Origin of the sequence: Streptomyces sp. NPDC050610, from assembly GCF_040654875.1 — a bacterium.
Lineage (GTDB): Bacteria > Actinomycetota > Actinomycetes > Streptomycetales > Streptomycetaceae > Streptomyces.
Genome location: NZ_JBFAIV010000013.1, coordinates 115,343 through 173,013, shown reverse-complemented (window position 1 = coordinate 173,013; position 57,671 = coordinate 115,343). Strand labels below are relative to the sequence as shown.

The 57,671-nt window shown below is 71.9% G+C and carries 47 protein-coding genes, 2 tRNA genes and 2 pseudogenes (2 of these 51 running past the window's edge); 27 read left to right on the top strand and 24 right to left on the bottom strand.

What is annotated here, in order from left to right:
• The 3 genes from AB0I22_RS18450 to AB0I22_RS18440 all read left to right on the top strand — a co-directional run.
• On the top strand, window positions 1–331 hold the 3' portion of the coding sequence (locus AB0I22_RS18450; protein WP_363131837.1) for a VOC family protein. Its footprint begins 131 nt before the window's first position; the window shows 331 of its 462 coding nt (coding positions 132–462); the start codon falls outside the window, past its left edge; it ends in the stop codon at window positions 329–331.
• A 456-nt stretch (window positions 332–787) separates the two neighbouring features.
• On the top strand, window positions 788–2,539 hold the full coding sequence (locus tag AB0I22_RS18445) for a TIGR03767 family metallophosphoesterase (RefSeq protein ID WP_363131836.1): 1,752 nt from the start codon (window positions 788–790) through the stop codon (window positions 2,537–2,539).
• A gap of 172 nt (window positions 2,540–2,711) precedes the next feature.
• Entirely contained in the window at window positions 2,712–3,875 is a 1,164-nt protein-coding gene (locus AB0I22_RS18440) for a serine hydrolase domain-containing protein (RefSeq protein ID WP_363131835.1), read from the top strand.
• A gap of 29 nt (window positions 3,876–3,904) precedes the next feature.
• On the opposite strand, the gene AB0I22_RS18435 is transcribed toward AB0I22_RS18440, so the two are convergent.
• Window positions 3,905–4,951, bottom strand: a complete 1,047-nt coding sequence (locus AB0I22_RS18435; protein ID WP_363131834.1) for a hypothetical protein — start codon at window positions 4,949–4,951, stop codon at window positions 3,905–3,907.
• A 266-nt stretch (window positions 4,952–5,217) separates the two neighbouring features.
• Window positions 5,218–7,857, bottom strand: a complete 2,640-nt coding sequence (gene pepN / locus AB0I22_RS18430; RefSeq protein WP_363131833.1) for an aminopeptidase N — start codon at window positions 7,855–7,857, stop codon at window positions 5,218–5,220.
• Between the two features lie 141 nt (window positions 7,858–7,998).
• Here pepN and AB0I22_RS18425 point away from each other — a divergent pair, with 141 nt between their 5' ends.
• On the top strand, window positions 7,999–8,634 hold the full coding sequence (locus AB0I22_RS18425) for a disulfide bond formation protein DsbA (RefSeq protein ID WP_363131832.1): 636 nt from the start codon (window positions 7,999–8,001) through the stop codon (window positions 8,632–8,634).
• Window positions 8,635–8,691: 57 nt separating this feature from the next.
• Here AB0I22_RS18425 and AB0I22_RS18420 read toward each other — a convergent pair whose 3' ends face one another.
• The 4 genes from AB0I22_RS18420 to AB0I22_RS18405 form a co-directional block, all read right to left on the bottom strand.
• The gene (locus AB0I22_RS18420) at window positions 8,692–8,901 is read right to left on the bottom strand and encodes a hypothetical protein (protein ID WP_363131831.1); all 210 of its coding nucleotides are present in this window, start codon (window positions 8,899–8,901) and stop codon (window positions 8,692–8,694) included.
• A 157-nt stretch (window positions 8,902–9,058) separates the two neighbouring features.
• Window positions 9,059–9,700, bottom strand: coding sequence for a superoxide dismutase (locus AB0I22_RS18415; protein WP_363131830.1), 642 nt, complete (start codon window positions 9,698–9,700; stop codon window positions 9,059–9,061).
• Between the two features lie 164 nt (window positions 9,701–9,864).
• Window positions 9,865–11,241 carry an amino acid permease gene (locus AB0I22_RS18410; RefSeq protein ID WP_363131882.1) on the bottom strand — a complete coding sequence of 459 codons (1,377 nt, stop codon included), beginning with the start codon at window positions 11,239–11,241 and terminating at the stop codon, window positions 9,865–9,867.
• A 470-nt stretch (window positions 11,242–11,711) separates the two neighbouring features.
• Window positions 11,712–13,109 (bottom strand): amino acid permease, encoded by a 1,398-nt coding sequence (locus AB0I22_RS18405; protein ID WP_363131829.1) that lies wholly within the window; start codon window positions 13,107–13,109, stop codon window positions 11,712–11,714.
• Between the two features lie 269 nt (window positions 13,110–13,378).
• Here AB0I22_RS18405 and AB0I22_RS18400 point away from each other — a divergent pair, with 269 nt between their 5' ends.
• Window positions 13,379–13,981, top strand: a complete 603-nt coding sequence (locus tag AB0I22_RS18400) for a biotin transporter BioY (RefSeq protein ID WP_363131828.1) — start codon at window positions 13,379–13,381, stop codon at window positions 13,979–13,981.
• Window positions 13,982–14,245: 264 nt separating this feature from the next.
• Here AB0I22_RS18400 and AB0I22_RS18395 read toward each other — a convergent pair whose 3' ends face one another.
• A complete protein-coding gene (locus AB0I22_RS18395; protein WP_363131827.1) occupies window positions 14,246–14,941 on the bottom strand; it encodes a hypothetical protein in 696 nt (231 codons plus the stop codon).
• A gap of 143 nt (window positions 14,942–15,084) precedes the next feature.
• Between AB0I22_RS18395 and AB0I22_RS18390 the strand changes: the two genes are divergently transcribed.
• Window positions 15,085–16,722 (top strand): serine/threonine-protein kinase, encoded by a 1,638-nt coding sequence (locus tag AB0I22_RS18390; RefSeq protein ID WP_363131826.1) that lies wholly within the window; start codon window positions 15,085–15,087, stop codon window positions 16,720–16,722.
• Here AB0I22_RS18390 and AB0I22_RS18385 read toward each other — a convergent pair.
• The gene (locus tag AB0I22_RS18385; protein WP_363131825.1) at window positions 16,686–18,140 is read right to left on the bottom strand and encodes an amino acid permease; all 1,455 of its coding nucleotides are present in this window, start codon (window positions 18,138–18,140) and stop codon (window positions 16,686–16,688) included. The genes AB0I22_RS18390 and AB0I22_RS18385 overlap by 37 nt on opposite strands.
• A 193-nt stretch (window positions 18,141–18,333) precedes the next feature.
• Here AB0I22_RS18385 and AB0I22_RS18380 point away from each other — a divergent pair, with 193 nt between their 5' ends.
• Together AB0I22_RS18380 and AB0I22_RS18375 are read left to right on the top strand one after the other, a co-directional pair.
• Complete coding sequence (locus tag AB0I22_RS18380) at window positions 18,334–18,819, top strand: ribose-5-phosphate isomerase (protein WP_363131824.1); 486 nt, start codon at window positions 18,334–18,336, stop codon at window positions 18,817–18,819.
• 114 nt (window positions 18,820–18,933) lie between these two features.
• Entirely contained in the window at window positions 18,934–19,743 is an 810-nt protein-coding gene (locus AB0I22_RS18375) for a DNA-formamidopyrimidine glycosylase family protein (protein ID WP_363131823.1), read from the top strand.
• Between the two features lie 4 nt (window positions 19,744–19,747).
• On the opposite strand, the gene AB0I22_RS18370 is transcribed toward AB0I22_RS18375, so the two are convergent.
• The gene (locus AB0I22_RS18370; protein WP_363131822.1) at window positions 19,748–20,983 is read right to left on the bottom strand and encodes a GNAT family N-acetyltransferase; all 1,236 of its coding nucleotides are present in this window, start codon (window positions 20,981–20,983) and stop codon (window positions 19,748–19,750) included.
• 136 nt (window positions 20,984–21,119) lie between these two features.
• Here AB0I22_RS18370 and AB0I22_RS18365 point away from each other — a divergent pair, with 136 nt between their 5' ends.
• The 7 genes and pseudogenes from AB0I22_RS18365 to AB0I22_RS18335 all read left to right on the top strand — a co-directional run bounded on the left by AB0I22_RS18365 (window position 21,120) and on the right by AB0I22_RS18335 (window position 29,577).
• Window positions 21,120–22,256, top strand: a complete 1,137-nt coding sequence (locus AB0I22_RS18365) for a PP2C family protein-serine/threonine phosphatase (RefSeq protein WP_363131821.1) — start codon at window positions 21,120–21,122, stop codon at window positions 22,254–22,256.
• 239 nt (window positions 22,257–22,495) lie between these two features.
• Window positions 22,496–23,191 carry a hypothetical protein gene (locus AB0I22_RS18360; RefSeq protein WP_363131820.1) on the top strand — a complete coding sequence of 232 codons (696 nt, stop codon included), beginning with the start codon at window positions 22,496–22,498 and terminating at the stop codon, window positions 23,189–23,191.
• Window positions 23,188–23,625: pseudogene (locus AB0I22_RS18355) on the top strand (HD domain-containing protein); the annotation flags it as partial. The gene AB0I22_RS18360 and the pseudogene AB0I22_RS18355, both read left to right, overlap by 4 nt.
• Complete coding sequence (locus tag AB0I22_RS18350; protein ID WP_363131881.1) at window positions 23,605–24,108, top strand: DUF6508 domain-containing protein; 504 nt, start codon at window positions 23,605–23,607, stop codon at window positions 24,106–24,108. The pseudogene AB0I22_RS18355 and the gene AB0I22_RS18350, both read left to right, overlap by 21 nt.
• A 22-nt stretch (window positions 24,109–24,130) precedes the next feature.
• Window positions 24,131–25,609 (top strand): EsaB/YukD family protein, encoded by a 1,479-nt coding sequence (locus AB0I22_RS18345; RefSeq protein ID WP_363131880.1) that lies wholly within the window; start codon window positions 24,131–24,133, stop codon window positions 25,607–25,609.
• Window positions 25,610–26,897: 1,288 nt separating this feature from the next.
• Window positions 26,898–27,938, top strand: coding sequence for a MinD/ParA family protein (locus AB0I22_RS18340; RefSeq protein ID WP_363131819.1), 1,041 nt, complete (start codon window positions 26,898–26,900; stop codon window positions 27,936–27,938).
• 154 nt (window positions 27,939–28,092) lie between these two features.
• Entirely contained in the window at window positions 28,093–29,577 is a 1,485-nt protein-coding gene (locus AB0I22_RS18335) for a pyridoxal phosphate-dependent aminotransferase (protein ID WP_363131818.1), read from the top strand.
• Window positions 29,578–29,650: 73 nt separating this feature from the next.
• Here the strand turns inward: AB0I22_RS18335 and AB0I22_RS18330 are convergent, their stop codons facing one another.
• From AB0I22_RS18330 to AB0I22_RS18320, 3 genes and pseudogenes are all read right to left on the bottom strand, one after another.
• Window positions 29,651–30,988, bottom strand: coding sequence for a bifunctional class I SAM-dependent methyltransferase/N-acetyltransferase (locus tag AB0I22_RS18330; protein WP_363131817.1), 1,338 nt, complete (start codon window positions 30,986–30,988; stop codon window positions 29,651–29,653).
• A 429-nt stretch (window positions 30,989–31,417) separates the two neighbouring features.
• A pseudogene (locus AB0I22_RS18325) lies at window positions 31,418–31,720 on the bottom strand (ATP-binding cassette domain-containing protein); the annotation flags it as partial.
• A gap of 36 nt (window positions 31,721–31,756) precedes the next feature.
• Window positions 31,757–32,320, bottom strand: a complete 564-nt coding sequence (locus AB0I22_RS18320; RefSeq protein ID WP_363131816.1) for a nitroreductase family protein — start codon at window positions 32,318–32,320, stop codon at window positions 31,757–31,759.
• A gap of 154 nt (window positions 32,321–32,474) precedes the next feature.
• Between AB0I22_RS18320 and AB0I22_RS18315 the strand changes: the two genes are divergently transcribed.
• On the top strand, window positions 32,475–32,969 hold the full coding sequence (locus AB0I22_RS18315; RefSeq protein ID WP_363131815.1) for an FBP domain-containing protein: 495 nt from the start codon (window positions 32,475–32,477) through the stop codon (window positions 32,967–32,969).
• A 178-nt stretch (window positions 32,970–33,147) separates the two neighbouring features.
• On the opposite strand, the gene AB0I22_RS18310 is transcribed toward AB0I22_RS18315, so the two are convergent.
• Window positions 33,148–34,341 (bottom strand): cation:proton antiporter, encoded by a 1,194-nt coding sequence (locus tag AB0I22_RS18310; RefSeq protein ID WP_363131814.1) that lies wholly within the window; start codon window positions 34,339–34,341, stop codon window positions 33,148–33,150.
• Between the two features lie 256 nt (window positions 34,342–34,597).
• Here AB0I22_RS18310 and AB0I22_RS18305 point away from each other — a divergent pair, with 256 nt between their 5' ends.
• From AB0I22_RS18305 to AB0I22_RS18295, 3 genes are read left to right on the top strand one after another with little or no spacing between them, the layout of a single operon-like run.
• Window positions 34,598–35,440, top strand: coding sequence for an ABC transporter ATP-binding protein (locus AB0I22_RS18305; RefSeq protein ID WP_363131813.1), 843 nt, complete (start codon window positions 34,598–34,600; stop codon window positions 35,438–35,440).
• Window positions 35,437–35,607, top strand: a complete 171-nt coding sequence (locus AB0I22_RS18300) for a hypothetical protein (RefSeq protein ID WP_363131812.1) — start codon at window positions 35,437–35,439, stop codon at window positions 35,605–35,607. The genes AB0I22_RS18305 and AB0I22_RS18300 overlap by 4 nt, the downstream gene beginning before the upstream one ends.
• A complete protein-coding gene (locus AB0I22_RS18295) occupies window positions 35,604–38,180 on the top strand; it encodes an FtsX-like permease family protein (protein ID WP_363131811.1) in 2,577 nt (858 codons plus the stop codon). Before AB0I22_RS18300 ends, AB0I22_RS18295 begins: the two co-directional genes overlap by 4 nt.
• Before the next feature lie 22 nt (window positions 38,181–38,202).
• Here AB0I22_RS18295 and AB0I22_RS18290 read toward each other — a convergent pair whose 3' ends face one another.
• The gene (locus AB0I22_RS18290; protein WP_363131810.1) at window positions 38,203–39,330 is read right to left on the bottom strand and encodes an acyltransferase family protein; all 1,128 of its coding nucleotides are present in this window, start codon (window positions 39,328–39,330) and stop codon (window positions 38,203–38,205) included.
• A gap of 448 nt (window positions 39,331–39,778) precedes the next feature.
• Here AB0I22_RS18290 and AB0I22_RS18285 point away from each other — a divergent pair, with 448 nt between their 5' ends.
• Window positions 39,779–39,973, top strand: coding sequence for a hypothetical protein (locus AB0I22_RS18285; protein ID WP_030890073.1), 195 nt, complete (start codon window positions 39,779–39,781; stop codon window positions 39,971–39,973).
• An 18-nt stretch (window positions 39,974–39,991) separates the two neighbouring features.
• Here AB0I22_RS18285 and AB0I22_RS18280 read toward each other — a convergent pair whose 3' ends face one another.
• Window positions 39,992–40,357 (bottom strand): arsenate reductase family protein, encoded by a 366-nt coding sequence (locus AB0I22_RS18280; RefSeq protein WP_363131809.1) that lies wholly within the window; start codon window positions 40,355–40,357, stop codon window positions 39,992–39,994.
• A 208-nt stretch (window positions 40,358–40,565) separates the two neighbouring features.
• Window positions 40,566–40,639 (bottom strand) — tRNA-Gly (locus AB0I22_RS18275).
• 182 nt (window positions 40,640–40,821) lie between these two features.
• On the opposite strand from AB0I22_RS18275, the gene AB0I22_RS18270 reads away from it, so the two are divergent.
• The 5 genes from AB0I22_RS18270 to clpX all read left to right on the top strand — a co-directional run bounded on the left by AB0I22_RS18270 (window position 40,822) and on the right by clpX (window position 45,495).
• Window positions 40,822–40,898: transfer RNA gene (locus tag AB0I22_RS18270), tRNA-Pro, on the top strand.
• Between the two features lie 149 nt (window positions 40,899–41,047).
• On the top strand, window positions 41,048–42,451 hold the full coding sequence (tig, locus tag AB0I22_RS18265) for a trigger factor (protein WP_363131808.1): 1,404 nt from the start codon (window positions 41,048–41,050) through the stop codon (window positions 42,449–42,451).
• A gap of 283 nt (window positions 42,452–42,734) precedes the next feature.
• A complete protein-coding gene (locus AB0I22_RS18260) occupies window positions 42,735–43,352 on the top strand; it encodes an ATP-dependent Clp protease proteolytic subunit (RefSeq protein WP_363131807.1) in 618 nt (205 codons plus the stop codon).
• 52 nt (window positions 43,353–43,404) lie between these two features.
• The gene (locus AB0I22_RS18255) at window positions 43,405–44,070 is read left to right on the top strand and encodes an ATP-dependent Clp protease proteolytic subunit (RefSeq protein WP_363131879.1); all 666 of its coding nucleotides are present in this window, start codon (window positions 43,405–43,407) and stop codon (window positions 44,068–44,070) included.
• 138 nt (window positions 44,071–44,208) lie between these two features.
• Window positions 44,209–45,495, top strand: a complete 1,287-nt coding sequence (clpX, locus tag AB0I22_RS18250) for an ATP-dependent Clp protease ATP-binding subunit ClpX (protein ID WP_363131806.1) — start codon at window positions 44,209–44,211, stop codon at window positions 45,493–45,495.
• Between the two features lie 75 nt (window positions 45,496–45,570).
• Here clpX and AB0I22_RS18245 read toward each other — a convergent pair whose 3' ends face one another.
• From AB0I22_RS18245 to AB0I22_RS18235, 3 genes are read right to left on the bottom strand one after another with little or no spacing between them, the layout of a single operon-like run.
• Window positions 45,571–46,530: a hypothetical protein gene (locus tag AB0I22_RS18245; RefSeq protein WP_363131805.1), complete on the bottom strand. Its 960-nt coding sequence runs from the start codon at window positions 46,528–46,530 to the stop codon at window positions 45,571–45,573.
• A gap of 30 nt (window positions 46,531–46,560) precedes the next feature.
• Window positions 46,561–47,625, bottom strand: a complete 1,065-nt coding sequence (locus AB0I22_RS18240; protein WP_363131804.1) for a hypothetical protein — start codon at window positions 47,623–47,625, stop codon at window positions 46,561–46,563.
• A gap of 29 nt (window positions 47,626–47,654) precedes the next feature.
• A complete protein-coding gene (locus AB0I22_RS18235; protein ID WP_363131803.1) occupies window positions 47,655–48,443 on the bottom strand; it encodes a hypothetical protein in 789 nt (262 codons plus the stop codon).
• Between the two features lie 121 nt (window positions 48,444–48,564).
• Between AB0I22_RS18235 and AB0I22_RS18230 the strand changes: the two genes are divergently transcribed.
• Entirely contained in the window at window positions 48,565–51,198 is a 2,634-nt protein-coding gene (locus AB0I22_RS18230; RefSeq protein ID WP_363131802.1) for a valine--tRNA ligase, read from the top strand.
• A gap of 219 nt (window positions 51,199–51,417) precedes the next feature.
• Here the strand turns inward: AB0I22_RS18230 and AB0I22_RS18225 are convergent, their stop codons facing one another.
• From AB0I22_RS18225 to AB0I22_RS18205, 5 genes are all read right to left on the bottom strand, one after another.
• Window positions 51,418–52,608 carry a hypothetical protein gene (locus AB0I22_RS18225; protein ID WP_363131878.1) on the bottom strand — a complete coding sequence of 397 codons (1,191 nt, stop codon included), beginning with the start codon at window positions 52,606–52,608 and terminating at the stop codon, window positions 51,418–51,420.
• Window positions 52,609–52,771: 163 nt separating this feature from the next.
• The gene (locus AB0I22_RS18220; RefSeq protein WP_363131801.1) at window positions 52,772–54,148 is read right to left on the bottom strand and encodes a glycosyltransferase; all 1,377 of its coding nucleotides are present in this window, start codon (window positions 54,146–54,148) and stop codon (window positions 52,772–52,774) included.
• Between the two features lie 13 nt (window positions 54,149–54,161).
• Entirely contained in the window at window positions 54,162–55,316 is a 1,155-nt protein-coding gene (gene wecB / locus AB0I22_RS18215) for a UDP-N-acetylglucosamine 2-epimerase (non-hydrolyzing) (protein ID WP_363131800.1), read from the bottom strand.
• A gap of 136 nt (window positions 55,317–55,452) precedes the next feature.
• Entirely contained in the window at window positions 55,453–56,178 is a 726-nt protein-coding gene (locus AB0I22_RS18210) for a response regulator transcription factor (RefSeq protein WP_363131799.1), read from the bottom strand.
• Entirely contained in the window at window positions 56,175–57,302 is a 1,128-nt protein-coding gene (locus AB0I22_RS18205) for a HAMP domain-containing sensor histidine kinase (RefSeq protein ID WP_363131798.1), read from the bottom strand. The genes AB0I22_RS18210 and AB0I22_RS18205 overlap by 4 nt, the downstream gene beginning before the upstream one ends.
• 109 nt (window positions 57,303–57,411) lie before the next feature.
• Here AB0I22_RS18205 and AB0I22_RS18200 point away from each other — a divergent pair, with 109 nt between their 5' ends.
• Window positions 57,412–57,671 carry the 5' portion of a penicillin-binding transpeptidase domain-containing protein gene (locus AB0I22_RS18200; RefSeq protein WP_363131797.1) on the top strand. It continues 1,195 nt past the right edge of the window, so the window shows 260 of its 1,455 coding nt (coding positions 1–260); the start codon lies at window positions 57,412–57,414; its stop codon lies beyond the right edge, outside the window.

Sequence of the window (57,671 nt, the reverse complement as noted above, 5' to 3'; positions counted from 1 at the left end):
CCGCCGCTTCGCGTTCCTCGGCCGCGACGGGGAACTCGCGGTCACCCTCTGGCAGCAGGCGAGCGGCCCGTACGACGGCGACCGCTCCGGCCTCCACCACCTCGCCTTCGAGGTCGACCGGATCCAGGACGTACGGGCGGCCGAGGCCGTACTGCGCTCCATCGGCGCGGACTTCCACTACGAGGGCATCGTGCCGCACGGCCAGGGCACGCCCTCCGGCGGCGTCTTCTTCCACGACCCGGACGGCACCCGGCTGGAACTCTTCGCCCCGTCCGGCGCGGAGGGGCTGGCCGCGCCGGTCAACGAGGCGCCCACGTGCGGGTTCTTCTGAGCGGCTCGCGGGCGGCCGGCTGACACCGTCTGCCTGTTGCCTGTTGCCTGTTGCCTGTTGCCTGTTGCCTGTTGCCTGTTGCCTGTTGCCTATTGCCTGCTGCGTGCGCTGCCCGCTGTGCACGCCGCGCCCGGCTGACCCGCTGCCCGCCGTGCACCCCGCGCCCGGCCGCTGTCGCCGTCCGCCGTCCGCCGTCCGCCGGGCGCGCGGACCGCCCGCCGTCCGCCCCTCGTACGCCCGGCGTGTTCCCACGTCCGGTGAACTCCGCGTGAGCGCCGGCGCTCCATTCGGCGAGCCCCGCATGGCGATTCGCAACAGCCAAGATCGATGTGAAGCGATCGGCGGCGGCCGTTGCCACCGCGTTAACGCTCAGGTCACTCCCGATGCCAACGATCCTCTGTGACAGGTCGGCCACGGCCGTCGGCCACATTCGCGTTCGCACTCGGGGAGACAGGCATGTCACGCAGGTCCCGTATCCGCTCCGCAGCCGCCGCCCTCGACCGCCGCACCTTCCTCACCGCCACGGGCGCCGTCGGCGCCGCCACCGGCCTCGGCCTCGCCTTCGGGCCGGGCGGGGGCTCCGCGACCGCCTCCCCGCCCGCCGCCCCCGGCGCGGCCGAGAGCCTCGGGGCGGCCGCCCGCGCCGTCCCCGCCGTACCCGCGGCGGCTTCGAAAGCCGGCACCACCCTCGCCTCCGTGGCCGCCCCGCGCGGCGCCGGCCCCTTCCGGCGGCTCGGCGACGGCCCCGGCTGGCCCCGGCAGACCCGCACCGACCTGGCCGCCGCCAAGAAGGGCCGCGCCGACCGCCGCACCACCGTCGCCTCCTTCGTGCAGTTCACCGACCTCCACCTCACCGACGTGCAGCACCCGCTGCGCTACGAGTTCTTCCGGGCCGGCAACACCGGCTCCTGGCGGCCCCACGAGGCGCTCACCATGCCCGGCGTCGTCTCCCTCATCGAGCGCGTCAACGCGCTGCGCACCGGCCCCGCCACCGGAACCCCGCTCTCCTTCGTGATGACCACCGGGGACAACGGCGACAACAACTCCAAGGCCGAACTGGACTGGTTCCTCACCGCCATGGCCGGCGGCCGGATCACCCCCAACACCGGCCACCCGAGCCACTACGAAGGCGTGCAGAACAGCGGGCTCAAGCTCTTCTGGAACCCCGAGAGCACCCTGCGCGACGCCGACAAACAGCAGGGCTTCCCGCACCTGCCGGGCTATCTCGCCGCCGCCACCCGCACCGTCAACAGCCCCGGCCTCGCCGTCCCCTGGTACTCCACCTACGGCAACCACGACGGGCTCTCCGGCGGCTGCTACCCGGGCGTCGGCAGCTTCATCGCGGACGTCGCCACCGGCGACCGCAAGCTCCAGTCCATCGGCGCCGCCGAGGCCAAGCGCATCCTCGACGGCGAGGCGGGCGGCGTGGACCCCAAGGGCAAGCACATCGAGGAGCTGCTGCGCGCCCACCGCAAGGACATGCGCACCATCACCCCCGACCCGCGCCGCGCCCCCACCACCACGCGTGACTATCTGGCCGCGCACCTCGACCCGGCGCACACCGGCGCGGGCCCCGTCGGCCACGGCTACGGCAAGGCCAACCTCGACGCGGGCACCCTCTACTACTCCTTCAAGATCTCCGACCGCGTCATCGGCATCAGCCTCGACTCGACCGACCCGGGCGGCCACTACCAGGGCTCGCTGGGCACCGCCCAGCTCCGCTGGCTGGAGCGGACCCTGAACGAGCACAAGGACCAGTACGCGCTCGTCTTCAGCCACCACCCCAGCTGGAGCATGAACAACACGACGCCCGACCCGGCCCGCCCGGGCGAGGCCCGGCACGAGGGCGACGAGCTGATCGCCGTGCTCCGCCGCCACCGCAACGTGCTCGCCTGGATCAACGGCCACAGCCACAAGAACAAGATCGCGCCGCGCGGCACCTTCTGGGAGATCTCCACCGCCTCGCACGTCGACTACCCCCAACTGGCCCGCGTCATCGAGGTGACGGACAACCACGACGGCACCGTCTCGCTCTTCACCACCCTCATCGAGTCGGCCGCCCCGCACCGCACCGACTTCCACGACCTCTCCCAGACGGGCCTGGCCGCCCTCTACCGCGAACTGGCCTTCAACGCCCCGGGCGCGAGCACCGGCCTCGCCGGGACCCTGGGGGACCGCAACACCGAACTGCTGCTGCCCCGGCGCTGATCCGCCGCCCCGCGCCGGTACGCGCGTACGCCCTGTGGCTCGAACTCACCGGAGGGACAGGGGCGAAGCAACGGTGCGGGCCGTGCCGGAGTCCTCTCGGTTGCATGTCCGCAACCGTTGGAGGAACGCAGTGAACACGCGCACGGTAAGAAACGGACTGATAGGCACGGCGGTGAGCGCCGCCCTGACCGTGGCGGCGCTCGCCGCCCCCGCACAGGCGGAGACCGGCCGGGGACACGGCCACACCGCCACGCAGCAGGCCATGGACGCCCAGGTGGCGGCCGGAGCGCCGGGCTCCCTGGGGCAGGCACGGGACGGGAACGGGACCTGGAACGGCTCCGCGGGCGTCGCCGACCTGAGAACGGAGCGCCCCCGCAAGGCCGCCGACCGCTTCCGGGTCGGCAGCGTCACCAAGGCGTTCGTCTCCACCGTCCTGCTGCAACTGGAGTCGGAGGGGAAGCTGAGCCTCGACGACACCGTCGAGCACTGGCTGCCCGGCGCGGTCCAGGGCCACGGCAACGACGGCTCCAAGATCAAGATCCGTCAGCTCCTCAACCACACCAGCGGGCTCTTCAACTACACCGAGGACCCCGTCATACTCCACAACCTCTCCGACGGGTTCTTCGAGCACCGCTACGACACGTACACCCCCGAGCGGCTGGTGCGCGTCGCCGTGTCGCACAAGCCGGAGTTCGAGCCCGGCACGAGCTGGAAATACTCCAACACCAACTACATCCTCGCCGGGATGATCGTGGACAAGGCGGCCGGCCACTCGTACGCCGACGAGATCGAGCGGCGGATCATCGAGCCGCTCGGCCTGCACAGCACCACGCTGCCCGGCACGTCGGCCCGGATGCCGAGCCCGCACGGACGCGCGTACAGCCCGCTCACCGCCGAACCGAACGCCAAGATCCACGACGTCACCGAGCTGAACCCCTCGTGGGGCGGCGCGGCCGGCGAGATCATCTCGACGACGGGCGACCTCAACCGCTTCTACCGGGCGCTGCTCGGCGGCGACCTCCTGCCGGCGGCACAGCAGAAGGAGCTGCTGACCACCGTGGCCGTCGACCCCGCCAACACCGTCTTCCGCTACGGCCTCGGCGTCGCCTGGGCGAAGCTGCCGTGCGGCAAGGAGATCTGGATGCACGACGGCGGCATCCACGGCTCGCTCTCCCTGGCGACCTCCACCCCGGACGGCCGCCACACCGCCGCCTTCAACCTCAACGGGGACTGGGCGGGCGAGTGGGGCCCCGTGATGGAGGCCGAGTACTGCGGCAAGGCCCCCGCGACGGGCGCCCGTTCACCGCTGGACAAGGCGCTCACCGCACTGCGCTGACCGCTCCCGCTCGCACCGGGAACTGACCCTCACCTCGGCAGGACCACCACATAGGCGGCCGGGTCGCGGTCGTCCGCCGCCATCAGGGCGGTACGGACCACCGCGGCCTGTTCCGCCGCCGCCTCCCGCAGCTTCCTGGGCGACAGGTGGACGACCGTGATACCGAGCCGCTCCAGGAGCTCCCGCCTGCGGGCGCGGTCGCGGAGCACGGCGTCCGCGTCCGCGTCGGCGCACGGCGAGCGCACATCGATCTCCACCGCCACGGCCTGCTCGGGCCAGTACGCGTCCACGCCGCCCAGCGCCGGGCCGCCGGCCGCCCGCAGTTCGACGTTCCACAGCGGCTCGGGCAGCCGGTGCCCGCGCACCGTGGCGTACAGCGCGGTTTCCGCGATGGCCCGCCCCTCCGCGACCAGCCTGTCGACGGCGTCCACGACGTGCGGCCGGGTCAGCAGCCGGGCCCGGCCCAGCTCCCGCACCGCCGCGCCCGCCTCGCAGTGCCCGGCGCGCACCGCCTCCGTCAGCAGCCGCAGCACGGCGACCGGCTCGCAGAGCCGCGCCACGGCGTCGGCGAGGGCGCGCTCCACCGGAGCCACCGGCACCCCGGTGACCTCCTGCGGCTCCGGCAGCTCGACCGCCCGGACGACCTCCACGAAGCCGGTGGAGCGCAGCCTGCGGGTGCGCGGCACGAGGACGCTGATCCGGTCCAGGGAGAGCAGCGGGGGAGCGGCGGAGAACCGGCGCAGGGCGAGCGCCGCGAGCCCGGTGACCATCGCCTCGCCGTACGGGCCCGACCCGGCCGCCGGGCCCTCGCGCCGGGACTGCGACGGCACGCCCTGCGGGCGGTACGCGGTGTACAGCAGCGCGGCGTGCAGCCGTTCCTCGCTGGTGGGCGGCCCGGGGTGGAGCAGGAAGACCCCCGGCAGCAGCTGCTGCCAGGGGCCGCCGGGGCGGCAGCGGCCGGCGGCGTCGGCGCCGCCGACGCCGTACTCGCGCAGCTGCCGGGTGGTCAGCACCCGCCGCGGCGCCTCGTCGAGGGGGAGCGGATGGCGCGCGGAGAGCGGGGAGTCGTGGTCCATGCCCCGGCAATTCCCGCGCGCCGTCCGTCTCCTAACCGCTGTTACACGCTCGTCGGCGAATCAGGACAAGGCAGCCCTAAAGTACGGGCGTTCGACTGCCGAAAACGCCCCGGCGCGGGCCCGCACGGACGGCCTCGTACCGTACGGGCGTCCGTTCGGGCGTCCTGCGGGCTCGTCGTCCGCGCGAGTTCGGCCCGTACGGGCTCGTCCGCACCGGCCCGTACGGACGGAGGCCGGTCGCCCCGCGCCCGTATGGGGCGCCCGGCTCAGCGGTTCCCGGCCCCCGTGTCGCACTCCTGCGCGCGCAGCGCCCGCGCCAGGTCGTCGCGCTCCTCCAGGACCAGGCGGCGCAGGGCCGCAGGGGTGCCGCCGCCGGCGGGGTGCTCCGCCAGCCAGGCGTCGGCCGCGGCGAGCGTCGCCGGGTCGTCCTGGAGCGACGGGAACAGCCCGCGGACGATCGCCATGCCGATCTCGATGGACCGCTCCCGCCAGACGCGGTCGATCGCCGCGAAGTACTTCGGCGCGTACGGCGCGAGGATCTCGCGCTGACCGGACTGGTCGAAGCCGGAGATGGTGGCCTCGACCAGCGCGTTGGACAGCGCGTCGGACTCCACGACCGTCGCCCACGCCTGGTCCTTGACCGCCGCCGAGGGGCGCGCGGCCAGGCAGCGCACCTGGTGCCGCTTGCCGGAGGCGGTGTCGTCGCGGGCCAGCTCGGCCGCGATCAGCGCCTCGTCGGCCGCGCCGCGCGCGGCGAGCGGCTCCAGCAGCGTCCAGCGCAGCTCCTGGTCCACGTCGAGCCCGTCGATCTTCGCGGTCCCCTCCAGCAGACCGCGCAGCAGCTGAAGGTCCGCGTCCTCGCCCGCGACCTGCGCGAAGAACCGCGCCCACGCGAGCTGGTGGCCGCTGCCCGGCTCGGCGAGCCGCAGCTCGCTGAGCGCCGCCTCGGCCAGCAGCCGGCCGCCCTCGGCGCGCCACTCGGGCGCGGCGTAGTGGGTCAGCGCGGTCTTCGCCCAGGCGTGCAGCATCTGGAGCACGCCGATGTCGGACTCGGCCCCGCCGAACCGCCGCACCAGGTCGAGGAAGTCGCGGGCGGGCATCAGCCCGTCGCGGGTCAGGTTCCACAGCGCGGACCAGCACAGCGCGCGGGCGAGAGGGTCGGCCAGCTCGTCGAGGTGCGCCCGCAGGGTGGCCAGCGACCCCTCGTCGAAGCGGACCTTGCAGTACGTCAGGTCGTCGTCGTTGACCAGGATCAGCTCGGGGCGCTCGGCCCCGGCCAGCTCCGCGACGACCGTGCGGGGGCCGGCGACGTCCACCTCGGCGCGGGCGTAGCGCACCAGCGTGCCGTCGGCGTTCTCCCGGCGGTAGAGGCCGACGGCGACGCGGTGCGGGCGCAGCTCGGGGTGGGACTCGGCGGCCTCCTGGAGCACGGCGAGCTCGGTGACGCGCCCGGCGGCGTCGTAGGTGGCCTGCGGGGTGAGCGAGTTGACGCCCGCGGTCTGCAGCCAGGAGCGCGCCCAGCCGGCCATGTCGCGGCCGGAGGTCTCGGCCAGCACGGAGAGCAGGTCGTCCAGGGTGGTGTTGCCGTACGCGTGGCGCTTGAAGTAGCGCCGGGCGCCTTCGAGGAACGCGTCGCGCCCCACGTACGCCACGAGCTGCTTGAGCACGGACGCGCCCTTGGCGTAGGTGATGCCGTCGAAGTTGAGCTTGGCGTCCTGGAGGTCGTCGATGTCGGCGGTGACCGGGTGCGTGGAGGGCAGCTGGTCGGCGCGGTACGCCCAGGACTTGCGGCGGTTGGCGAAGGTGATCCAGCCGTCCTTGAAGCGGGTCGCCTCGACCAGCGCGAACGCCCCCATGAAGTCGGCGAACGACTCCTTGAGCCACAGGTCGTCCCACCACCGCATGGTCACCAGGTCGCCGAACCACATGTGCGCCATCTCGTGCAGGATGACGTTGGCCCGGCCCTCGTACGACGCCTGCGTCACCTTGCCGCGGAAGACGAACTCCTCGCGGAAGGTCACACAGCCCGGGTTCTCCATCGCCCCGATGTTGTACTCCGGCACGAACGCCTGGTCGTACTTGCCGAACGGGTACGGGTAGTCGAAGTTGTCGTGGAAGAAGTCCAGGCCCTGCTTGGTGACCGTGAAGATGTCGTCCGCGTCGAAGTGCCTGGCCAGCCCCTTGCGGCAGAGCGCGCCCAGCGGGATCTCCAGCGTGGTGCCGTCGTCGAGGGCGCGGCTGTAGTGGTCGCGGACGTAGTGGTACGGGCCGGCGACGACGGCGGTGATGTACGTGGAGATCGGCTGGGTACGGGCGAAGCGCCAGGTGGCGGCGGCCGTGCCGTCCGCCGCGGCCTCGGCGGGCACGGGCTCGCCGTCCTGCGCGCCGTTGCTCAGCACCGTCCACTCGGCCGGGGCGGTCACCTCGAAGGTGAACGGGGCCTTGAGGTCGGGCTGCTCGAAGCAGGCGAAGACGCGCCGGGAGTCGGCGGGCTCGTACTGCGTGTAGAGGTAGACCTCGCCGTCCTCGGGGTCGGTGAAGCGGTGCATGCCCTCGCCGGTCCGGCTGTACGCGCACTCCGCGTCCACCACCAGGACGTTCTTCGCGGCCAGCCCCTCCAGCGCGACGCGCGAGCCGTCGAAGACGGCGGCCGGGTCCAGCTCCGTGCCGTTCAGCTCGACCCTGGTCACGGCGGGCGCGAGGAGGTCCACGAAGGTCGCGGCGCCGGGCTCGGCGCAGTCGAAGCGGATGGTGGCGGTGGAGCGGAAGACGCGTGGCGCGCCCGGCCCGGCGCCGCCGCCCGGCCCGACGGCGGACCGCAGGTCGAGCGCCACGTCGTAGCCCTCCACGGTCAGCAGGCGGGCCCGCTCGCGGGCCTCGTCACGGGTCAGGTTCTCACCGGGCACGACGTGTCTCCCTCTGCTGCGTCTTCTGTGTCTTCTGTGTGTCGTATGTCGAACACTTGGAATCATGGCACGGTGTCCGATTGTTGAATCGCTGACCGAGGTCCCTTGGCGCCGGGCGGCGCCACGACGAGGAGAGAACCCGTGTCCGAGACCGTAAAGACTCCTGCCGATTTCTGGTTCGACCCGCTCTGCCCCTGGGCCTGGATGACCTCCCGCTGGATGCTCGAAGTGGAGAAGGTCCGTCCGGTCGAGGTCCGCTGGCATGTGATGAGCCTGTCGGTGCTCAACGAGAACCGGCTCGACGAGCTGCCCGAGAAGTACGCCGAGCTCACCAAGACGGGCTGGGGCCCGGTGCGGGTCTGCGTCGCGGCCGCCCAGCGGTTCGGCGACGAGGTGCTGGCCCCGCTGTACACCGCGCTCGGCACCCGCATCCACCTCCAGAAGATGGGGCGCGGCCGCGACATGATCCTGGCGGCGCTCCAGGACGCCGGGCTGCCGGCGGAGCTGGCCGACGCCATGGACTCCGACGCGTACGACGACGCGGTGCGCGCCTCGCACAATGAGGGCATCGACCTGGTCGGCCAGGACGTGGGCACGCCGGTGATCGCCGTGCCGGGCGCCGACGGCGGGCAGGTCGCCTTCTTCGGCCCGGTCGTCACCCCGGCCCCCAAGGGCGAGGAGGCGGCGAAACTGTGGGACGGCACCCTGCTGGTCGCGTCCGTCCCCGGCTTCTACGAGCTCAAGAGGACGCGGACCCAGGACCCGATCTTCGACTGAGTCAGCGGTCGGCGATCAGCGATCAGCGATCAGTGGTCAGCGATCAGCGCTCAGCGGTCAGCGGAAGGAGTCGGGGAGGGTGAAACCCTCTCCGAACCTGAAGTAGTGCTGGACGCGCCGGCAGCGTCCGTTGTCGCAGCGCCGGTAGTTCCCGGCCTCGGCGCGCCCTACCTGTGCGAGGACGTAGTCGTACTCGCCGTCCGTGAGCTTGCGGAAGTTCTGCATGCGGTCGCCGCAGTTCTTGCAGCGCTTGGAAGAGTCGGCCATGGCTTTACCGTCGGCCGGAACCGGGCATACCGAAAGGCCCCCGCGAGTCATGTCCTCGCGGGGGCCTTTCCTCTATCCGCCTGCCGAGCGAAGGTTGAGAAGACGATCACGAGGCAGGACGTTCTCCGCTACGGCGCCATTCGCCTGGCGCCAGTCGTCACGGGGCCAGCAGCAGGTTGTTGGCCCGCTCCTTGGCGGCGGTGTAGCGCTTGGCCACGTCCTGCCAGTTGACGACCTGCCACATGGCCTCGATGAAGTCCACCTTCTGGTTCTTGTACTGAAGGTAGAAGGCGTGCTCCCAGGCGTCGAAGACCAGGATCGGGACCGAGCCCTGGCCGACGTTGCCCTGGTGGTCGTAGATCTGCTCGACGATGAGGCGGCCGGTGACCGGCTCGTAGGCGAGGACGCCCCAGCCCGAGCCCTGCGTGGTGGCCGACGCCTTGGTCAGCTGGGCCTTGAACTTGGCGAAGGAGCCGAAGGACTCCGCGATGGCGTCCGCGAGGCCGCCCACGCCGTCCTTGTCCAGCGGCTCGCCGCCGCCGTCACCGGTCATGTTGTGCCAGTAGATGGAGTGCAGGATGTGGCCGGAGAGGTGGAAGGCCAGGTTCTTCTCCAGGCCGTTGATCGACCCCCACTGGTCCTTGTCCCGGGCCTCAGCGAGCTGCTCCAGGGTGTCGTTCGCACCCTTGACATACGCCGCGTGGTGCTTGTCGTGGTGCAGTTCGATGATCTCGGGGCTGATGACCGGAGCCAGCGCCGAGTAGTCATACGGGAGTTCAGGAAGTGTGTAGATGGCCATGCCGAGCCCTCTCCGACTGCGTGTTGCAATTAACTTGCAGGTAGACGCTACCAGCAGGAGCAATCCAAACGCGGGAAAGGGTGGCGGCCTCCGACAAAAGACCGAGGCGGGGTAGGTCCCGGAGATCAGGACCTGCCCCGCCCCGGCCGGGAGCGTGCGTGCCGTCAGTTCTTGGCGGCTACCGACCGCTGCCGTACGTACCCGACGAGTGCCAGTACGACCGTCAGCCCGGCGGTGAAGTACAGCTGCAGCCGGGTGTCCTCCTCGCGCAGCATCAGCGCCAGCACGCCGAGGATGGCGAGCAGTGCGACCCAGGTCAGATACGGGAAGAGCCACATCCGCACGACCAGCCGCTCGGGCGCCTCGCGCTGGAGCCGGCTCCGCGACAGCAGCTGGGTGGCGGCGATGAACGCCCACACCACCAGCACGGCGGCGCCGGTCATGTACAGCAGCCACTTGAAGACGGTGTCCGGCCACCAGTAGCTGAGCAGGACCGCGAAGAAGCCGAAGGCGGAGGAGGCGAGCACGGTCAGCCGGGGGACGCCGCCGAAGGTCCTGCCGAGGAACTTGGGCCCCTGGCCGCGGGCCACCAGCGAGTACGACATCCGGGACGCGCCGTAGATATTGGCGTTCATCGCGGAGAGCAGGGCGATCAGCACGATGACGTTCATGATCTGGCCGGCCGCCGGAATGTCCAGGTGGTTCAGGACCGCGACGTACGGGCCGTCCTTGACCACGGACTTGTCGTCCCACGGGATCAGCGTGACGACCACGAGCATCGAACCGACGTAGAAGAGGGCGATGCGCCACATCGCCGTACGGACCGCCTTGGCGACGCCGCGCACCGGGTGCTCCGACTCGGCCGCCGCGATCGTCACCGTCTCCAGGCCGCCGTAGGCGAACACGGACGCCAGCAGGCCGATGATCAGGCCGTTCAGGCCGTTCGGCAGGAAGCCGCCCGCGCCGGTGAGGTTGTCGCCGCCCGGCGAGCTGGTGCCCGGCAGCAGTCCGAGGACGGCGAGCACGCCCAGCACCAGGAAGATCCCGATCGCGCCGACCTTCAGCGTCGCGAACCAGAACTCGAACTCGCCGAAGTTGCCCACGGCCGCGAGGTTCGTACCGCAGAAGAGGACCATGAACAGCAGGACCCACATCCAGGAGGACGTGGCGGGGAACCACGAGACCATGATGGCCGCCGCGCCGATCGCCTCGACCGCGATGCCCACGCACAGCTCGACCCAGAACATCCACCCGGCGGTGAACCCCGCCCACGGGCCTATCGCGCGCTCCGCGTGCACGGAGAAGGTGCCCGAGGCCGGGTTGGCCGCCGACATCTCGCCGAGCATCCGCATCACGAGCATCACCAGCAGGCCGGAGACCGCGTACGCGAGCACGATCCCCGGTCCGGCCTTGGCGATGCCCGCGCCCGACCCCACGAAGAGGCCCGCGCCGATCACGCCGCCCAGCGCGATCATCGACAGGTGGCGCTGTTTGAGTCCGTTCGACAGTGATGCGTCGCCGGGCGCCGGCGGGGCGCTCATCGCGTCAGAGACCTCGCGCTCGTGCGCGGAGGACGCAGGTGTCCGAGTCATGGTCGTGGCTGTCCTCAGGCGTGAGATCGATGAAGTGGGCATCAGTGTGGGGCGCGTGTTCGCTCAGGACAACAGGCGTGACAGAGGTGTTCGATATTCAGTCCTGTTCGTGACTGTGCGTACCTGACTGATCGTCAGAAATGTTCCTGTGCGCCATCGTGCGCCGCGCGTTACCGGACTCCGTACGTCCGAATCCCGCGCTGCGGGGGCGGCCGTGTACGTCCGTGAATCGCGTCGCGGAGCGGCTGCGCGCGTACGTGAATCGGGCTACGGGGGTGGGCTGCGTATGTCCGTGAATCGGGCTGCGGGGTGGGCTGCGTACGTCCGTGGATCGCGCCGCGGGGCGGCTGCGTACGCCGGTTTTCCGCGCTTGCGGAGGGAGCCGCGTACGTCCGTGAATCGCGCCGCCGGGACCCGCGCTACCGCGCCGCGTGCTGCCGCCACTCCCTGAGCAGGGCCACCACCAGCACCACGCCCGTCGCGCCCGCCGACCACAGCAGCTGCGGCCGCGCCGAGGCGTCGAACAGCATCAGCACCAGCACCGTCGCCATCGCGGCCAGCGCCGCCCACGTCAGCCACGGGAACCCCCACATCCGCAGCGTCAGCCGCTCCGGGTGTTCGCGCTCCAGCTGCCGCCGCAGCCGCAACTGCGAGGCGGCGATCAGCCCCCAGACGAAGAGCAGCACCGCGCCCACCGCGTTCAGCAGGTACTGGAAGATCGAGTCCGGCCACTTCAGGTTCAGCAGCACGGAGACGAAGCCGAAGGCGACCGACGCGAGCACCGCCCGCCGCGGCACCCCGCCGCCGGCCACCGTCAGCAGCGAGCGCGGCGCCTCGCCGCGCTCCGCCAGCGAGAAGACCATCCGGGACGAGCCGTAGAGGTTGGCGTTGAGCGCGGACAGCAGCGCCACGAACACCACGATGTTCATGATCTGCCCGGCGGCCGGCACCCCGATCGAGTCCAGCACCGCCACGTACGGACTCTTCCCCGGCCGCATCGAGGACCAGGGCAGCAGGGCGACGATGACGAGCATCGAGCCGACGTAGAAGAAGAGGATGCGCCACACGGCGCTGCGCACCGCGCGGCCCACCGCGCGCCCCGGGTCGTCCGACTCGGCGGCCGCGATCGTGACGACCTCCAGACCGCCGAAGGCGAAGACCACGGCGAGCACGCCGGAGACCACGCCGCTCCAGCCGTTCGGCAGGAACCCGCCCTGCCCGGTGAGGTTGGTGAGCCCCACGGCGTGGGTGTCGGGCAGCACGCCGAAGATCGCCAGCAGGCTCAGCGCCAGGAACAGGATGATCGCCGTGACCTTGAGCGTCGCGAACCAGAACTCGAACTCGCCGAAGTTGCGCACCGACGCGAGGTTGGCGCCGGTGAACACCACCATGAACAGCAGCACCCATGCCCACTGCGGCACCGAGGGCACCCAGCCGTTGGCGATCTGCGCCGCGCCCGTCGCCTCCACCGCCAACACGACGACCAGCAGGAACCAGTACAGCCAGCCCACCGAGAAGCCGGCCCACCGCCCCAGCGCCCGCTCCGCGTGCACCGAGAACGCGCCGGAGGCGGGCATCGCCGCGGACATCTCGCCGAGCATCCGCATCACCAGCATCGCGAGCGCGCCCGCGATCAGATACGACACGACGATGCCGGGCCCCGCGACGGCGATGCCCGCCCCCGAGCCCACGAACAGCCCGGCGCCGATCACGCCGCCCAGGCCGAGCATCGTCATATGGCGCTGCTTCAGCCCGGTGGCGAGGGACTTTCTCGGACCGTCGGCACGGGACTCGACGGCAGGGGATGCGTCCTGCATAACGCTCGTGACTCCCGAGGCGATGTGTGGTCAAAGGGACCTAAGTGTCTCCGCGCCCGGGCGCGCGGCGCAAACCCCCGGCGCCGCGTGACAAGCCTCACCCACCGTGCGGGAACCCGCGAAACCCCAGGCAGGCCGGGAAATCACGGCCCCGATCGGAACTCTCCAAGACCGGCCGCGCGGCTTTGTCACCGCCATACGGTGATCACGGAGAGCCCCTCCGCTAACGTCGCATTGTCCTCAACCGCCCTTGACCCCGCGGAGTACCGATGGCCACCGCCGCCGCCACAGCTTCCCGGACCGGTACGGTCCTCGCCGATTTGCTCCCCGCCTCCACCGACGCCCGGGCCCGCGTCCGCGACGCCGCCCTCGTGCTCGGCGGCGCCGCCCTCACCGGCATCGCCGCCCAGATAGCCGTGCCGATTCCCGGCTCCCCGGTCCCGGTCACCGGCCAGACCTTCGCCGCCCTGCTGGTCGGCACCGCCCTCGGCGCCCGCCGCGGCTTCCTCTCCCTCGCGCTGTACGCCCTGGTCGGCATGGCCGGCATGCCCTGGTTCGCGAACGGCGCCGCGGGCGCGGGCGGCGCGACCTTCGGGTACGTGCTGGGCATGCTGCTCGCCGCGACCGTCGTCGGCTCCCTGGCCCGCCGCGGCGCCGACCGCTCCCCGCTGCGCACCGCGGGCACCATGGCGCTCGGCTCCGCGCTGATCTACGGGATCGGCGTCCCCTACCTCGCGCTGAGCACGCACATCTCGCTCTCCGCGGCCGTCGCCGCCGGTCTGACCCCGTTCCTCATCGGCGACGCGCTCAAGGCCGCGCTCGCGATGGGCGCGCTGCCCGCCGCCTGGAAGCTGCTCGGCCGCCACGGCTGATCTGACCGCGCGAGGCGCGTGCACGTACGGGCCGGGGCCCGCGTCCGAGGGATCGGACGCGGGCCCCGGCGTCGGTCACGGGCCCGGTCACGGGCCTGGCGCGCTCCGGCTTCCGCGCGGCGTGTGCCGGGCCCGTACGCTCCGGCCGTACGTACGCTCCGTCCGTCCGGCCGTTAGCTCCGTCCGTACGCTCCGGCCGCCGCTAGCTCCGGCCGTTACCTCCGTCCGGAGCGCCGCGCCCGCTGCCCGTTCGGCGCGCCGTGCTCAGTGGCGGCCGTGCTTGCGGGTCGTGAACCAGATCCCCGCCGCGCCCGTGGCCAGCAGCACCACGGCGATCCCGCCGGTCAGCGGGAGGGCCGACGGCGTGCCCGTACTGGGCAGATCGCTCTGGGCGGGGCCGGGGCTCTTCTCCGCCGCGCCGGCCGGCACGTTCCGGGTGCCGAGCAGCAACGGGGTGTCGGGCGCGTCGGAACTGGTGTCGGTGGTGCCGAACTGGACCGGGCCCTGCTGCCACAGCAGCGTCTTGGTGTCGCCCAGGGTGACCGGGAGGCAGATCTGCCCGGCCTTTTTCAGATCGAAGCTCGCGTCGACCGGGTAGCTGCGGCTCTTTCCCGCGGCCAGTTCATCGATGGCGCAGGCGAATCCGCTGTTCGAACCCGGTGGCAATTGTGCGGTCGGGATGGCGGTGCAGCCCTTGACGGCGTTGACGCGCATCCCCTGGAACCCGACCACGCTGAGCCGGATCGCTCCGGTGTCCTTGGCTCCTTTATTAGTGACCTTCGCGGACAGGGCGGTTTTCCCGGATTTCCTGTCCACGGAGATCTTGGCCGGCAGCTCCGTGGTGATCTCATAGCCCGCCGGGGCGCTCGCCCCCGGACTGCCTCCCTCGCTGCTGCCGGGCGACGGCTCGGCGGCCAGCGCCTCGAAGGGCAGCAGCAGCATCGCACCGGCGACCGCCACCACCCACAAGGATCGACGCTGATTACTTCGTCGCATTTTCGTTCCCCCCTATCTGTAGTCTCTACAGAAGTATTTGAATAGGTACCACAAGATTGCGTTCGCGAGGGGTACGGGAAGTTATTTCCGTAATGGGGGCGGGCCTGGTGGGAAACGAGGGCGGCGAGGTGCAGGGGCGATTGGTCGTCGATCGCTACCGGCTGCTGGAATTGATCGGGCGGGGCGGAATGGGGCGCGTGTGGCGCGCCCGGGACGAAGTGCTCGGCCGGCCGGTGGCCGCCAAGGAGATACGGATCGGCGAACTCGTCGGCGAGGACAGCTCCGTACAGCGCGAACGCAGCCTGCGCGAGGCGCGGGCCACGGCCCGTATCGACCACCCCAACGTCGTGCGGGTCTACGACGTGGTGGAGGAGGACGACCGGCTCTGGATCGTGATGGAGCTGGTGGACGCCCGGTCGCTGGAGCAGGTGCTGACGCGGGACGGCCCGGTGCCGCCGCGCGAGGCCGCCCGGATCGGGCTCGGCCTGGCCCGCGCGCTGCGCTCGGTGCACGCCGTCGGCGTGCTGCACCGCGACATCAAACCGGGCAATGTCCTGCTCACGGCGGGCGGCCGGATCGTCCTCACAGACTTCGGCATCGCCGCGATGCAGGACGCGGCGGCGCTGACAATGGCCGGCACGCTGGTCGGCTCCCCGGAGTACATGGCTCCGGAGCGGATCGAGGGCCGGGAGCAGGGGCCGCCCTCGGACCTGTGGTCGCTCGGCGCCACGCTGTGCGCCGCGGTCGGCGGCCGGTCGCCGTTCACCCGGGCGACGACCCTCGCCACGCTGCACGCCGTGCTGTATGAGGAGCCGGAGCTCCCGGACGCGTCGGGCCCGCTGCGGGGGACGCTGACGGAGCTGCTGAGGAAGGAGCCGGGGCGGCGGCCGACGCTCGACGAGACGGAGGGGGCGCTGGCCCTCCTGGCCGAGCCGGAGCCGCGACCGCATCCGCCGACGGTCCTGGCCGAGCAGCCGCCGCCCGTACGGCCCGCGGCACCGCCCCAGCAGCCCATGCCGCCCCAGTGGCAGCAGCAGCCCGCCCCGCCCCACGACCCCACCGTGGCCGACGCGCCGGTGCGCGACGCCGTGCCGCCGGGCCGCGTGCGCCGGAGGACGGCGGTGCTGGCGGCCGCCGCGGTGGTGGCGGTCTCGGGGGTGGCGGCCGGGGTGGTCTTCGCCCTGCAAGGGCCGGACACCGGCGGCGCCGAGTCCGCCGCGTCGTCCGGGCCCGGGCCTGCCGGCTCCTCGGCCGCGCGGAGCGGCGCGGCCTCCCCGAAGGAGAAGCCGCCGAGCGCCTCGGCGGGCGGTTCACGGGCGGCGGACACCGCCGCTGCGCAGCGGGAGGAGGACGGCTTCAGCTGGGCCCCGCCCGCCGGGTGGAACCGCACGCAGCGCAACCCGGGCGATATTAGCTACAGCCCCAAGGACGGCACCATCGAGCTGTCGGCCTCCCAGGGCCGTACGACGGAGGACCTGCTGACGCACTGGCAGCGCTTCGAGCGCGATTACCAAGGCCGGCCGGGCTACCGCAAGACGCGGCTGGAACGCACCACGTTCTCCGGCAACCCGGCCGTGATCTGGGAGTACGCCTTCCTCCAGGGCGGTCAGCCGGGCCACGGCCAACAGCTCGGCTTCACGCACGGCGGCCGTACGTACCAGCTCAGCGTCTGGTACCTCGACCCCGTGCGCTCCACCGCCCTGGACGTCTACTCGCGCGTCAAGGAGTCGTTCCGCACCCGGTGACGGCGGCGGTCCAGGAGCAGGCCGACGACCAGCACCAGCGCGCCCACGACCACGGACATGATCATCTGCTTGCGGCCCGTGTCGTCGTAGAACATGTAGCCCACCACGAAGATGATCAGCGCGATGGTCGCGTAGGTCAGATACGGGAAGAGCCACATCTTGACCGTGTGCCGCTCGGGCATCTCGCGCTCGATGACCCGGCGCATCCGCAGCTGCGAGAAGCAGATGACGAGCCAGACGAAGAGGGCGACCGCGCCGGACGAGTTGAGCAGGAAGTTGAAGACCGTGTCCGGCGAGGTGTAGTTGAAGATGACGGCGACGAAGCCGAAGGCCACCGAGGACCAGATCGCGACGGCGGGCACGCCGCGCTTGTCGACCTGGCCGAAGGACTTGGGCGCGTCGCCGCGCCGGCCGAGGGAGAAGGCCATGCGGGAGGCGGTGTAGAGGCCGGAGTTGAGACAGGAGAGCACGGCGGTCAGCACGATGACGTCCATGACGGTGCCGGCGTGCGGGATGCCGATCTCGTTGAGCACGGCGACGTACGGGCCGACCTTGAGGATCTCCGGGTCGTTCCACGGCAGCAGCGTCACGACGAAGAGGATCGAGCCCAGGTAGAAGATGCCGATGCGCCAGATCACGCTGTTGGTGGCCTTGGCGACCATCTTCTCGGGGTTCTCGGACTCGCCCGCCGCCAGCGTGACGATCTCGCTGCCCATGAAGGAGAAGACGACCAGCAGCATGCCGGAGAGGATGGTGCCCGGTCCGTTCGGCAGGAAGCCGCCCTGCCCGGTCAGGTTCTCCAGGCCCACCGAGTGGGTGTCCGGCAGCACGCCGAAGATGGCGAGGCCCGCGATGATGATGAACGCGGCGATCGCCACCACCTTGATGCCGGCGAACCAGAACTCGAACTCGCCGTACGAGCCGACCGAGACGAGGTTGGTCGCGGTCAGGGCGATCATCACGATCAGCGACCAGCCCCACTGCGGCACGGCCGGTATCCACCCGTTGAGGATGGTCGCGCCGGCGGTCGCCTCGACGGCGAGCACGACGGCCCAGAAGAACCAGTACAGCCAGCCGATCGTGAACCCGGCCCAGCGGCCGAGCGCGCGGTCCGCGTAGGCGGAGAAGGATCCGGAGGCCGGGTCGGCGGCGGCCATCTCGCCGAGCATCCGCATCACGAGGACGACCAGCAGGCCGGCGAGCGCGTACGAGATGAGGATGCCGGGCCCCGCCTTGGCGATGCCCGCGCCGGAGCCGACGAACAGTCCCGCCCCGATGACGCCGCCGATGGCGATCATCGAGAGGTGACGATTCTTCAATCCGGCCTTGAGGTTGTCTTGAGGTTCGTGAGAATCTGGGGTGCTGCTCGAATCACCGTTGGTCGACGCCTTTGTCGTAATCGGTGGTGTCGCGCTCATATATGTGCACGTTCCTTAGCTGCTGTCTCTGGCAGGACGGCGCCCGTAATCCGCACGCAGCCGGTTACGGGTCCAGGCATTACAGCTTTTCGAAGGTGCATTACGGAAGCCCCTGATCCGTAATGTTGTATTCACCCTCGGTAGCAGCACCCTGCGGCGTCTACCCCGCCCCCGGCGTGCCACACTCGACGCCATGCGCGTGTACCTCGGCTCCGACCATGCCGGTTACGAACTCAAGAACCACCTCGTCGAGTGGCTCAAGGCCCACGGCCACGACCCCGTCGACGTCGGTCCGCACATCTACGACGCCCAGGACGACTATCCGCCGTTCTGCCTGCGGGCCGCCGAGCGGACCGCCGCGGACCCGGCGAGCCTGGGCATCGTGATCGGCGGCTCCGGCAACGGCGAGCAGATCGCCGCCAACAAGGTCAAGGGCGTACGGGCCGCGCTGGCCTGGAGCGAGCAGACCGCCCAGCTCGGGCGCGAGCACAACGACGCCAACGTCCTGTCCGTCGGCGGCCGGATGCACACCGAGGAAGAGGCGACCCGGTTCGTCGAGATCTTCCTCAGCACCCCGTACTCCGGCGAGGAGCGGCACACCCGCCGCATCGAGATGCTGAGCGCGTACGAGGCCACCGGCGAGCTGCCGCCCATCCCGGCCCACCACCCCCAGCCGTAACACCGGCCCCGGACGGCCGGACCGTCGCCGCAGCGACAGCGACGGTCCGGCCGTCCGGCGCGCCGTCTCCCCGCCGCCGCCACCGCCGCCGCCTCAGTCCCCGAAGGACGGACCGTGCCCGAGGGCCACACCATCCACCGCCTCGCCGAGGACCACCGCGAGCTCTTCGCGGGCCGGCCGGTGCGGGCGAGCAGCCCGCAGGGCAAGTTCTCCGACAGCGCCGCGCTGATCGACGGCCGGGAGCTGACCGAGGCCGAGGCGCACGGCAAACACCTTTTCCTGGGCTTCGGCGGGACCGGCTGGGTCCACATCCACCTCGGGCTCTTCGGCAAGCTGGGCTTCGGCGACGCGCCCGCGCCGCCGCCGACCGCGACCGTACGGCTGCGGCTCGCGAACCCCGGCGCGTACGCGGACCTGCGCGGGCCCACCACCTGCGCGCTGATCACCGATGGCGAGAAAGCGGCCATACACGAGCGGCTCGGGCCCGATCCGCTGCGGGCGGCCGACGACGGCGAGCGCGCCTGGGCCCGGATCTCCCGCAGCCGTACGAGCGTCGCCGCGCTGCTCATGGACCAGAAGGTGATCGCGGGCGTCGGCAACGTCTACCGCGCCGAGGTCCTGTTCCGGCACGGCATCGATCCGTACCGGCCGGGCCGCGATCTCACCCGCTCCGAATGGGACGCCGTCTGGGCGGACCTGGTCGTTCTGATGCGGGAGGGCGTCCGCAACAACCGCATCGACACAGTGCGTCCGGAACACGAGCCCGAGGCCATGGGCCGCCCGCCGCGCGTCGACGACCACGGCGGCGAGGTCTACGTCTACCGGCGCGCCGCCCAGCCGTGCCACATCTGCGGAGCCGAGATCCGCACCGCCGACCTCGCCGCCCGCAACCTCTTCTGGTGCCCTGCCTGCCAGGCGAGGTAGACGCTCAGAAACTGTGCGGCAGCCAGGGGGCCACCGCGCTCCCGAACGCCACCGCCGCCTCCGCCAGCGCACCCTGGCGGACCTCCCGCACCCGGCCCCCGGCGGCGAGCGCCGTCAGCGACACCCCGCCCAGATAGGCCGCGCCCAGCTCCCGTACGGACAGCTCCAGATCCGCCGGGTCGCCGGTCCGCTCGCAGGACGCGCCCTTGGCGTCGCCGGTCAGCCGCCAACGCCCCTCGTTCCAGGGACAGAAGGCGTCCGCGACGTCGAACACCACGTCCACCGGGGCCTGGTACGTACGCGCCGCCAGCGCCTCCCCGACGTCCACCAGCCGTACGTACAGCGACTGCCGCACCCCGAGCCCGCACCGCCGGTCATCGCTCACGAGATGCAGCAGAGCGTCATCGACCGGGCGGCTCTGGACAGAAATCCTCGTCGTCAGATCAATGCCGAACAGATAGCGCCACAGCGCGGCGTACGCGGCCGGGGTCAGCGCCTCGATGTCGCGCAGCAGCACCGTCCCGTCCGGCCCGGCCGGCGTCCACCCCGGACGGACCGCGTAACGCGCGTACCCGACCGTCTCGCCGTCCGCCTCCGCCAGCACGCACTTGAGGGGCGACGCGCCGTTCCGGTCGGACTCCAGATCGAACGTCATCAGCCGGTCCCAGCCCGGCTGGCGCGCCAGCATCCCCGGCCGCTCCGCGACCCGCCGCGCGTACACCGACTCGCACACCGCGCGCGCCTCGTCCGTGTCCGCGGCGCGCAGCCGCAGCCGCACGTCATCGGCGCCCTCCGGCACCGCGAGCCGCACCAGAGCGGTGTCGATCTCGGCGCTGAGCGCCCGGGTCGCGCCGCCGTAGCCGAACCGGCCGTAGATGTCCGGTTCCGAGGCCACCAGAACGGCGAGCGGCTCGCCCCAGGACCGGAAGTCCGACAACTGCCGCCGCATCATCGACCGCAATATCCCCCGGCGGCGGTGCGTGGGCCGTACGCTCACCATCGTCACGCCCGCCGCGGCCACCGACGCGCCGCCCGGCACCGTCAGCCGGAACTCGGCGGCCCCGGCCGTCCCGACGGCCTCACCGTCCTCCCACGCCCCAATCGCCCGCACCGTACCGAAAAGTTCCCGCCACACTTCACGCCGCTCCACCGGCACGGGAACACCCCCGAAGGCCAGCTCCAACGCCCCGTACCACTGGTCCCAATCGGCGGGCGCGAGGGCCCGTATCTCTGTCGTCATTCCCCATGCCTAGCAGCGCTTCCCCGCCCGAGCGAACGGGTTTCGCATACGATTGCCTTCCCGGCGGACGCGGCACCGGTTCCGCTCGTACCGCGAATCGACGCACCGCCGAAGGGGTGGATAAGGTCCCGATGCAATGACTGGCGCTGCCGACACCCCGACGGCCCGGATGCGCAAAGCACTGCACCGGGCCCGCGTCGGCGTGCGCAAGGCCGGGGTCGACTACTTCCGAGGCGACGGCTCCGACTGGATCGCGCTCGCCGCCCTGCTCTTCTCCGTCCCCGCCATCGCCGCCGCCACTGTCGCCCAGCCCGCCTGGTGCGCACCCTCCGCCCTCGTCCTGCCGATCGTCGCCGGCGGGCTGCTGCTGCGCCCCGCCAGCCTGCTCGCGCTGTACGCCGCCGCGGCCACCGCCCTGATCGTGGAGTCCGCGATCCTCGGCCCGTACACCGACGGCGCGGACCGGGTCACCCCCGGCACCATCCTGGTGGTCGCCGCCGTGGGCTTCTTCGGGCTGCTCATCGCCCAGTTCCGCAGCCGCGTCGGCGTCCCCTGGAGACGCGGCGGCACCATGCTCTTCGACCTGCGAGAACGCATCCGGGTGCAGAGCAAGCTGCCCCAACTGCCGCGCGGCTGGCACCGCGAGATGGCGCTGCGCCCGGCCGGCGGCCAGTCCTTCTCCGGCGACTTCGTCGTCGCGGCCCGTACGAACGGCGGCCGCACCCTCGAAGTCGTCCTCACCGACGTCTCCGGCAAGGGCATGGACGCGGCCTCCCGCGCCCTGCTGCTCTCCGGCGCCTTCGGCGGCCTGCTCGGCTCCCTGCCGCCGCACGCCTTCCTGCCCGCCGCCAACGGCTATCTGCTGCGCCAGGACTGGGACGAGGGCTTCGCCACCTCGGTGCATCTCGTCCTCGACCTCGACAGCGGCGACTACGAACTGCTCTCCGCGGGCCACCTGCCCGCCCTCCAGCTCTCCGCGGGCACCGGCCGCTGGGAGGAGATGGCCGCCGAGGGCCCGCTGCTCGGGGTCTACGACGGCGCGCAGTTCGACCCGATCAAGGGCACGCTGCGCCCCGGCGACGTGCTGATGCTCTTCACCGACGGGCTCGTCGAGACGGCGGAGCGGGACCTCACCGAGGGGATGGACCGGCTGACGGGGGAGGCCGACCGCTACGTGGCCTCCGGGTTCCACGGTGCGGCCTGGCATCTGATCGAGGCCGTGGCCAAGGACGTCAACGACGACCGGGCGCTGCTGCTCATCTGCCGCGACTGACGGCGAGCGGGCCCGTCCGGCTGCGGCAAGCGACGCTTGCCCATCAGCTTGCCACGCACCCCCCGCGCCGCCGGAGAATGGCGAATGGACCGGGCCGGACCGGGCCGCCGACCGCCGACCGCGGTCGGGAGCGTCCTCCGTCCGCCCGCGGCGGCACGGCCCGCCGCGGCACCGCTCGTGACAGAAAGGCCGATATGCGTCCCCCGAACGTCGCGTCACCTTTGGACACGGGGGCGCGAGTGACCCGTTTCGCTGAATTGCTGGGTACGGACTTTGACGACGAGCCGACCGACGACCCGGATGACGTGATCTACGAGGGGCTGGACGACGCCCGCCACCGCGAACGCGTACCCGCGCTCGTGGAGTTGATGAACGACCCGGCGGCCCCCGCGCGGGAACGCTATCTCTCCTGTCTCGCCCTGACGACGTGGGCGGAACCGGCCGGCTACGAAGCGGTGATCCGCGCCGCCCGAGCGCCCCGCGCGACGCCCTGGTACGGCGTCTGCACCGACCGCGCGCTGCCCGTGGACAGCACCTTCGCCCACCTCGCCGTCGCCGTCGCCGACAGCGACGACATGGCCGAGGAGAAGGGCACGGCGGTACGGCGCACCGAGGCGTTCCGGGCTCTGGTGCGGATCGCCGACGGCGAATACCTCGGCGGCGAGCCGGGCGAACTGCTCGACACCGCCGTGACCGGAGCCGTCGCCGAGGACATAGCCGACGTCGTGACCCGCGGCGCGGCGTCGCTCTCCGCCGCGCCCGCCCCCGCGCCGCACGGCTTCGACGTGCTCGCGCAACTCGCGGACCTGGCGGACGCGGTGGCCGGCGTCGACGGCGGCCTGGCCGGTGAACTGGCCGGCCGGCTGACGGCCGCGGGACGCGCGGCGGGCTCCGGGGACTGCCCGCCGGGACGGGCGGGGAGCGCGGCCGGATGACGTACCTGAGCCTGGCGGAGGTCGAGGAACTGGCCCGCCGCGCGCACGCGGCCCAGACCGACAAGGCCGGCCGGCCCTACGCGGAACACCTGGCGGCCGTCGCCGACGGGGTCCGCGAACGCGGCGGCACATGGGAGCAGATCGCCGCGGCATGGCTGCACGACTCCGTCGAGGACGGGGCGCTGAGCGAGCGGTGGCTGGCCGGGGCCGCGCTCCCGCAGCGCACCAAGGACATGGTGCTCGCGGTGACCAAGCGGCCGGACGAGCCGCCCGAGTCGTACGCGGCGCGCGTCCTGGCCACACCCGGCGCGCTCCTGGTCAAGGCGGCCGACCTCGCGCACAACTCCGACCCCGAACGGGCCGCGCGCCTCGACGCCGCCACCCGCGAGCGGCTGCGCGAGAAGTACGCGCGGATGCGCGGGCTCCTCGGCCTGCCGGACCCCGACGACCGGTTGCTGCTCGCCCGGCTCGACCGCGCGGACGATGCCGCCGGTCACTGGCGCGAACTGCGCGCGGCGGGCGAGGCGCTGACGGCCGCGGACCGCGACGTCCAGTGGACGCCGGGCGGGCCGGGTCCGGACGGTACGGGCCGGATGCCGTACCCCCAGTACAGCGAGGCGCTGTGGCGCGTGGTCGGGGCGCTCTCGGCCGTCGGCGCCGTGACGCCCGCGTACCGCTGGACGGACCGGCCGATGCCCGCCCGGCAGGCGGACGGACGGCTGACCGCCGCCGACGCGGTACGGGCCGCCACCGCCATCGCGCGCGGCGAGCGGTTCCGCGACGGGACCATCGCCGCCGCGGCGAACAGCGGAATGCTGGACGCGGTCGTCGCCGCGCTGCTGGCCTGGTACGACGAACCGGCGCGCGGCGCCCCGGGCAGTCCCTCTCCGGGCCCGGGTCCGACAGCGGCGCGATGATAGGTTCGGCAGGGTGGCGAGCGTGGGGGCGGGGCATCAAACGGGGCAGCGTACGGGACTGAGCCGGGTCACTCTGGTCGGCGATCGTCGACGGGTGGACCTGCTGCTCCCCTCGGCCGACCCCGTCGGCCTGCTCCTGCCGGACATCCTCCGCCTCCTCGACGACCAGAACTCCGGCCCGCCCGGGGCACGGCACTTGGTGACGGCCGATGGCGCCGTACTCGCCCCGGATACCACCCTCGGCGAGGCGGCGGTGCCGGACGGCTCCGTACTGCGGCTCGTACGGGCCGATGGCGCGATGCCCGCGTCTGCCGCCACTGGTTTGGATGTACGGGCTGACGGTGCGTCGCCCGCTTCCGAGGTCACGGGGCTGGGCGTATGGGCTGACGGTGTGTCGCCCGCTTCCGAGGTCACGGGGCTGGGCGTACGGGCTGACGGTGCGTTGTCCGCCGCGTCTGCCGCCACCGGCCTGGACGTACGGGCCCTGCGCTGGCGGCCCGTCGCGCGGCGGCGGACGGCGGGCCTGGCCGCCTTCGCGCTCGCCGTCGCCGTCGGCGTGCTGACGCGTACGGGCCTGGGCCACGCCGCCGCGGCGGCGGTGCTCCTGGGCGCGGGGGTGGTGGCGGCCCTGTCCGGAGCGCTCGCCGGGCGCGCGCGCAACCGGGCGCTCGGCATCACCCTCATGCTCACCGGCGGAGCCCTCGGCCTGATCGGCGCCTGGACGGCGGCGGACGCCTACGCCTGGCCGGGATCGGGCCGGCTGGCCGCGGTGGCGGGGGCGCTGGCCGTGACGATGCTGCTGCTGGGGCTCTGCTCGCCCGTGGGACGCGGCGGACTGATCGGCGCCGGGGCGGTCGTGGTGACGACGGCCGTCTGGGAGGCGGTGGCCGCCGTGGAGGGCGACCTGACGCGGCTCGGCGCGGTGCTGGCCATCGCTTCCGTGGTCGCGCTGGGAGCGCTGCCGCGGCTGGCCCTGACGGCGGCCGGGCTCACCGCTCTGGACGACCACCGCTCGGGCGGCGCGTCCGTGAGCCGCCACGAGGTCGAGACCGCACTGGCCGCGACGCACCGGCAGCTGTCTCCGGCGACGCTCGTCACCGCGGCCTCCGCCACCGCGGCCGGCCTCCTGATCGTCACGGCGGCCACGTGGTGGACGGTGCCGCTGACGTCCGTACTCGTGGTCGTCCTGCTCTCGCGCGCCCGCGCCTTCCCGCTGGTCGCGGAGGTCGTGGCGCTGCTGGCGGCGGCCGGCGTCCTGCTGGTGCGCCTGACCATGGTGTGGATCGCCCATACGGACGGTTCGCCGTACGCACCCCTGGCCGCCCTCGCCGTGGCCGCTGTCCTTCCCCTGGTCGCGCTGTCGGCCCGCCGACCGCCGGAGCGGCTGCGGGCCCGCCTCCGGCGCCTGATCGACCTGGCCGAGGCGGCCGGGGTCATCGTCCTGTTCCCGCTGGCGATCGGGGCGTTCGGCGGGTACGCGCTCCTGCTGAACGCGCTCTGAGAGGCGGAGGAGAAACGTTATGGCTGAGGACGACCGGCGGGACCCCGCCGACGCCCTGACGGACCCGTCGGCCCCGTCCCCGGCGCCGCCCGCGCCGGGGCGCGACGGCATGCCCGCCCAGCGAACGGCTCCGGACGGGGAACCGGCCGCCGGGTCGGTGCCCCCGTCGCAGGCTGTCGGCATCGGGGCGCGGGCGCCTGCCGCTCCGAGCGGCGCTGAACCGCTCAGGGAGACTGCGGACTCTGCTGTGCCCGCACCCAGGGAGACGTCGGTGCCTTCGGGGTCGGTGCTGCCGGGGGGCGCGCCCGAGCCGCTCGTACGAGGTGGGGAGCCGCCCGCCGGGCCCGTGCTGCCGTCGCCTTCGGATCCGGCGGTGCCTTCGAATCCGGCGGCGCCGCAGCCGGTGCGCGGCGAGTCCGCCGTGCCCGAGCCGCCCGTACGGGGTGGGGAACCGTCTGCGCCGACCGTTGAGGTTGCGCGCGACAACCAGCAGTCCGCGCCGGACGCCGAGCTGGACGACGAACTGGACGTCGCGCCGGACGTCGCGCTGGCCGTATTGCTGTCGCCGATCACCCTTCCGGCGTCCCGGACTTCTGCCGCTTCGGGCGGCGCTCAACGGCTGGGGCGGGCGGCGGGCTCCGCCAAGACTTCGGCCGATGGGGCGGGGGGAGCCCCGGTTCCAGCCGGGCCTCCGGTGCGGAGCGAGTCGGCCGACCCGGACCCCGTAGCGGCGGAATCGCCCGTACCGGGCGGAGAGCCGCCCGTGCGGGTTCCTGCGCCCGCGCCCGCCGACCAGGGGCCCGTGCCGGATACGAGGCCGGTCACCGCCCAGCAGGCACTGACTTCTGCCGCTTCGGGCGGCACTCAACGGCCGGGGCAGGCGGCGGGCTCCGCCGGGACTTCGGCCGATGGGGCGGGGGGAGCCCCAGTTGCGGCTGGGTCTCCGGTGCGGGGCGAGTCGGCCGACCGGGACCTCGTACCGGTGGAATCGCCCGTGCCGGGCGGAGAGCCGCCCGCGCGGGTTCCTGCGCCCGCGCCCGCCGACCGGCGACCCGTGCCGGATACGAGGCCGGTTACCGCCCCGCAGGCACCGGTGTCCGCCGCTTCGGGCGGCGGCCGACCGCAGGGGCAGGCGGCGGGCTTCGCCGCGCCCGAGCCCGCGCCCGCGAACACCGGGCCGTCAGGCCCCCCGGTGGCTCCCGCCGCCGCCCCAGGGGCGCAAGCGCCCACGATCCCGCACGCCTTCCCGCTGCCCCCGCATGCTCCCGGTGCTTCGCACGCCGCCAACTTGCCTCCGCACGCCGCCCCAACACCTCCGTACGCCGCCCCCGCCGTTCCGCCCCGGCCCCGTACCGCGCCGGAGGCGGCGCGGGGGCCGTACGACCGGATCGCGCAGGCGAGCCGGGGGCGCGGCGGAGCGGCGGCCGTGGGGGTCGAGGACCTGGTCAAAGGCAGGCCGCGGAGCGGGGATTCCGCTGCCCGGCGGACCGGGCGGGCGGTGCGGCGGATGGTCGGGGGATCGGCCGCGCGGGAAGTGGCCGAGGCCACGCGGGTCGCCCAGGCGGTGCAGCAGCCCGTGGCCACCGGGCGGCAGATCGTCGTCACCAGCATCCGCGGCGGTGCGGGCAAGACCACCGTCGCGGCCCTGCTCGGGCGGACGTACGCGCACTACCGGCAGGACCCGGTGCTGATGCTGGAGGCCGATCCGGCGCTCGGCACGCTGCCGGTACGGCTCGCGGCCCCCGCCGTGCGGTGGACCTGCGGGGACCTCGCGCAGATCATCGAGCCGACGATGCAGCTCACCGACATCACGGGGTACCTGGTCCAACTGCCCGACCGCGGCTGGCTGCTGCCCGGCAGCCAGGGCCGGGTCGGCACCCGGCTGGAACTGGCCGAGTACCGCTCGGTGATGGTGGCGCTGCGCCGCTACTTCGGCGTCACGGTCGTGGACTGCGAGACGCTGCCCAGCGAGCTGTCCCGTACCGCGCTCGCCGCCGCCCAGGCGCGGGTGCTCGTCGCGCCGGCCACCGTCGAGGGCGTCACCAGCACCCGCGCCGTACTGGACTGGATGGCGTCGCTGCCCCGGCCGATGATGCTGCCGGGGACCGTGGTTGTGCTCGCCGCGTCGTCCCCGCACATGGCGCTCGACGTGGCGGCGGCCGGCGCGCACCTCCAGTTGGAGGGCGTGCGCGTGCTGATGCTGCCGTACGACCGCCACCTCGCCGCGGGCGGCCCGATCCGTACGGACCTGCTCGGCGAGGCCACCCGCGAGGCCGCCACCGAGCTCGCCGCCGAAGTGCTCAACCGCGCGGTGAGCGGGGCGCGCTGACCGTTCGGCCGGTCACCGCACGGCTGTACGTCCGCCCGTCGCCCATGCCGCCACGCGACCGGTTCGTGTCCTGTTCATCCTCCGCGATTTCCCGAAAGATAGGGGAATGGTAGGGGCTTTCCGGGAAAGTCCCACCTGTCCAGGGAGGACCGCGATGACCGCGAACGTGAACCCGAAGGACCCCGCCGCGACGCGGCACGGCGACGGAGACCGTGCCCCTGAGGAGATCACGGCGCTGCTCGCCGGCGCCGCCGACCCGGAGCACCGGCTGGCCGTCCACCAGGAGCTGTATCCCGAGGTCACCAACCTCGCCACGGCGGAGAACGTCCTGGTCTACCCATCGCTGCGGGACAACGTCTTCGAACAGCTCGGCGTCCTGGAGCAGCAGGACGTCAAATACGCCCCCTCGTACGGAAGTGCGGAAATCCGCGCCGATATCGCGGCGATGCTGCGCCCGGCGCTCTCTCCGGGCCTCAGCGGCGAGGACGTTTTCGGCACTTCAGGGGTGTCGGCCGCCCTGGAATGCCTGGCGTTCGCGCTCAGGGAGGGCGGCATTCTGCACAGCGGGGACCGGGTGCTGCTGCCCGCCCCTTACTGGCAGGGCTTCAACTGGTGTTTCGAGCAGCGGCCCGAGCTGCTCTGCGTCCCCGTCCACCTCCGGGAACTGGGCGAAGAGCACTTCGATCTCACGCTGGAGGACATCCAGCACGTCTACCGGACCCAGCCGGAGCCGCCGAAACTGCTCGTCCTCACCAACCCCAACAACCCGCTGGGCGACAACTACGGAAAGGATCTGCTGGAGAGCGTCTACCGGTGGGTGCTCAACGAGACGGGGATGCACATCATCTCCGACGAGATGTACGCCCATTCCCAGCTCACGGGCGCCGGACCGGAGTTCGTCAGCGCACTGGAGCTGGGCGCGTACAAGCACAATCCGGAGGCACGGGACCGCGTACACGTCGTATGGGGATTCGCCAAGGACTTCGGAATGTCGGGGCTCAAGGCCGGAGTCGTGATTTCCAAGTCATCCGTGGTCCAGGCGGCTATGAAGGGAATCAAGGACAAGCGGAACAGCTACTCCTGGTTCAGCCCGTTCGACTCGCTCAAGCACTTCGTCATCGGGAAGATGCTGAAGACCACGAGCGGCGGCGAGAGTTATCCGCTCGCATTGATGGAGCAGTACCGGGGCTGGCTGACCGCCGCGTTCCAGGACGTCCGCGCGGCCCTCGACGACGGCAATATTCCATACCGCTACCGCGAAGGGCAGAACGCGGCGCAGTTCTTCTGGCTCGACCTGCGCACCTATCTGCCTCCGGAAGGCACGGCGGTGATCCCGCCGGAGATCGGGCCGCACTTCCCGCAGCCCGACCGCGTACCGGAGCCGTTCGCCGCGGACGCCGAAAAGCGGGGGACAGCCGCCTTGCCGATCCTCTTCCCGAACATCTCCAGCGAGGAGGAGTGGCTCCGCTGGTATATCGCCACATACGCCCAAGTGCAGCTGCTTCCGGGGCAGTTGCTGTCCTGCGCGGAGCCGGGCTTCTTCCGGCTCTGCTATACGGCCGTCGACACCGCGGAAGTCGTCGCGTCCGTACAGCGGGTCGCCGACCTCCTCGCCCCCTGGTCGAACGGCGACCGCTGACGTCCCGCCCGGTGCGGGGCGGCCCCCGGCCCGTCCCATGGACGGACCGGGAGGAACCGCGATGCCCCGCAGGTCAGATGCCGAAGGGAGCGGGGTACTGGATGGTGCCGGTCGGGACCGGCCGGCCGTCGTCGAGGGCCATGGCCATCATCGCCTCGTCGGGCACCTCGAAGGGCGCGCGGACGCCGAAGCGGGAAGCGGGAACGAAGCCGAACCGCGGGTAGTAGCCGGCGTGCCCGAGGACGAGGACGAGGTTCTCGCCCATGGCCCGCGCGGCGTCCAGAGCCGCGCGGATCGCGGCGGAGCCGGCGCCGGTGCGCTGGGCCGAGGGGAGTACCGCGCACGGGGCCAGGGCGAGGGCGGGCGCGCCGTCGACGTGGCACCGCGTGAGCAGCGCGTGCCCGACCGGGGCGGCGTCGGGGCCGGCGGCGAGCACGGACAGGCCGTCGATCCACGCCTCGGGGTCGGCGCGCAGGGCGTCGACGAGGTCGGCCTCCTCGGCGGCGGGGAAGGCGGCGAGGTTGATGGCGCGGACGGCGGCGATGTCGTCGGCGGTCTCGGGGCGGGTGGTCCAAGTGGTCATGGTGGTCCTGTTCTTGGAGGTGTGAGGGGTGGTGGAGGTGTGTGGGGTGTTGCTGTGGGGGTGGAAGAGGTAGGCGGCGTAGTCGTAGTCGCCGCCGTGCTCGCGCCGCATGGCGATCTCCTCCCGGAGCGCGGTGAGCGCCTCCCGCATGCCGGGCCGCCGCGGGTCCGCTCGGGCGATCCGCCGAGCGAGCGGGGTGTAGTACTCCGCCCACCAGTCGCTCTCCGGCAGCGGCCAATGTGCGCGGAGGCGGTAGCCGGCGGCCCGCGCCGCCTCGGTGTTCGCGGCATGGGTGCGCAGCGGGTACGCCGCGTCCCAGTAGGCGCGTACCGGTGCCGCCGGGGCGGACACGCTCCATTCGATCTCGGTGACGACGAGGACGCCGCCGGGGGCGAGCAGACGGCGCCAGGCGCGCAGCGCGCGGTCGAAGCCCACGGTGTAGACCGACCCCTCGGCCCAGATCATGTCGAAGCTGTGATCGGGGAACGGAAGCCGGTCCATCGAGCGGTCGACGACCGTGATCCGGTCGCCCAGGCCCCTGCGTGCCGCCTCGGCCGCCAGGGTGTCCAGGAACGGCCGGTGCAGGTCGACGGCGGTCACGTACGCGCCGGCCTCCTCGGCCAGCAGCAGCGCGGCGCGGCCGGGGCCGCACCCCGCGTCCAGCACCCGCGGGCGCTCGGGCAGCGGCCCGGCCGCCGCCAGCATGCGGCGCGTGGTCGCGTCCGAGCCGGGGCCCTGCCGGGGCAGGCCGTCGTGCAGGGCGAAGAAAGCCTCCGTCACCGGGTCGGCGCCGGGGGAGCGGTCGGGTGTGCCGTTTTCGGTGTTCACTGTCGGCGCCCCCGGAACCGGGCGGCGCCGGAGCGCGGCTGAGCGTGAAATGGGAAGAAATGTCGAGACAACGTAGAGACCCTTGAACGGGGCCCCGACAGGCGAGAAAACTGCTGTCTCCCGCGAGCCCTCAGGGCTCCAGCGGGGGCATCAGCGTCAGGTCAGACCGGGGCCCGGGACGTGAGGATGGTCCGGCGGGCACTGCACACGGCAGCGGCCTCTACGACAGTCATCAACTCACCTCCCACTTCCGGTCCCACAGCCGACCTGGTTGTCGCTGTACCGACCACGCTAACACGGGCCTCTCGCACGCGGCCCGGCCAAGGAATATGTGCTCCCGGCCCGGCCGCGGAATACCTGCTCGCGGTCCGGCCGCGGAAGGCGGAGTGAGCGTGCCCGGCCGCAGAAGGCCGGAGCGGACGCGCCCGGCGGCCCGTGCGTGACCACCGCGCCTTTCTTGAGTACGTACAGCTCGTCGCAGTAGGCCGCCGCCATCGACAGGTCGTGCAGCGCCGCGAGCACCCCGATGCCGAGCCGTTCGACGGTCGAGAGGACCTGCAACTGGTATTTGATGCCGAGGCGGTTGGCGGGTTCGTCGAGTACGAGGAACGCCGGTTCCTGGGAGAGCGCCCGTGCGAGTATGACGCGTTGTTTTTCGCCGCCCGAGAGCGTCTGGAAATTCCGGTCCGCGTATTCGTGCATGTCCACTTGGCGCGGAGAGCGTTCGACGATCTCGTGGTCGCGGGTCCCGCCGCTCCCCAACACGCGTCAGCCGCCGGGCTCCTCGGGAATCTCGGTGACCAAGTCGGCCAGCGGCAGGCGCCCGGTGGGGATCGCCGACTTGCCGTGCGGCGCCGGGGCGGGGTGGCCGAGGGAGATGGCGGTGCGTACCCGCCACGGGGGCTCCACGCCGCACAGCGGCCCGGCCCGGTCGGCGTTCGCGGCGGGGAAGAAGGACGCGGGGCAACTGCCCAGCCCCTGGAGATGGGCGGCGAGCATCATGTTCTGCGCCGCACGCCCGGCGTCGAACTGGGCGTCCTCGCCTCCCGCCGTCTCCTCTACCCCGAGCGCGATCACCACGGGCGCCACGGCCAGATGACCCGCGTACGCGCCCAGGCGCGCGAGCTGCCGGCGGATCTCGCGGTCGCGGACCACCACGAACCGCCAGGGCTGCCGGTTGCGGGCCGAGCCGGTCCAGCGCCCGGCCTCCAGTACCGCGCGCAGTCGCTCGTCGGGGACCGGTTCGTCGGTGAACCACCGGGTCGCCCGCAGCGACGTCAGCGCTGTCGGCGGCATCGGTGCCGGAGCCAGGGGGTCGGGCGGTACGTGCATGGCGCATCCTCCGTGCGGGGGAGGGCGCGAGGGGAGGTGCCCAGCGCCCTGCCGGCTCTCCGCGCAGAGCTGCTCGCGCCCTGCCCGGCCTCCATCAAACCTAAGCATTTTAATTGTTTGCCTAATAGAAATAGGCGCTGTTAGCGTCCAAGCCATGAGGGCAGTAAGTGAGCAGGACATCCGCGCGTCGTTCGTCAATTGCTCCAAGGGAGAGGCCAAGCGGCTGGCGGTCCCCCGGGACCTCGACGAGCGGCGCTGGGAGGACCTGGACTTTCTGGGGTGGCGCGATCCCGGAGCACCCGACCGCGGCTACCTCGTCGCGGAGCGCGGCGGCGAACTGGTCGGCGTCACCCTGCGCGCCTCCGCCGGGCGGCGCGGCCTGCTCCACCGCGGCATGTGCTCGCTGTGCCTGACCACGCACCCCGGCGACGGCGTGTCGCTGATGGCGGCCCGCAAGGCCGGCCCGGCCGGGCGGCAGGGCGACTCGGTCGGCGAGTACATCTGCTCCGACCTCGCCTGCTCCCTCTACATCCGGGGGAAGAAGACGCCGCAGGCGGGCGGGCGCTTCGAGGAGTCCCTGACGGAGGCGGAGCAGGTCGCGCGCATGGAGGGCAACCTGTTCGCCTTCCTGGACAAGCTCGCCGGCTGATCCCGGCACGAGTGCGTCGGCCGCCCGCACCGGCCCGCCGGGCGACCCGGCCGACGGGCACTCACCTCAGGCCCGCCGGGCAACCCGGCCAGGCACTCACCTCAGGCCCGCCGGGCGACCCGGCCGACGGACGCTCACCCCGGGGGCCGCCCCGCCGGGCGACCCGGGCGGCCGACGCTCACACCCGTTCCGAAGCCGGTGACGACAGCGCCCCGCCGCCGCCCGGCGGCTCCTCGGGGCCGCCCGGCAGCAGCCGCGCCAGCCACTCCGAGCGGCCGGCGGCCAGCGGGCCGAGTACGGCCAGGACGAGCACGTACCCCGCGATGAAGGGGGACAGCTGCGGGTTGAGCCCCGCCCCGGCGGCCATCGTGGCGAGGATCAGCGCGAACTCGCCGCGCGCCAGCAGGGTCGTGGAGATGTTCGCGGCGGGCTGCGGGCCGAAGCCGTAGAGGCGGGCGGCCACGAGCCCCGCGGCGACGTTCATCACCAGCGTCACCGCGACCGCGATCAGCACCGGCACGAGCACGCCCGGCAGGTCGCCCGGGTCGATCGAGAGCCCGAACGCGAAGAAGAAGATCGCCCCGAACGCGTCGCGCAGCGGGTGCACCAGCGTCCGGATGCGGTCGCCCGAGCTCGTACTGCCGAGCATCAGACCCACCATGAACGCGCCGATGGCGTCCGCGACCCCGAACCACTCGGAGACGCCCGCGACGAACACGGCGACGCCCAGGAACGAGATGACGAGCAGTTCGTCGTCCTTGGTGTGTATCAGCTTGCCGATGAGCCGGGTGCCCCAGCGGGCCGCGACCGCGAGCAGCAGCAGGAAGCCGAACGCCTTGCCCGCGTCCCCCGCCGCCGAGGCCAGGCTGTCCGCGCCCGACAGGATCGGCTGGAGGGCGGCGAGGTACAGGGCCAGGAAGATGTCCTCGACCACGATGATGCCGAGGATCGGCTTGGTCTCGCCGTTGCCGATCCGGCCGAGGTCGACGAGGACCTTGGTGACGATCGCGGACGAGGAGATGCCGAGCACACCGGCGAGTACGAGCGCCTCGGAGGTGCCCCAGCCGGTCGCGAAGCCGAAGACCAGGCCCGCGCCGACGTTCAGCGCCAGATACGCGCCGCCCGCCAGGGCCATCTTGCGGCCGCCGGTCTTGAGGTCGTCCAGGTGGAATTCGAGCCCGAGGTAGAAGAGCAGCAGGACCAGGCCGAGCGCGGAGAGCATCTCCAGGTCGTGCGGGTCGGCGACGAGCACGATGCCGGGCGTGTGTGGGCCGAGGAGAATCCCGGCGAGGATGAAGAGGGGGATGGTCGGCAGGCCGATGCGGCCGCCGACGCGGGCGAGGACGGCTGCCGCCAGAAAGGCGCCGCCCATGGCGATGAGGGTGTCTGCGTGTCCGATGGCTCCTCCAGAGTTCGGCCGGACAGATGGATCATTCGGTCAAGGGGGAGTCAAGAAAAGGTGAGTAGTTAGTTTACCAAACGACTTTGGGGTGGTTACGCCCAACGCTCTTGGTGGTGCTGTCCCCACCCCCGTTCCACCGGCCGACGCCATGGCTCCGACCTGCGTCGGGACCGTAGGTTCTAGACGTTGACCACAGTTCGGGAACCACGGGACGAGAGGCGGGGCCATGGGGCTGCGCGGCAAGCGACAGAGTGACGACGGCGCCGGTGCCGACGGGTCGGCGGCACCGGCGGCGGATGTCACCGCGAACACCGGCGACTGGGCCGTCGAACTGCGCGGCGTCTCCCGCCGCTACGGCCGCGGGGCATCCGCCGTCCACGCCCTGCGCTCCCTCGACCTCGCCCTCCCGCGCGGCAGCTTCACCGCCGTGATGGGGCCCTCCGGCTCGGGCAAGTCCACCTTCCTCCAGTGCGCGGCCGGGCTCGACCGCCCGTCCGAGGGTTCCGTACGGCTCGGCGGCACCGAGATCACCGACATGAACGAGAACAAGCTGACCGAGCTGCGCCGCAGCCGCCTCGGCTTCGTCTTCCAGTCGTTCAACCTGCTCCCGTCGCTGACCGTCGAGCAGAACGTAGTCCTCCCGATGCGGCTCGCGGGGGAGCGCGCCGACCGACGGCGCGCCGCGGAGGTGCTCTCCCAGGTGGGGCTCGGCGACAAGGGCGGCCGCCGCCCCGGCGAGCTCTCCGGCGGCCAGCAGCAGCGCGTCGCCATCGCACGCGCCCTGATCACCCGCCCGGACGTCGTCTTCGCGGACGAGCCCACCGGAGCGCTCGACACGGGCACCGCGGCCGAGGTGCTCGGCCTGCTCCGGCACGCCGTCGACGGCCTCGGCGCCACCGTCGTCATGGTCACCCACGACCCCGTCGCCGCCGCCTGGTCCGACCGCGTCCTCTTCCTCGCCGACGGCTCCATCGCCGACAGCTTCCACCGTGCCTCCGCCGAGCGGATCGCCGGGCGGATGGTCTCGCTCACCGCCCGGTCGGGCCCCTTCGAGGGCGCGGCGGCATGATCCTCCGCCACGCCGCCGGGGCCCGCCCCCGCCGGCCGTCCGCCCAGCAGGGCCACGGCTTCCCGTACGCCGACGCGGCCCGGCCGCTCGTCCGGCGGGAAGAGACCCCCAGCACCGGGAACGCCGCCGCGCCCCGGCCGCTCGTTCAGCGGGGAGAGACCCGATGACCTCGGCCAAGGCCCCTAAGGCCCCCAAGACCAAGGCCCCCAAGGCCCCCAAGACCAGGGCCCCCAAAGCCAACGCCCCCAAGAAGGCGGCCTCCAACGGGCTGGCCCGCGCGGCCATCCGCTTCAAACCCGCGTCCTTCGTGGGGACCTTCGTCGCCCTCCTGATGGCCGCGATGATCGTCTCGGCCTGCGGCATCCTCCTGGAGACCGGCCTACGCGCCTCCGTGCCGCCCGAGCGGTACGCCGGCACCCCCGTCGTGGCCGCCGCCGACCAGGAGGCGCACTACGTGACCGGGCACGGCGAGGACCGCGAGAAGGAGTCCGAGCCGCTCCCGGACACGGCCCGCCTCGACGCCTCGCTCACCCACAAGATCGCGCAGGCCCCCGGCGTCTCGGCGGCGATCGCGGACGTCACCTACCCCGCGCACCTCAAGGCCGCCGAGAGCACCGCCCCCGTAACCGCCCACGGCTGGGGCTCTGCCGCCTTCACCGGCGCCGGACTCGCCACGGGCAGCGCCCCGCGCACCGGCCAGGTCGTCCTCGACGAGGCCACCGCCCGCGCCGCGCACGCCGGGACCGGCGACCGCGTCACCCTCAACACCCCCGGCGGCGCCCGCGACTTCACCGTCGCCGGTACGGCCCGTACGGCCGCGCCCACCGCCTGGCTCACCGACACCCAGGCCATCCGGTTCTCCGGTCACCCCGGCAAGATCGACGCGGTCGCCGTGCTGCCCACGGCCGGCACCTCCGCCGACCGGCTCGCGCACTCCGTCGAGCAGGCCGCCGGCAAGGCGGCCCAGGTGCACACCGGCGACGGCCGCGGCGCCGTGGAACAGCCCGCGCTCGCCGGGGCCAAGGAGGTCCTGATCGGGCTCGGCGGCTCGTTCGGCGGCATCGCGGCCATGGTCGCGATCTTCACCGCCGCCGGGACCGTCGCCCTCTCCGTGGGCCAGCGCGCCCGCGAGTTCGCGCTGCTGCGCGCCATCGGGGCCACCCCGCGCCAGGTCCGCCGCTCCATCGCCGCCGAGGCGCTGCTCGTCGCGCCCCTCGCCGGAGCGATCGGCTGCCTGCCCGGCATCGCCCTGGCGCGCTGGTGGTTCGGCCAGTTGAAGGAGAAGGGCGCGGTCCCGGACGCCGTGCACCTCGCCGTCTCCGGCATCCCGCTCGCCGCCGCCGTCGGCGTGGGCCTGCTCACCGCGCTCTGCGCCGGAGCCGCCGCCGCTCGCCGCCCGGCCCGCCTCAAGCCCGGCCAGGCCCTCGGCGAGGCCGCCGTGGAACGCTCCCGCCCCGGCGCCGTCCGTACGGCCATCGGCGTCGCGGCCCTCGTCGGCGGCGTCGTCCTCGCGATCCTCGCGGCCACCCTGACCGGCGACGACGCGGCCAACACCGCCTCCGGCGTCGTCATGCTCTTCATGCTCGGCGTCGCCCTGCTCGGCCCGCTCGTGGCCCGCCTCTGCGCCTCCCTCATCGGCCTGCCGATGCGCGCCGGACCCGCCGCCGCGCACCTCGCCTCCGCCAACTCCCGCGCCAACTCGCGCCGGCTGGCCTCCGCGATCACCCCGATCGTGCTGGCCATGGCCTTCGCCTCGACGCTGGTGTTCATGCACACCAGTGAGGACCACGCCCGCGAGGCGCAGCAGCGCGCCGGCATCACCGCCGACCACGTGATCTCCGCGCCCGGCGGCCTGCCGGCCGGTACGGCGGCCAAGGCCGCGGCGGCCCCCGGCGTCCAGGCGGCCGTCGGTCTGCTCCGTACGAGCGTGCTCTACACGTCCTCCGGGACCGGCGGGCTGCTGACCGCCTCCACGCAGGGCGTCAGCGGCACCGGCGCCGACCTGCGCGCCGTCCAGGACCTCGACGTCCGCGGCGGCAGCCTCGACGCCCTGGCCCCGGGCAAGGCCGCGATCGACGCGAACCTCGCCTCCAGCGCGGACGTGAAGATCGGCGACCGGATCTCCCTGGTCCTGCCGGACGGCACGAAGGCCCGCCCGGAGGTCGTCGCGACCTACGGCCGGGGGCTCGGCGTCGCCCAGGTCACCATGGCCCGTACGGCCCTCGCGCCGCACGTCACCGCCGGGTTCGACAGCGATGTCCTGGTGCGGGACGCGCGCGGCGCGGACGCGCGGCAGGTGGCGGAGAAGCTCGCGCCGCTCGGCGCGGTCACCGATCGCGCCGGGTACGCGGCGGCGCAGGACAAGAATCGGGCGGTCTCCGCCTGGGCGAACACCCTGATGGCCGCGGTGCTCGGCGGATTCGCCGCCGTCGCAGCCGTCAACACCCTGGTGATGACCGTCTTCGACCGCCGCCGCGAACTCGGCACACTGCGGCTGATCGGCTCCACCCGGCGGCAGGTGCTCGGCATGGTCCGCTGGGAGGCGCTGCTGGTGGCCTTCGCCGGAATCGCGCTCGGCACGGCGATCGCGCTCGCGACGCTCGTACCGATGATGCACGGCCTCACCGGCGCGGGCCCCTATATACCGCCGCTCCTCTACGGGAGCTTCGCGGGAGCGGCCGTGGTGCTGGGCCTCGCGGCGACTTCGCTGCCCGCCCGCGCGGTGCTGCGCAGGCGCTGAGCAGGCGGTACGAGCGTCCGGATCAGGAGTCGGCGCGGGTACGGGCCCGTGCCGACTCCGCCGCGTCCTTCCTGAAGGCCCAGGCCATCTTCGGCTCCATCGCGAAGCGGAACACCTTGCGGACCGGGGGCGAGCACAGCAGCGTGATCATCGTGATCGCGAGGGCCGTCACCACGATCTCGCCCAGCGGAGTGCGCACCCACGGGTGCTCGTCGTACCAGCCCCACCAGCGCGACAGCTTGATCACGAAGCCGTGCAGCAGATACCCGTACAGGGTCCCCGCGCCGAGCGCCGTGAACCAGGTCCGCCGCCGCGGTACCAGGGCGAGGAAGGCGACCGTGAGCACCATGGCGCAGCCGAAGAGGGCCAGCTCCATGGCGGGCGCCGTCCACATGGGGACGCCCAGGTCCTGTACGGCCGAATTGTGGTAGAACCACGCGCTGTTCATCCGGGGCGCGGCCCAGTAGGCGAAGGCGACCGCGCAGAGCGCCACCGGCACGGCTGCCAGCCGCACCGCCCTGCGCCGGACCAACTGGAAGTGCTCCGGCTTGAGGTGCAGCCCTATCACGAAGAACGGCAGGAACTGGAGCACCCGCTTCATGTCGAAGTCGCTGCCGACGTGCGGGGACATGGCGGCGAGCACCGCGATCACCAGCGAGAGCGGCACCGGCCAGCGGACGAGCTTCCAGATGGGCGTGGTGAGCCGCCAGATGAAGAGCGCGGCCAGGAACCAGTTCAGATACCAGGGGTTGGTGAGGCTGATGTCCTCCGGCGGGGAGTCGTCCGCCCAGTGCTGGAAGAGCGTGTACGCGACCTCGAAGATCACATACGGCACGGCCACGCCGGTGATGAGCCGCTTGAGCTTGGCCGGGCTGAAGTCGAAACTCCGGGAGAAATAGCCGGAGATGAGGATGAAGGCCGGCATATGGAAGGCGTAGACGGTCATATAGAGCGCCATGGCCGCGCGGCCGCCGTGCGTGAGGGGCTCCCACGCGTGGCCCATGGCGACGAGGACTATCGCCAGGTACTTCGCGTTGTCGAAGAAGGGGTCGCGCTGCCCGGCCTTGGGGGCCGCGGGCGGCGCGGGGGAGTTCTGCCTTTCGGGCGTCGAGTCCACTGTGCGTACGGGAGGCATGGCCGCGTGGAACATCTGAGGCACCCTAGTGGCGAAACCTCTAATGCGTAAAACTTTGTCCAGGGATATTCACCGGGTATTCATCAATTCCCCGCACGGCGGCTCGATCTCGCCCGTTCCGGCCCCTTTGGGCCGGGCCGTCCTCCCCAAAAGGGGCAAAAGATCAGGTTGTTCGGTATCAGGAATATCCCGCTGTGTTCGAGAACGTCATAGTTCGCGGAGCGAAATGATCAGGCCGATCTGAGTCAATGCGCCAGGTCGGCCGAATCCCGTCCCATGGATGAGTGCCCGTACGGCCCATGGGTTCGCGCCATCCGGAACCGCGACACGCGGATGGCCGACCTTCCGTCACCCGGCTCCAACAGCGGGCAAGTTGGTGGCACCATGGTTGCCGCGGGGGCTGTGCGGGGCAGTATGTCTCCCGGGCCGGCGTGACGGATTCCGACCGAGGGTGTGATCAGTTGTGGCCATTTCGCTATCTGTGGTGCTTCTGTTGGCAATCGTCCTGGTAGTGCTCATGCGTGGGGGCTCCCTCAAGGCCGGGCCGGCGATCGTCGCGATGCTCTTCGGCTTCTTCCTCGCCTCCACGGGCATGGCCCCGTCGATACAGAGGTTCCTCAACTCCATCGCCGAGACGGTCAACGGGATCAAGTTCTGACCAGCCGCCGCGCCGCCCTCACGGCTGCCGGGAGAGCACATCCCGTACGGTCTCCGCGTCCCGTGCCACGGCCGCGCTGCCGTCGTCGGCGGTGATGATCGGCCGCTGGATCAGCTTCGGGTGCGCGGCCAGCGCCTCGATCCACCGATCCCGCTGAGCTTCCTCGCGCGGCCACGCGGCGAGCCCCAGCTCCTTGGCGGCCGCCTCCTGCGTGCGCGTGATGTCCCACGGCTCCAGCCCGAGCCGCCCCAGCACCTCCCGCAGCTCCGCCGCGCTCGGCGGGTCCTCCAGATAACGGCGCACGGTGTAATCCGCGCCTTCCTCGTCGAGCAGCCGCACCGCCGAACGGCACTTCGAGCACGCGGGATTGAGCCAGATCTCCATACACGCACCCTAATGAGCCGCGCCGCGGGTCCCGGCAATTCACGCCACCGGCACGCCCCGGCCGAAGCGCACCGCCCGACACTGTCCTGGTTGCCCGAAAACCCGTCCGCAAACCTCTGGAACCCGTTCGCAAACCCCTGGAACCCGTCCGCGAACGACTCCGGCCCGGTCCGGCGAACGAATTCGCCGGACCGGGCCGGGCACCGAATGGAGCGGGCGACGGGAATCGAACCCGCGTAGCCAGTTTGGAAGACTGGGGCTCTACCATTGAGCTACGCCCGCGAGCGCCGTCGAACCCTCCGGAGAGGCCGGTCGTGAAGGACCGTGCGGCACGCAGTGCATCGTAGCGGGTCCGGGGCCCGGCGCGCACACACCCCCGCGCATGGGGTGATCCACCGCGGCCCCCGCGCGAATAAGCGGCGTCCGGCACCCCCCGCGGGCATGTACCCTACGTGTCGCACCGACGGGGTGTGGCGCAGCTTGGTAGCGCGTCCGCTTTGGGAGCGGAAGGTCGTCGGTTCGAATCCGGCCACCCCGACCAGCAAGATCACATTATGGGCGTCCAGGCGCTTGCGGTTACTATGCAAGCTGCGCGTCCGTGTGTCTCTGTCCCGGGCGCGATCAGCTGAACCCAGCAGTATCGCTGAACCTCAGCAGAACCCCAGAAGTCAGCCCCAAGGAGACCGAACCGTGAAGAGCGCCGTGGAGACCCTGAACCCGACTCGGGTTCGGCTCACTGTCGAGGTGCCCTTCGAGGAGCTCAAGGACAGCCTCGACGCGGCGTACAAGAAGATCAACCAGCAGGTCACGGTGAAGGGCTTCCGTCAGGGCAAGATCCCGGCCCGCGTCATCGACCAGCGGTTCGGCCGTGGTGCGGTGCTGGAGGAGGCCGTCAACGACGCCCTCCCGAAGTTCTACACCGAGGCGGTCAACGAGGGTGAGCTCAACCCCCTCGGCCAGCCGGAGGTCGACATCACCGAGCTGAAGGACGGCGAGCTGCTGGCCTTCACCGCCGAGGTGGACATCCGCCCGGCCATCGAGATCCCGGACTACTCCGGCATCGAGGTCACCGTCGACGCCGTGGAGGTGTCGGAGGAGGACATCGACCAGTCGGTCGAGCAGCTCCGCGAGCGCTTCGCCACGACTGCCCCGGTCGAGCGCGCCGCCGCCGAGGGCGACATCGTCGTCGTCGACCTGGAGGCCAAGGTCGACGGCGAGGTGCTGGAGGACGGCGTCGCGCAGGGCGTCGACTACACCATCGGCTCCGGCCAGCTGCTGGACGGTATCGACGAGGCCGTCACCGGCCTTGAGGCCGGCGGCTCCGCGACCTTCGCCTCCGAGCTCAAGGGCGGCAGCGCCGAGGGCAAGGAGGCCGAGGTCAAGGTCGACGTCACCGCCGTCAAGTCCCGCGAACTGCCGGAGCTCGACGACGACTTCGCCCAGCTGGCGAGCGAGTTCGACACGCTGGAGGAGCTGCGCGCGGACAGCCGCAAGCGCCTTGAGCAGATGAAGAAGTACGACCAGGCCACCCAGGCCCAGGAGAAGGTCCTCGACGAGCTGCTCGCGCTCGCCGAGGTGCCGGTCCCGGAGAAGCTGCTCGCGGACGAGATCGAGACCCGCAAGCACAACCTGGTGAACCACCAGCTCGGCCAGATGGGCCTCGACCTCGCCAAGTACCTGGAGATCCAGGGCAAGACCGAGGAAGAGTTCGACGCCGAGACCAAGGAGCAGGCCGAGAAGGGCATCAAGACCCAGTTCATCCTGGACGAGCTCGTCAACAAGGAGAAGCTGTCGGTCGGCCAGGAGGAGCTCACCGAGCACCTCATGCGCCGTGCGCAGTCCTCCGGCATGAGCCCCGACCAGTTCGCCCAGGCCGTCGTCGAGGGCGGCCAGGTGCCGATGCTCGTCGGCGAGGTCGCCCGCGGCAAGGCCCTCGCGGTCGTCGTCGAGGCCGCCACGGTCAAGGACAGCAACGGCGAGGCCGTGGACCTGGACGACGAGGATGAGACGGCCGAGACCGTCGAGGGTGCCGCGGCCTCCTCCGACGAGGCCGCGGAGACCGACGCCCCGGCCGAGGCCAAGTCCGAGGGCTGAGCCCCGCTGGCCCCACAGCTCGTACGTACGGGTCTGGACGTGTTCGCGCGTTCGGGCCCGTACGTATAGGAGCGGTGTCCTGAGGGCCCTGGAACCTGCGCTCAGAGCGAACAGTTCCTGATGCGGGATGGCCGCCGCCGACCAGCGCGTTAGGGTCCGTAGATACGCGGGCAGGGGAGTCCACGGAAGCGCGGCGCGGAGCATCGAGTGGCCGGCCCGACCCCCGCCCGAGAAGAAGACGCTGAGACGGCACGCGGCCGTCGAACAACGAGCAGGTGGATACGTGACGAATCTGATGCCTTCCGCCGCCGCCGGCGAGCCGAGCTTCGGTGGCCTCGGCGACCAGGTCTACAACCGACTGCTCGGGGAACGGATCATCTTCCTCGGCCAGCCGGTCGACGACGACATCGCCAACAAGATCACGGCGCAGCTGCTCCTCCTTGCCGCGGACCCGGACAAGGACATCTTCCTCTACATCAACAGCCCGGGCGGCTCGATCTCGGCCGGCATGGCGATCTACGACACCATGCAGTACATCAAGAACGACGTGGTCACCATCGCCATGGGACTCGCCGCCTCGATGGGCCAGTTCCTGCTGAGCGCCGGCACCCCGGGCAAGCGGTTCGCGCTGCCCAACGCCGAGATCCTGATCCACCAGCCCTCCGCGGGGCTCGCGGGTTCCGCCTCGGACATCAAGATCCACGCCGAGCGGCTGCTGCACACCAAGAAGCGGATGGCGGAGCTCACCGCCCTCCACACCGGCCAGACCGTCGAGCAGATCACGCGCGACTCCGACCGTGACCGCTGGTTCTCCGCCGAGGACGCCAAGGAGTACGGCCTGATCGACGGCGTCTACCAGGCCGCGGCGAACATTCCGGGCGGGGGCGGCACCGGGGCCTGAGCACCCGGACGCCTCACAGCCGACCTCCAGCCCACCGAACGCCACCAGGATGGTGAACACGCAGATGAACAGCAACCCCGGCAGCGGCCTGTACACCGGCCCCGCGGCGGAGTCCCGCTATATCGTTCCGCGCTTCGTGGAACGCACCTCGCAGGGCGTGCGCGAGTACGACCCGTACGCGAAGCTCTTCGAGGAGCGGGTGATCTTCCTCGGCGTCCAGATCGACGACGCCTCGGCCAACGACGTCATGGCGCAGCTGCTGTGCCTGGAGTCGATGGACCCGGACCGCGACATCTCGATCTACATCAACTCGCCCGGCGGCTCGTTCACCGCGCTGACCGCCATCTACGACACGATGCAGTTCGTGAAGCCGGACATCCAGACGGTCTGCATGGGCCAGGCGGCGTCCGCCGCGGCCGTCCTGCTGGCCGCGGGCACGCCGGGCAAGCGGATGGCGCTGCCCAACGCCCGTATCCTGATCCACCAGCCGTACAGCGAGACCGGCCGCGGTCAGGTCTCCGACCTGGAGATCGCGGCCAACGAGATCCTGCGGATGCGTTCGCAGCTCGAAGATCTGCTGGCCAAGCACTCGACCACGCCGATCGAGAAGATCCGCGACGACATCGAGCGCGACAAGATCCTCACGGCCGAGGAGTCGCTCGCGTACGGTCTGGTCGACCAGATCGTCGCGACCCGGAAGAGTTCCGTTTCCGTTTGATCGCTGTGCCGCTGGTATCCCCCTTGGACCGAGTCGGTCCAAGGGGGGCCCGCACGGGGGGCCCGGCAAGGTACCGTCGATAGGCAAGCACCCGGGTCCGCAGAACAGGGCGGATCCCAGGCGAAGGGGAAGCACCTCGTGGCACGCATTGGTGACGGCGGCGACCTGCTCAAGTGCTCGTTCTGCGGAAAGAGCCAGAAGCAGGTGAAGAAGCTCATCGCGGGTCCTGGTGTGTACATCTGCGACGAGTGCATCGACCTCTGCAACGAGATCATCGAGGAAGAGCTCGCTGAGACCTCCGAGGTGCGGTGGGAGGAGCTCCCCAAGCCGCGCGAGATCTACGAGTTCCTCGAAGGTTACGTCGTCGGCCAGGAGCCGGCGAAGAAGGCACTGTCAGTCGCGGTCTACAACCACTACAAGCGGGTTCAGGCGGGCGAGAACGCGGGCAACCGGGACGACGGCATCGAGCTGTCCAAGTCCAACATCCTGCTGCTCGGCCCGACCGGCTCCGGCAAGACCCTGCTCGCACAGACCCTGGCCCGGATGCTCAACGTCCCGTTCGCGATCGCCGACGCGACCGCGCTCACGGAGGCCGGCTATGTCGGCGAGGACGTCGAGAACATCCTGCTCAAGCTGATCCAGGCCGCTGACTACGACGTCAAGAAGGCCGAGACCGGCATCATCTACATCGACGAGATCGACAAGGTCGCCCGCAAGAGCGAGAACCCGTCGATCACCCGCGATGTCTCCGGCGAGGGCGTCCAGCAGGCCCTGCTGAAGATCCTGGAGGGCACCACCGCCTCGGTTCCGCCTCAGGGCGGCCGCAAGCACCCGCACCAGGAATTCATCCAGATCGACACCACGAACGTGCTCTTCATCGTGGGCGGCGCGTTCGCCGGTCTGGAGAAGATCATCGAGTCGCGGGCGGGCGCCAAGGGCATCGGCTTCGGCGCCACCATCCGCTCGAAGCGCGAGATCGAGGCCAGCGACCAGTTCCAGGAGGTCATGCCGGAGGACCTGGTGAAGTTCGGGATGATCCCCGAGTTCATCGGCCGGCTGCCCGTCATCACCTCCGTGCACAACCTCGACCGCGAGGCGCTGCTCCAGATTCTCGTCGAGCCGCGTAACGCCCTCATTAAGCAGTATCAACGGCTGTTTGAACTCGACGGTGTGGAGCTGGAGTTCGACCGCCCCGCGCTGGAGGCCATCGCCGACCAGGCGATCCTGCGCGGCACCGGCGCGCGCGGCCTGCGCGCCATCATGGAGGAGGTCCTCCAGTCGGTGATGTACGAGGTGCCGTCCCGCAAGGACGTGGCCCGCGTCGTCATCACCGAAGAGGTCGTGCACTCCAACGTGAACCCCACGCTGGTGCCCCGCGAGCCGCGCATCATCGGCAAGGACGAGCGGCACGAGAAGAGCGCGTAGCACCGCCTTCCAGCACAGCCGAAAGGGGCGCCCGGTCCGGAATGGACCGGGCGCCCCTTCGCTGTTGACGGCCCGTCAGGCGGGCTTGCGGGCGTCCTTGTAGATGTTCGCCGTGGTCTTCGCGAACGCCTTGATGTCCACGGAGTCCTCAGTGACGTTCTTGGCGTCGACCGCCAGGACGATGGCCGCGTTCGACTTCTCGGCCCAGGCACAGGCCGGTGCGTACGCCCGGTTCTGAATCTTGACGACCTCGCATTCGATGGTCGGGCCGTCCGAGCCGTTCGGCGTGAACTTCTGCCGTTCCTGCACCACGGTCGCGCTCAACACGCCGCCCTCGAAGCCCTTGAACATCCCGTCCTTGACCTTCTCGGGGGCGCCGATGCTGCCGTACGCGCCGGAGAACGACAGTACCGCCGTGGGGCTGTCGGCGCGCTTGTAGCTGCCGAGGACGGAGGTGGCGCCCTTGGGCATGTTGTCCTGGACGCTCTTGCCCTGCGACTTGAGCGCCTCGGTGTCGGCGTTCAGCTCGTACGCGCCGCCGTCCAGCGTCTGCGGCGTGACGAGCTTCATCGCCTGACCGCCGTCGCTGCCACTGCCGCCCAGCAGGAAGACCGCGGCCGCGCCGCCGCCGATGACCACCACGGCGCCGATCGCGACCATGGCGATCAGCTTGTTCTTGTTGCGCGCCGGAGGGGGCGGCGGGAACGGCGGCTGACCGTACGGCTGCTGACCGCCGTACGGGGGCTGCTGGCCGTACGGCTGCTGTCCGTATTGCGGCTGTCCGTACGGGCCGGGCTGCTGCGGCGGCTGACCGTACGGGCCTTGCTGCGGCGGCTGCTGACCGTACGGGCCCGGCTGCTGCGGCGGGGGCGGCGGCGTCGGTCCGTCCTGCGGCGGGTAGCCGTAACCCGGCTGCGGCGGCTGCTGTGCGTAGGGGTTGGGCTGCTGAGGGGGCTGCTGGCCGCCTCCGTACGGATTGGGCTGCCCACCCCCGTACGGACCGGGCTGCTGCGGCGGTGGCTGGTTGGAGCTCATCTGATTCCCCCTCAGGGCTGGTGTCGGCTGTTAGCTGATCTCGGCGCGAGCGTCCGTGCGGAACTTTGCGGCGAGTTCGGCGACGTCTTCGAGCGGCTTGCCGCCGCTCAGGCCGCTCACCTGGTCGGCGAGGATGACCTCGCCGATCGTGCTGGAGTCCGCCCAGACGCAGATCGGGAGCGTCACCGTCTTCGTGCTCGCGGCCTTGCTGAGCCTGTACGCCTGGCACTTCAGGACAGCACCGTCGGCGCCGCCCGGAGTGAACTTCTCCGGACTTCCCTGCGGTGTGAACTTCACCGAGGTGGAACCCTTCGTGTTCTTCTCCTCCATGGCGAAGGTGAAGTCGACGGCGGCCTCCGGGTCGCTGATCTTCCCGTACTGGCCGTTGAACGTCACCTTGTTCGTGCTGCCGCGCTGATACTCGGCGGCCACCGGATGGCTCTCGGTGATCCCCGGTATCCGGTTCTTCTGCGCCTCGCGCTGCGCCGGCGACATGTCGCTCTCGTCCTTGCCGAGGCCCTGGCGCTCATAGCCGGCGATCGTCCCCGGCGTCGTCAGCTTGTACTGCTTGCCGCTGTCCGAGCCGAGCCCCTTGGAGTCGGAGTCGGAGTCGGAATCGGAGCTCGGGCCGGCGCTGGAGCTGCTGCCCTTGTCGCCGCCCTTGCCCTTCGCCTCGCTGCCGCTCTTGTCGTCGTCACCGCCGTTGAGCAGGACGATGCCGCCGACGATGGCCGCCACCACGACGACCGCGCCGACGGCCAGGGCTATCGCCTTCCCCTTGTTCCTGCCGCCGCCCGGAGGCTGCTGGTACGGGCCCGGCATGCTCGGCTGGCCGTACGGGGGCTGCGGGGGCTGACCGTACGGGTTCGGCTGCTGCGGCTGGCCGTACGGCGGGGGCGGGGGCTGCTGTCCGTACGCGGGCGCCTGCTGCGGCGGGGGCGGCGGAGTCGCGCCGCCCTGCGGCGGGTAGCCGTAGCCGGGCTGCTGCGCGTAGGGGTTCGGCTGCTGAGGAGGCTGCTGGCCGCCTCCGTACGGATTGGGCTGCCCTCCCCCGTACGGACCGGGCTGCTGCGGCGGCGGCTGGTTGAAGCTCATCTGATTCCCCGTGTGGTTGACGCAGGTGGTTATTTGATCTCGGTGCGGGTGTCGGCGCGGATATGCGCGCTGATCTCGCCGACGTTGTCGAAAGGCTCCTTGGCGCTGAGCGAGGGGGCCGTGAGCAGGTGGACCAGGACGCCCACAGTGCTGTGGTCGGCCCAGACGCAGTTGGGCATGCTCGTGCCCTTGCGTCCTGCCGCTACGTCCTTGTCCGACGTGTACTTGACGTACTGGCACTTCAGGACGGCGTCGTCGTCGAGACCGGCGGGGGAGACACGCGTCGGGATGCCTTCCATCTCCTCCTTCAGGCTCTCGGCCGACGCGACGCTCTTGTCCGCGGAGGACGCCATCTGGGCGAAGTACCGGTCCACCGTCTTCTCGGGGTCTGCCACGTCCCCGTAGACGCCGGTGAACTTGACCCACGTGGTACCGATGCCCTTGCCCCCCTTGTAGTCGGCGCCGATGCTCTGCGGGTTCGACACGCCCAGCTTCTCGAAGGCCGACAGGAAGGCGCCCTTGTGGGCGGTCTCGCTGCCCGACTTCTTCTTGAGGCCGTCGGCCACGGTCTCCGGCGTCGTCAGCCGGTACCGCTTGCCCTCGTACTTCTTCATGCTGTCCGCCGTGGCGCCCGCCGTGCTCGCCGAGTCCTCGGCCTCGCCGTCGCCGCTGCTCAGCAGGACGATGCCGCCGACGATCGCCGCGACCACGACGACCGCGCCGGCGGCCAGAGCGATCGTCCGGCCCTTCCCGCCGCTGTCGGCAGGCTGCTGCTCGGGGCCCGACTGGTCGGACGGTCTCGGCTGGGTCTGGCTCATCGTCGTTCTCGCTTCGTGCACGTGACAGATGAGGCTCATCCTCCCCGACGGCTTACACGGCCTTTACCGCGGGGCAGTAACTGGTTCGTAACGGCGGACCCGCGACCCGTAGAATTGGCCCGTGACCGACAACACTCAGCAGCGCCCCGACAGCGGGCCGAACAGCACCCCTGAACTGCCGACCCAGTACGCGCCGGCCGAGGTAGAGGGGAAGCTGTACGAGCGCTGGGTAGAACGCGGTTACTTCGAGGCGGAGGCCAAGAGCGACAAGCCGCCGTACACGGTCGTCATTCCGCCGCCCAACGTCACCGGCTCCCTGCACCTGGGCCACGCCTTCGAGCACACGCTGATCGACGCCCTCACCCGCCGCAAGCGCATGCAGGGTTACGAGACGCTGTGGCAGCCCGGCATGGACCACGCAGGCATCGCCACGCAGAACGTCGTGGAGCGCGAGCTCGCCAAGGAGGGCAAGTCCCGCCACGACCTCGGGCGCGAGGCGTTCGTCGAGCGCGTCTGGCAGTGGAAGAACGAGTCCGGCGGCCAGATCTCCGGCCAGATGAAGCGGCTCGGCGACGGCGTCGCCTGGTCGCGCGAGCGCTTCACGATGGACGACGGCCTCTCCATGGCCGTCCAGACCATCTTCAAGCGGCTCTACGACGACGAGCTGATCTACCGCGCCGAGCGCATCATCAACTGGTGCCCGCGCTGTCTGACCGCGATCTCCGACATCGAGGTTGAGTACCAGGACGACGACGGCGAGCTGGTCTCCATCCGCTACGGCGAGGGCGAGAACGCCATCGTGGTCGCGACGACCCGCGCCGAGACGATGCTCGGCGACACCGCCGTCGCCGTCCACCCCGACGACGACCGCTACCGCCACCTGGTGGGCACCGAGATCGAGCTGCCGCTCACCGGCCGCCGCATCCCGATCGTCGCCGACGAGCACGTCGACCCGGAGTTCGGCACGGGCGCCGTCAAGGTCACCCCGGCCCACGACCCCAACGACTTCGAGATCGGCCGCCGCCACGACCTGCCGAACCTCGCCGTCCTCGACGAGCGCGGCGTGATCACCGCCCCGGGCCCGTTCGAGGGCCTGGACCGCTTCGAGGCCCGCAGCGCCATCGTCGGCGCGCTACGCGCCGAGGGCCGGATCGTCGCCGAGAAGCGCCCGTACACGCACTCGGTCGGCCACTGCTCGCGCTGCAAGACGACCATCGAGCCGCGGCTGTCCATGCAGTGGTGGGTCAAGGTCGGCCCGCTCGCGGAGGCCGCGAGCACGTCCGTCCGCGACGGCGAGGTGAAGATCCACCCGCAGGAGATGGAGTCCCGCTACTTCGGCTGGGTCGACAACCTCCACGACTGGTGCATCTCCCGGCAGCTCTGGTGGGGCCACCGCATCCCCGTCTGGTACGGGCCGAACGGCGAGATGGTCTGCGTCGGCCCCGGCGAGGAGCCGCCGTCCGGCGAGGGCTGGCACCAGGAGACGGACGTCCTGGACACCTGGTTCTCCTCCGGGCTGTGGCCGTTCTCCACCCTCGGCTGGCCCGAGAAGACCGAGAGCGTCGAGAAGTTCTATCCGAACTCGGTCCTGGTCACCGGCTACGACATCCTGTTCTTCTGGGTCGTGCGGATGATGATGTTCGGGCTGTACGCGATGGACGGCACCCCGCCGTTCCGCACCATCGTGCTGCACGGCATGGTTCGCGACGAGCGCGGCAAGAAGATGTCGAAGTCCTTCGGCAACGCTGTGAACCCGCTGGACTGGATGGACGAGTACGGCTCCGACGCCGTCCGCTTCACGCTGGCCCGCGGCGCCAACCCCGGCACGGACGTGCCGATCGGCGAGGACTGGGTCCAGGGGTCCCGGAACTTCGCCAACAAGATCTGGAACGCCACGCGCTTCGCGTTGATGAACGGCGCGACCGTCGAGGGCGACCTGCCGCCCGCCGAGCAGCTGTCGGCGCCGGACCGGTGGATCCTCTCCCGGCTGGGCACCGTCGTCGCCGAGGTGGACGCCTACTACGACGACTACCAGTTCGCGAAGCTCTCGGACTCCCTCTTCCACTTCGCGTGGGACGAGGTCTTCGACTGGTACGTCGAGATGTCCAAGACCACCTTCCAGGCGGGCGGCCCGGCGGCCGACGCCTCGCGGCGCGTCCTGGGCGAGGTGCTGGACGTCACGCTGCGGCTGCTGCACCCGATCGTCCCGTTCGTCACCGAGTCGCTGTGGACCGCGCTGACCGGGCGCGAGTCCGTCGTCGTCGCCGACTGGCCCGCCGACTCCGGCTTCCGGGACCCGGCGGCCGAGCGGGAGATCGAGCTCGTCCAGCAGGTCGTCACGGAGGTCCGCCGGTTCCGCGCCGACCAGGGCCTCCAGCCGGGGCAGAAGGTCCCGGCCCAGCTGGAGCTGGCGGGGACGGCGCTGGTCGCGCACGAGGCGGCGATGCGTTCGCTGCTGCGCCTCCAGCCCGCGGGGGAGGGATTCGCGGCCACCGCCTCGCTGCCGGTCGCGGGCGCGAGCGTGGCCCTGGACCTGTCCGGCACGATCGACGTCGAGGCGGAGCGCAAGCGGCTGACGAAGGACCTCGCGGCGGCGGAGAAGGAGAAGGCGCAGGCCACGGGGAAGCTCGGCAACGAGGCGTTCCTGGCCAAGGCGCCCGACCAGGTCGTCGAGAAGATCCGTACGCGGCTGGCCAAGGCGGACGCGGACATCGAGCGGATCGCGGCGCAGCTGGCGGGGCTGCCTAAGTCCTGACCGGGCGTCGAGCCCCCTTCCGAGCCCCCTGCGGGGCTTCGGGAGGGGGCTTCGGTCTGCGGTTCCGCGGTCCCTGCCGGGAGCTTTCGCCCCGGCCGGGCCGGGCCCGCCAGGGGCGATACGTCCGGCTTCCGGCCGGGCCGGTTTCCCGGCTCCCGTCGGGGCCGCTGGGGCACGTCCGGGCCTCCGGCGGGCGAGTCGGCCCCCGAACCCCGGAGCTCAGCCGGACCCGTCGCTCCGGGGATGTTCCGGAGTGAGCCCCGCCTTCCACGCCGCCTCCGCGGGCCCCTCGTCCCTTCTGTGGGCGAGGGGCCCGCGGCGTCCCGGTCGCTGCCGTTGCCGCTCGCGTACCGGCCACAGCAGGACGTACGTGGTGGACGCGGCCACGAACGCGAGCCGTATCAGGCCCTTGGTGGAGTCGTCGTGCACCACGAAGACGCTGCCGTACAGGGTGATCAGGGCGAGCCAGCTCCACCACGGGACCAGGCGGCGCTGGCCGACCACGTCCCACAGCAGGGTGCCGAGCAGCACGGACGCCGTGTAGTAGGTGTAGACGCTGGGGTCCAGGACGATACGGGCGTTGGCGCCCAGCAGCACGACCGCCGCCCAGCGGCCGCGCCAGACGGCTATGCAGCCCAGTACGAGTCCCAGCGCGGCCTGTGCGGGGCGGTCCCAGCCGGGGGTCTCCGGGTCGCCCACGCCGAGCCAGCGCAGGGCGGACGCCGGGTGGTTGGGGATGGCGAACTTCGCGGCGGCGAAGGAGTGCGGGTCGACGAGGAAGAACGGCAGCCAGGCCACGGCGACCAGGCCGGCGCACCACATGCCCGCCTTCAGCCACTGGCCCTTCGGGAGGGCCAGGAGCAGCGGCATGAACGCCAGGGCGGTCGGTTTCGAGTCCATGGCCAGGGCGAGGAAGATGCCGGTGGTCATCGCGTTGCCGCGGGTGATGGACCGTACGGCCAGTGCCGTGAAGAACAGCGCGAGCACGTCGTCGAGGTGGCCGAAGCGGACCGAGACCTCGATCCACATGGGGATGAAGGCCAGCCCCGCGATGAGGACGCGCTGGCGCAGCCGCTGGTGGTTGGTGCCGGTGCCGAGGAAGTAGGTGGCGGCGCTGCGCCCGGCGAGGACCACGATCACCAGGCCGAGCACCGACATGACCAGCGCGGCGAGGAACTGTCCGGTGTGCTCGGAGAACGGGTTGAAAATCCCGGCCACCAGGAAGCTGATGGGGCCCATCTGGAGTTCGGGGTGGTGCGCGTACAGGTTCAGCCCGCCGTCGCCGCCGCCGGACGCGCCCTGGTAGATCAGCTCTCCGCCGGCCCGCAGATAGTGCCAGGAGAAGCCGCCGTTCGGCTCCACCACGGCGAACCACAGGGCGGCCCATCCGGTGAGCAGCATCAAGTGCATCCGCTGACTGATTGCCGGCACGCTCAACTCCCGTATCCCCGCCGGCGGCTTCTCCCGGCGCAAAGCCCGCCGTAGAAGATGCCACAGCAGGCTCATAGGTTGCCCGGCGGGCAGGCGCCCCCGGCTCTCGGCGGGGGCACGGGATCGGTCGGGGCGCGGTCGCTCAGCTCTCCACGGCCACCGGGCCGCCCGTCAGCGTCCGCTCCGCGTTGCGGCGGGTCTTCGCCCAGCCGTTGCGGCCCCGCAGCATACGGACGAAGGCCCGCGCGGACGCCGGGAAGAGATGGTACGCGTACAGCCACAGGGCCAGCCCCCACAGCAGGGAGACCAGCAGGGAGCGGCCGGGCGCGCGGTCCCGGCGGTAGACCGGGCCCCACAGGACGAACGGCAGCACGGAGGCCGCGGTCAGGGCGATCAGCAGGGGCCAGAGCGCGAGGACGCGGCCCAGGACCGTGCCCGCGCCCTTGTCGGCGGCGGCGAGGCCGAGGAAGGCGAGCATGACGCCGGTGAGGACGAGCGTGGCCAGGTGCGCGACGGGCTGGAAGAAGGTGTAGAGCGTCTCCAGCACGCCCCGGCCGCTGTAGTGCCGGGAGGAGACGATGCGCGGCGCGTAACGCACGCACTGGAGGTTGCCCTGGGCCCAGCGGGTGCGCTGGGTGAGGTGGCGGCGGGCGAGCGGCAGGCCCTCCTGGGAGACCCAGGTCTCGGCGATGTGCGTGACGCGGTAGCCGCCCAGGATCATGTGCAGGCCCAGTTCGTAGTCCTCCAGGAGCGCGCCCTGCTGCCACGGGCGGCGTTCCGCCTGGGCGATCCGGTCGAGGGCGGTGAGCCGGGTGAACTGGCCGTTGCCGCCGAGGCCGACGGAGCCGGTGCGGGTGCGCAGCAGCTGCATCCCCGCGTTGGAGACGGAGAACTCCATGTCCTGCATGCGGACCAGCAGCCGGGCGGCGGCGTTGCGGGCCCGGCCGCGGCCGGGCATGGGGGTGCGCTCCTCGACGTTCCGCATCCGGACGCTGACCTGCACGCCGCCGATCTCGGGGTCGCCGAGGCCGGACGGGCCGCTGACGCGGGTGAGGGCGCGCGGGTCGAGCTGGCCGTCGGCGTCGACGACGCACACCACGATCCGGTCGCGGGCGGTTTCGCCGGAGTCGCCGAGGTGGCGGTTCAGCGCGTCGTACGCGGCGTTGAGGGCCGCGCCCTTGCCCTTGCGGGCGTCGGGGCGCCGGCGCCGTACGAGGTGCACGTGGCCGTCCTCGGCGGCGAGGTCCTCGACGATCGCGCCGGTGCGGTCGTCGCTGTCGTCGTCGATGACCCATACGTGCGCCCGCGGGAAGTCGGCGCGGAGCCGGGCGACGGTGGTGCCGACGACGGGTTCCTCGTCCCGGCACGGTACGAAGAAGTGCCAGTCGAAGGCGGTGGCGTCACCGCTCTCGGCGGCGGGCCGGCGCAGATAGGAGTAGCGCGCGCCCGCCCAGTAGAGGAGGAAGCACAGCAGCAGGAAGAAGGGGAAGCAGAGCAGCAGGGCGTGGGTGGTCGGCACGGAGGCTCCGGGGTCAGGCCGCGGTGGCGAGCGGGGCGAGGGCGGGGGCTGCGTTCTCAGCGGTCTCGGCGATTCCGGCGAGCAGCGCGGTGATCCGCTCGGAGGCGCGGCCGTCGCCGAACGGGCTGGGGAGCGCGGCCAGCCGGCGCAGCCCGTACGGGCCCTCGGCGAGGCGGCGGCGGGCGAGGACGCCGAGGCGCGGGCCGGGCTCGACGAGGTCGGCGAAGTCGGCCATGGCCTCGGGGCGCTCGGTGGAGCGGCGCACCACGATCAGCGGGCGGCCGAGGACGGTGCACTCCTCCTGGATGCCGCCGGAGTCGGAGACGAGCAGCGCGGCGTGCCGGGCGAGGGCCAGGAACTCGCCGTAGCCGAGGGGGCGGCACACGGTCAGCCCGGCGAGGAGGTCCTCCAGCCCGGCGGCCTCGATGCGGGCGCGGGTGCGGGGGTGCAGCGGCAGGACGACGGGGGTCCGCTCGGCGAGGCCGGCCAGTTCGGTGAGGATGGCGCGCAGGGCGGCGGGGGAGTCGGTGTTCTCGGGGCGGTGGACGGTCGCGAGGACATAGCCGTCGGCGGTCAGGCCGTGGCGTACGAGCAGGTCGGCGCGGTCGGCGTCCGCCGGGAGCTGCCCGTGGACGGCCTCGACGACGGTGTTGCCGGTGACGGCGATCCGGTGGTCGGCGACGCCCTCGGCGAGCAGGTTGCGGCGGTTGTCGGCGGTGGCCGCGCACAGCACGTCGGCGAGGCGGTCGATGACGACGCGGTTGTGCTCCTCGGGCATGTTCCGGTCGTGGCTGCGCAGCCCTGCCTCGACGTGCAGGAGCGGGATGCCGTGGGCGTTGGCGGCGAGGGCTCCGGAGAGGGCGGCGTTGGTGTCGCCCTGGACGACGACGGCGAGCGGCGGCTGCTCGGTGAAGAGCTCGTCGAGCTGGGCCAGCGCGGCGGACAGCTGCACGGCGCGGGAGCGGCCGCCGATGCCGGTCAGGAAGGTCGGCTCGGGCAGGCCCAGCTCGGTGAGGAAGCGGCCGGAGAGCTCCTCGTCGTAGTGCTGGCCGGTGTGCACGAGGTGTGCGGCGGGGCCGAGGAGGCGGACGAGGTCGGTGAGCTTCACGAGTTCGGGGCGGGTGCCGAGGACGACGGCGACGGAGCGCGGCGGAAGGGCGACGGACACGGGGACTCCAGGAGCTGGCAGGCGGCTACAGCACGTGAGTGTGCGAGCCGTCGGTTGCCCGTCCGGGTGGTGTTCCGTTGCCCTTTGGTTGCTGTTGTCCGAAAAGAGAAAATAGGGGACCTTTGGCCTGGTCGAGTCAGGGGCCAGGGTCCTCCTCGCCAGGGGCGGCAGGACCCGCCTCGGGCAGGAGGTAGCGGTACCCCATGCCGCGTACGGACTCCAGCGGATCGGCGGTCCCGGCCCCGGCGGCCTGCCGCAGCTTGCGGCGCACCCGCAACACCGCGAACTTCACCCGCTCCGCGCCCGTCCCCTCCTGGTCGTGCCAGACCCGCGCCAGCAGCTGCTCGGTGGTCACCACCCGGCCCCGGTTGCGGACCAGGACCTGGAGCAGCCGGTACTCGATGCCGCTCAGCCGCACCTCGTGCCCCTGCCAGATCGCCGAGCGCCGCTCGGGCACCAGCTGCAGCCCCTGGGCGGCCTCGGCGGTCGCCCACTGGGTGGGGCCGGCCCGCCGCAGCAGCGCCTCGACGCGGGCGAGGAACTCCTCGTTCCCGAACGGCTTGGGCAGATAGTCGTCCGCCCCGGCCCGCAGCCCGCGCACCCGGTCCGACTCCGCGCCGCGCGCCGTGAGCAGCAGGATGGGCAGATCCGCCATGTCGCGGGTGCGCTCCAGCACCTCCCAGCCGTCGAGCAGCGGCAGATTGATGTCGAGCACCATGAGCGAGGGCCGGTCGGCGAAGAGCCGCCGCAGCCCCTCCCGCCCGTCGCCCGCGCGCACCACCTCGTACCCGGAGCGGGTGAGCAGCACCCGCAGCGCGAGCGCGAGATCGGGGTCGTCCTCCACGACGAGGACGCGCGTCACGACGGGTCCCGGGCGTCGGACGCCGGCAGCGGCAGCCGGAGCCGGAAGACGGCCCCCTGCCCCTCGCCGCCGGCGACGCCGATGGTCCCGCCGTGCAGCTGGACCGTGTCGCGGCTCACCGAGAGGCCGAGCCCCGTGCCGGGGTAGCGGCCGCCGCGGGCGTTGGGGGCCCGCACGAACCCCTGGAAGATCTCCTCCTCGAACCCCTCGGGGACGCCGATGCCGGTGTCGGCGACCTCGATCTCCCAGTGCCCGTCGCGGGGCGCCGCCGTCACCGCGACGCTCCCGCCGCGCGGGGTGAACTTCACGGCGTTCTCCAGCAGATTGCCCAGGACCTGCTGGAGCCGGTGCTCGTCCCCGCGCAGCGGCGGCCCCGCCGCGCAGTCCAGGCTGAGGAAGACGCCCGCCGCCGTCGCCGCGGCCATGTGGTCCTGTACGGCGTTCTCCAGCATCCGGCCGACGCGCACGTCGCCGAACTCCAGCTCCAGCTGGGCCGAACGGGTCGTGGTGGCCGCCAGCAGATCGCTGATCACGCCCCGTATCCGCTCGGCGTTGCGGTGGATCGCGTCCAGGAACATGCGCTGGTCGGCGCTGAGCTTCCCGGCCGCCGGGTCCGTCAGCAGCTCGCAGAAGCTGATGATGGACGCCAGCGGGGTGCGCAGCTCGTGCGAGGCGGACGCCATGAACCGGTTGCGCCGCCGGACCAGCTCGGTCAGCGCCCGGTTGTCCCGCTCCAGCTCGCGCTCGGCGCGCTTGTGCTCGGTGATGTCCCGGGCGGTCCACAGCGAGCCGAGCAGCTGGCCGCGCAGCCGCAGCGGCTCGACCGTCCGCACGATGGTCCGGCCGTCGGCGAGCGGGATCTCGGCGGACCGCTGCACGCGGAAGGCGCCGGTGGCGATGGCGGTCCCCACGGACCAGTCCGGCGGGTCCGCGTACCGGGCGAGCACGGCCTCGACGATGGGCTCCAGCGCGGCGCCGGGGGCGGTGTCGATCCCGGCCAGCCCGAATATGTCGACGAACCGCTGGTTGACCGCGACGACCGCGCTGCCGAGCCCCTGGAAGATCGCCGCTTCCGGCAGCGCCTCCATGACCGCTTGAAGCCGGTCCTGGTCCCCTGACGCCACGTCTCTCACCCGCCTCTGTTTCTCACCCGTCTCTCATGGACGCGCGGAACCAATGATCCCGGAAAGGGCGTTTTCAGGGTGTCCGTACGCGAAGGAGTTGCGCCATCCGATGAACAAGCCAGTGCGGCGCACCGCCGTGTTCTCCCTCTTCCTCGTCCTCTGCCTGCTGCTGTGGGTCACCTGGGTGCAGGCGGCCGAGGCCGGCGGCCTGGACGACAATCCGCACAACGAGCGGCTGTCCATCGCGAAGTACGCGCATCCGCTCGGCGACATCGTCGTCGGCGGCGCCTCGGTCACCGGCTCCGCCGCCACCGACGGCGACCTCAAGTACAAGCGCACCTACCGGGACGGCCCGCTCTACGCCCCGGT

Coding starts and splice junctions, on each gene's coding strand:
- AB0I22_RS18350 (WP_363131881.1), top strand. CDS start 23,605: ATGCGCGGGCTCCTCGGCCTGCCGGACCCCGACGACCGGTTGCTGCTC.
- AB0I22_RS18400 (WP_363131828.1), top strand. CDS start 13,379: ATGGCCACCGCCGCCGCCACAGCTTCCCGGACCGGTACGGTCCTCGCC.
- AB0I22_RS18235 (WP_363131803.1), bottom strand. CDS start 48,443: ATGAGCCAGACCCAGCCGAGACCGTCCGACCAGTCGGGCCCCGAGCAG.
- AB0I22_RS18240 (WP_363131804.1), bottom strand. CDS start 47,625: ATGAGCTTCAACCAGCCGCCGCCGCAGCAGCCCGGTCCGTACGGGGGA.
- AB0I22_RS18295 (WP_363131811.1), top strand. CDS start 35,604: ATGACCTCGGCCAAGGCCCCTAAGGCCCCCAAGACCAAGGCCCCCAAG.
- AB0I22_RS18290 (WP_363131810.1), bottom strand. CDS start 39,330: ATGTTCCACGCGGCCATGCCTCCCGTACGCACAGTGGACTCGACGCCC.
- AB0I22_RS18435 (WP_363131834.1), bottom strand. CDS start 4,951: ATGGACCACGACTCCCCGCTCTCCGCGCGCCATCCGCTCCCCCTCGAC.
- AB0I22_RS18410 (WP_363131882.1), bottom strand. CDS start 11,241: ATGAGCGCCCCGCCGGCGCCCGGCGACGCATCACTGTCGAACGGACTC.
- AB0I22_RS18365 (WP_363131821.1), top strand. CDS start 21,120: ATGACTGGCGCTGCCGACACCCCGACGGCCCGGATGCGCAAAGCACTG.
- AB0I22_RS18280 (WP_363131809.1), bottom strand. CDS start 40,357: ATGGAGATCTGGCTCAATCCCGCGTGCTCGAAGTGCCGTTCGGCGGTG.
- AB0I22_RS18445 (WP_363131836.1), top strand. CDS start 788: ATGTCACGCAGGTCCCGTATCCGCTCCGCAGCCGCCGCCCTCGACCGC.
- AB0I22_RS18415 (WP_363131830.1), bottom strand. CDS start 9,700: ATGGCCATCTACACACTTCCTGAACTCCCGTATGACTACTCGGCGCTG.
- AB0I22_RS18320 (WP_363131816.1), bottom strand. CDS start 32,320: ATGCACGTACCGCCCGACCCCCTGGCTCCGGCACCGATGCCGCCGACA.
- AB0I22_RS18335 (WP_363131818.1), top strand. CDS start 28,093: ATGACCGCGAACGTGAACCCGAAGGACCCCGCCGCGACGCGGCACGGC.
- AB0I22_RS18305 (WP_363131813.1), top strand. CDS start 34,598: ATGGGGCTGCGCGGCAAGCGACAGAGTGACGACGGCGCCGGTGCCGAC.
- AB0I22_RS18300 (WP_363131812.1), top strand. CDS start 35,437: ATGATCCTCCGCCACGCCGCCGGGGCCCGCCCCCGCCGGCCGTCCGCC.
- AB0I22_RS18405 (WP_363131829.1), bottom strand. CDS start 13,109: ATGCAGGACGCATCCCCTGCCGTCGAGTCCCGTGCCGACGGTCCGAGA.
- AB0I22_RS18420 (WP_363131831.1), bottom strand. CDS start 8,901: ATGGCCGACTCTTCCAAGCGCTGCAAGAACTGCGGCGACCGCATGCAG.
- AB0I22_RS18380 (WP_363131824.1), top strand. CDS start 18,334: ATGCGCGTGTACCTCGGCTCCGACCATGCCGGTTACGAACTCAAGAAC.
- AB0I22_RS18315 (WP_363131815.1), top strand. CDS start 32,475: ATGAGGGCAGTAAGTGAGCAGGACATCCGCGCGTCGTTCGTCAATTGC.
- AB0I22_RS18225 (WP_363131878.1), bottom strand. CDS start 52,608: ATGCACTTGATGCTGCTCACCGGATGGGCCGCCCTGTGGTTCGCCGTG.
- AB0I22_RS18245 (WP_363131805.1), bottom strand. CDS start 46,530: ATGAGCTCCAACCAGCCACCGCCGCAGCAGCCCGGTCCGTACGGGGGT.
- AB0I22_RS18310 (WP_363131814.1), bottom strand. CDS start 34,341: ATGGGCGGCGCCTTTCTGGCGGCAGCCGTCCTCGCCCGCGTCGGCGGC.
- AB0I22_RS18385 (WP_363131825.1), bottom strand. CDS start 18,140: ATGAGCGCGACACCACCGATTACGACAAAGGCGTCGACCAACGGTGAT.
- AB0I22_RS18370 (WP_363131822.1), bottom strand. CDS start 20,983: ATGACGACAGAGATACGGGCCCTCGCGCCCGCCGATTGGGACCAGTGG.